The 56,099-nt window shown below is 65.4% G+C and carries 53 protein-coding genes and 2 pseudogenes (2 of these 55 running past the window's edge); 31 read left to right on the forward strand and 24 right to left on the reverse strand.

The features are described from left to right. The 5 genes from SIN08_RS04810 to SIN08_RS04830 form a co-directional block, all read right to left on the reverse strand. Positions 1 to 473, reverse strand: partial view of an alpha/beta hydrolase gene (locus SIN08_RS04810; RefSeq protein WP_322450440.1) — the 5' portion only. The gene continues 370 nt to the left of window position 1, outside the view; 473 of the gene's 843 nt are visible here — the first part of the coding sequence; its start codon is at positions 471 to 473; its stop codon lies beyond the left edge, outside the window. After that, positions 466 to 864, reverse strand: coding sequence for a hypothetical protein (locus tag SIN08_RS04815; protein WP_322450441.1), 399 nt, complete (start codon positions 862 to 864; stop codon positions 466 to 468). Before SIN08_RS04815 ends, SIN08_RS04810 begins: the two co-directional genes overlap by 8 nt. A gap of 127 nt (positions 865 to 991) precedes the next feature. Beyond that, on the reverse strand, positions 992 to 1,390 hold the full coding sequence (locus tag SIN08_RS04820; protein WP_322450442.1) for a cupin domain-containing protein: 399 nt from the start codon (positions 1,388 to 1,390) through the stop codon (positions 992 to 994). A gap of 274 nt (positions 1,391 to 1,664) precedes the next feature. Further along, on the reverse strand, positions 1,665 to 2,573 hold the full coding sequence (locus SIN08_RS04825; RefSeq protein ID WP_322450443.1) for an NAD(P)-dependent oxidoreductase: 909 nt from the start codon (positions 2,571 to 2,573) through the stop codon (positions 1,665 to 1,667). 265 nt (positions 2,574 to 2,838) lie between these two features. Beyond that, positions 2,839 to 3,549, reverse strand: coding sequence for a GntR family transcriptional regulator (locus SIN08_RS04830; RefSeq protein ID WP_322450444.1), 711 nt, complete (start codon positions 3,547 to 3,549; stop codon positions 2,839 to 2,841). A 582-nt stretch (positions 3,550 to 4,131) separates the two neighbouring features. Here SIN08_RS04830 and SIN08_RS04835 point away from each other — a divergent pair. The 3 genes from SIN08_RS04835 to SIN08_RS04845 are packed head-to-tail and all read left to right on the forward strand — an operon-like array spanning position 4,132 to position 7,140. Next, positions 4,132 to 4,581, forward strand: a complete 450-nt coding sequence (locus SIN08_RS04835) for a tripartite tricarboxylate transporter TctB family protein (protein WP_322450445.1) — start codon at positions 4,132 to 4,134, stop codon at positions 4,579 to 4,581. A 10-nt stretch (positions 4,582 to 4,591) separates the two neighbouring features. Continuing rightward, the gene (locus SIN08_RS04840; protein ID WP_322450446.1) at positions 4,592 to 6,109 is read left to right on the forward strand and encodes a tripartite tricarboxylate transporter permease; all 1,518 of its coding nucleotides are present in this window, start codon (positions 4,592 to 4,594) and stop codon (positions 6,107 to 6,109) included. A gap of 38 nt (positions 6,110 to 6,147) precedes the next feature. Next, positions 6,148 to 7,140, forward strand: a complete 993-nt coding sequence (locus SIN08_RS04845; RefSeq protein WP_322450447.1) for a tripartite tricarboxylate transporter substrate binding protein — start codon at positions 6,148 to 6,150, stop codon at positions 7,138 to 7,140. Positions 7,141 to 7,211: 71 nt separating this feature from the next. Here the strand turns inward: SIN08_RS04845 and SIN08_RS04850 are convergent, their stop codons facing one another. From SIN08_RS04850 to SIN08_RS04860, 3 genes are all read right to left on the reverse strand, one after another. Next, positions 7,212 to 7,952 (reverse strand): sulfite exporter TauE/SafE family protein, encoded by a 741-nt coding sequence (locus tag SIN08_RS04850; protein WP_322450448.1) that lies wholly within the window; start codon positions 7,950 to 7,952, stop codon positions 7,212 to 7,214. Positions 7,953 to 8,140: 188 nt separating this feature from the next. Then, positions 8,141 to 8,833: a GntR family transcriptional regulator gene (locus SIN08_RS04855; protein ID WP_322450449.1), complete on the reverse strand. Its 693-nt coding sequence runs from the start codon at positions 8,831 to 8,833 to the stop codon at positions 8,141 to 8,143. Between the two features lie 90 nt (positions 8,834 to 8,923). Beyond that, on the reverse strand, positions 8,924 to 10,267 hold the full coding sequence (locus SIN08_RS04860; RefSeq protein WP_322450450.1) for an MmgE/PrpD family protein: 1,344 nt from the start codon (positions 10,265 to 10,267) through the stop codon (positions 8,924 to 8,926). Between the two features lie 174 nt (positions 10,268 to 10,441). On the opposite strand from SIN08_RS04860, the gene SIN08_RS04865 reads away from it, so the two are divergent. The 4 genes from SIN08_RS04865 to SIN08_RS04880 are packed head-to-tail and all read left to right on the forward strand — an operon-like array spanning position 10,442 to position 14,341. Next, positions 10,442 to 11,224 (forward strand): SDR family oxidoreductase, encoded by a 783-nt coding sequence (locus tag SIN08_RS04865; RefSeq protein ID WP_322450451.1) that lies wholly within the window; start codon positions 10,442 to 10,444, stop codon positions 11,222 to 11,224. 31 nt (positions 11,225 to 11,255) lie between these two features. Further along, positions 11,256 to 12,170 carry an NAD(P)-dependent oxidoreductase gene (locus SIN08_RS04870; RefSeq protein ID WP_322450452.1) on the forward strand — a complete coding sequence of 305 codons (915 nt, stop codon included), beginning with the start codon at positions 11,256 to 11,258 and terminating at the stop codon, positions 12,168 to 12,170. Beyond that, positions 12,171 to 13,550 carry an MmgE/PrpD family protein gene (locus tag SIN08_RS04875; protein WP_322450453.1) on the forward strand — a complete coding sequence of 460 codons (1,380 nt, stop codon included), beginning with the start codon at positions 12,171 to 12,173 and terminating at the stop codon, positions 13,548 to 13,550. Then, positions 13,547 to 14,341: an SDR family oxidoreductase gene (locus tag SIN08_RS04880; protein ID WP_322450454.1), complete on the forward strand. Its 795-nt coding sequence runs from the start codon at positions 13,547 to 13,549 to the stop codon at positions 14,339 to 14,341. Before SIN08_RS04875 ends, SIN08_RS04880 begins: the two co-directional genes overlap by 4 nt. Before the next feature lie 16 nt (positions 14,342 to 14,357). On the opposite strand, the gene SIN08_RS04885 is transcribed toward SIN08_RS04880, so the two are convergent. Both SIN08_RS04885 and SIN08_RS04890 read right to left on the reverse strand, forming a co-directional pair. Then, on the reverse strand, positions 14,358 to 16,286 hold the full coding sequence (locus tag SIN08_RS04885) for a TRAP transporter fused permease subunit (RefSeq protein ID WP_322450455.1): 1,929 nt from the start codon (positions 16,284 to 16,286) through the stop codon (positions 14,358 to 14,360). An 81-nt stretch (positions 16,287 to 16,367) separates the two neighbouring features. Further along, a complete protein-coding gene (locus tag SIN08_RS04890) occupies positions 16,368 to 17,390 on the reverse strand; it encodes a TAXI family TRAP transporter solute-binding subunit (protein ID WP_322450528.1) in 1,023 nt (340 codons plus the stop codon). A 182-nt stretch (positions 17,391 to 17,572) separates the two neighbouring features. Between SIN08_RS04890 and SIN08_RS04895 the strand changes: the two are divergent. Then, positions 17,573 to 18,304: pseudogene (locus tag SIN08_RS04895) on the forward strand (IS3 family transposase); the annotation flags it as partial. A gap of 34 nt (positions 18,305 to 18,338) precedes the next feature. Here the strand turns inward: SIN08_RS04895 and SIN08_RS04900 are convergent. From SIN08_RS04900 to SIN08_RS04940, 9 genes and pseudogenes are all read right to left on the reverse strand, one after another. Further along, positions 18,339 to 18,480 (reverse strand): annotated as a pseudogene (locus SIN08_RS04900) (succinate dehydrogenase assembly factor 2); the annotation flags it as partial. Between the two features lie 144 nt (positions 18,481 to 18,624). Continuing rightward, a complete protein-coding gene (locus SIN08_RS04905; protein WP_322450456.1) occupies positions 18,625 to 19,566 on the reverse strand; it encodes a TRAP transporter substrate-binding protein in 942 nt (313 codons plus the stop codon). A gap of 15 nt (positions 19,567 to 19,581) precedes the next feature. Beyond that, positions 19,582 to 20,373 (reverse strand): SDR family NAD(P)-dependent oxidoreductase, encoded by a 792-nt coding sequence (locus SIN08_RS04910; RefSeq protein WP_322450457.1) that lies wholly within the window; start codon positions 20,371 to 20,373, stop codon positions 19,582 to 19,584. Between the two features lie 28 nt (positions 20,374 to 20,401). Further along, positions 20,402 to 21,907 (reverse strand): tripartite tricarboxylate transporter permease, encoded by a 1,506-nt coding sequence (locus SIN08_RS04915; protein WP_322450458.1) that lies wholly within the window; start codon positions 21,905 to 21,907, stop codon positions 20,402 to 20,404. Positions 21,908 to 21,913: 6 nt separating this feature from the next. Further along, positions 21,914 to 22,474, reverse strand: a complete 561-nt coding sequence (locus tag SIN08_RS04920) for a tripartite tricarboxylate transporter TctB family protein (RefSeq protein WP_322450459.1) — start codon at positions 22,472 to 22,474, stop codon at positions 21,914 to 21,916. A gap of 25 nt (positions 22,475 to 22,499) precedes the next feature. Next, on the reverse strand, positions 22,500 to 23,594 hold the full coding sequence (locus SIN08_RS04925; RefSeq protein ID WP_322450460.1) for a tripartite tricarboxylate transporter substrate binding protein: 1,095 nt from the start codon (positions 23,592 to 23,594) through the stop codon (positions 22,500 to 22,502). Between the two features lie 285 nt (positions 23,595 to 23,879). Beyond that, positions 23,880 to 25,016 carry a zinc-dependent alcohol dehydrogenase gene (locus tag SIN08_RS04930; RefSeq protein ID WP_322450461.1) on the reverse strand — a complete coding sequence of 379 codons (1,137 nt, stop codon included), beginning with the start codon at positions 25,014 to 25,016 and terminating at the stop codon, positions 23,880 to 23,882. A 107-nt stretch (positions 25,017 to 25,123) separates the two neighbouring features. After that, positions 25,124 to 25,537 (reverse strand): hypothetical protein, encoded by a 414-nt coding sequence (locus tag SIN08_RS04935; RefSeq protein ID WP_322450462.1) that lies wholly within the window; start codon positions 25,535 to 25,537, stop codon positions 25,124 to 25,126. 51 nt (positions 25,538 to 25,588) lie between these two features. After that, on the reverse strand, positions 25,589 to 26,272 hold the full coding sequence (locus SIN08_RS04940; protein WP_322450463.1) for a GntR family transcriptional regulator: 684 nt from the start codon (positions 26,270 to 26,272) through the stop codon (positions 25,589 to 25,591). A 305-nt stretch (positions 26,273 to 26,577) separates the two neighbouring features. Here SIN08_RS04940 and SIN08_RS04945 point away from each other — a divergent pair, with 305 nt between their 5' ends. After that, entirely contained in the window at positions 26,578 to 27,504 is a 927-nt protein-coding gene (locus SIN08_RS04945; RefSeq protein ID WP_322450464.1) for a dihydrodipicolinate synthase family protein, read from the forward strand. 78 nt (positions 27,505 to 27,582) lie between these two features. On the opposite strand, the gene SIN08_RS04950 is transcribed toward SIN08_RS04945, so the two are convergent. Next, positions 27,583 to 28,554: a LysR family transcriptional regulator gene (locus tag SIN08_RS04950; RefSeq protein WP_322450465.1), complete on the reverse strand. Its 972-nt coding sequence runs from the start codon at positions 28,552 to 28,554 to the stop codon at positions 27,583 to 27,585. Positions 28,555 to 28,937: 383 nt separating this feature from the next. Between SIN08_RS04950 and SIN08_RS04955 the strand changes: the two genes are divergently transcribed. The 5 genes from SIN08_RS04955 to SIN08_RS04975 are packed head-to-tail and all read left to right on the forward strand — an operon-like array spanning position 28,938 to position 33,833. Next, the gene (locus SIN08_RS04955) at positions 28,938 to 29,822 is read left to right on the forward strand and encodes an NAD(P)-dependent oxidoreductase (RefSeq protein WP_322450466.1); all 885 of its coding nucleotides are present in this window, start codon (positions 28,938 to 28,940) and stop codon (positions 29,820 to 29,822) included. Between the two features lie 45 nt (positions 29,823 to 29,867). Continuing rightward, on the forward strand, positions 29,868 to 30,761 hold the full coding sequence (locus SIN08_RS04960; RefSeq protein WP_322450467.1) for an AEC family transporter: 894 nt from the start codon (positions 29,868 to 29,870) through the stop codon (positions 30,759 to 30,761). Positions 30,762 to 30,783: 22 nt separating this feature from the next. Beyond that, positions 30,784 to 31,293 carry a tripartite tricarboxylate transporter TctB family protein gene (locus tag SIN08_RS04965; protein WP_322450468.1) on the forward strand — a complete coding sequence of 170 codons (510 nt, stop codon included), beginning with the start codon at positions 30,784 to 30,786 and terminating at the stop codon, positions 31,291 to 31,293. A 3-nt stretch (positions 31,294 to 31,296) separates the two neighbouring features. Next, entirely contained in the window at positions 31,297 to 32,847 is a 1,551-nt protein-coding gene (locus tag SIN08_RS04970) for a tripartite tricarboxylate transporter permease (RefSeq protein WP_322450469.1), read from the forward strand. 35 nt (positions 32,848 to 32,882) lie between these two features. Continuing rightward, positions 32,883 to 33,833, forward strand: coding sequence for a tripartite tricarboxylate transporter substrate binding protein (locus SIN08_RS04975; RefSeq protein WP_322450470.1), 951 nt, complete (start codon positions 32,883 to 32,885; stop codon positions 33,831 to 33,833). 336 nt (positions 33,834 to 34,169) lie between these two features. On the opposite strand, the gene SIN08_RS04980 is transcribed toward SIN08_RS04975, so the two are convergent. The 3 genes from SIN08_RS04980 to SIN08_RS04990 all read right to left on the reverse strand — a co-directional run bounded on the left by SIN08_RS04980 (position 34,170) and on the right by SIN08_RS04990 (position 36,877). After that, positions 34,170 to 35,087 (reverse strand): NAD(P)-dependent oxidoreductase, encoded by a 918-nt coding sequence (locus SIN08_RS04980; protein WP_322450471.1) that lies wholly within the window; start codon positions 35,085 to 35,087, stop codon positions 34,170 to 34,172. Further along, the gene (locus tag SIN08_RS04985; protein WP_322450472.1) at positions 35,084 to 36,172 is read right to left on the reverse strand and encodes a Gfo/Idh/MocA family oxidoreductase; all 1,089 of its coding nucleotides are present in this window, start codon (positions 36,170 to 36,172) and stop codon (positions 35,084 to 35,086) included. The genes SIN08_RS04980 and SIN08_RS04985 overlap by 4 nt, the downstream gene beginning before the upstream one ends. Before the next feature lie 141 nt (positions 36,173 to 36,313). Next, positions 36,314 to 36,877 (reverse strand): flavin reductase family protein, encoded by a 564-nt coding sequence (locus SIN08_RS04990; protein ID WP_322450473.1) that lies wholly within the window; start codon positions 36,875 to 36,877, stop codon positions 36,314 to 36,316. Positions 36,878 to 37,089: 212 nt separating this feature from the next. Here SIN08_RS04990 and SIN08_RS04995 point away from each other — a divergent pair, with 212 nt between their 5' ends. The 15 genes from SIN08_RS04995 to SIN08_RS05065 all read left to right on the forward strand — a co-directional run bounded on the left by SIN08_RS04995 (position 37,090) and on the right by SIN08_RS05065 (position 53,495). Continuing rightward, positions 37,090 to 37,389: an antibiotic biosynthesis monooxygenase family protein gene (locus SIN08_RS04995; protein ID WP_416208015.1), complete on the forward strand. Its 300-nt coding sequence runs from the start codon at positions 37,090 to 37,092 to the stop codon at positions 37,387 to 37,389. Further along, entirely contained in the window at positions 37,386 to 38,450 is a 1,065-nt protein-coding gene (locus SIN08_RS05000) for an Ldh family oxidoreductase (protein ID WP_322450475.1), read from the forward strand. The genes SIN08_RS04995 and SIN08_RS05000 overlap by 4 nt, the downstream gene beginning before the upstream one ends. A gap of 305 nt (positions 38,451 to 38,755) precedes the next feature. Then, positions 38,756 to 39,175 (forward strand): cupin domain-containing protein, encoded by a 420-nt coding sequence (locus SIN08_RS05005; protein WP_322450476.1) that lies wholly within the window; start codon positions 38,756 to 38,758, stop codon positions 39,173 to 39,175. A gap of 115 nt (positions 39,176 to 39,290) precedes the next feature. Beyond that, complete coding sequence (locus tag SIN08_RS05010) at positions 39,291 to 40,415, forward strand: Gfo/Idh/MocA family oxidoreductase (protein ID WP_322450477.1); 1,125 nt, start codon at positions 39,291 to 39,293, stop codon at positions 40,413 to 40,415. Between the two features lie 770 nt (positions 40,416 to 41,185). Beyond that, complete coding sequence (locus tag SIN08_RS05015) at positions 41,186 to 42,289, forward strand: LLM class flavin-dependent oxidoreductase (RefSeq protein WP_322450478.1); 1,104 nt, start codon at positions 41,186 to 41,188, stop codon at positions 42,287 to 42,289. Next, positions 42,286 to 43,092: an alpha/beta fold hydrolase gene (locus SIN08_RS05020; protein ID WP_322450479.1), complete on the forward strand. Its 807-nt coding sequence runs from the start codon at positions 42,286 to 42,288 to the stop codon at positions 43,090 to 43,092. Before SIN08_RS05015 ends, SIN08_RS05020 begins: the two co-directional genes overlap by 4 nt. A 31-nt stretch (positions 43,093 to 43,123) precedes the next feature. Then, positions 43,124 to 44,119 carry a Gfo/Idh/MocA family oxidoreductase gene (locus tag SIN08_RS05025; RefSeq protein ID WP_322450480.1) on the forward strand — a complete coding sequence of 332 codons (996 nt, stop codon included), beginning with the start codon at positions 43,124 to 43,126 and terminating at the stop codon, positions 44,117 to 44,119. 372 nt (positions 44,120 to 44,491) lie between these two features. Further along, complete coding sequence (locus SIN08_RS05030; RefSeq protein WP_322450481.1) at positions 44,492 to 45,073, forward strand: Fic family protein; 582 nt, start codon at positions 44,492 to 44,494, stop codon at positions 45,071 to 45,073. Between the two features lie 131 nt (positions 45,074 to 45,204). After that, positions 45,205 to 46,239: a LacI family DNA-binding transcriptional regulator gene (locus SIN08_RS05035; RefSeq protein WP_322450482.1), complete on the forward strand. Its 1,035-nt coding sequence runs from the start codon at positions 45,205 to 45,207 to the stop codon at positions 46,237 to 46,239. A 32-nt stretch (positions 46,240 to 46,271) separates the two neighbouring features. Further along, positions 46,272 to 47,513: an ABC transporter substrate-binding protein gene (locus tag SIN08_RS05040; protein WP_322450483.1), complete on the forward strand. Its 1,242-nt coding sequence runs from the start codon at positions 46,272 to 46,274 to the stop codon at positions 47,511 to 47,513. 71 nt (positions 47,514 to 47,584) lie between these two features. Beyond that, positions 47,585 to 48,532 (forward strand): sugar ABC transporter permease, encoded by a 948-nt coding sequence (locus tag SIN08_RS05045; protein WP_322450484.1) that lies wholly within the window; start codon positions 47,585 to 47,587, stop codon positions 48,530 to 48,532. Further along, positions 48,529 to 49,404 carry a carbohydrate ABC transporter permease gene (locus SIN08_RS05050; RefSeq protein WP_322450485.1) on the forward strand — a complete coding sequence of 292 codons (876 nt, stop codon included), beginning with the start codon at positions 48,529 to 48,531 and terminating at the stop codon, positions 49,402 to 49,404. Before SIN08_RS05045 ends, SIN08_RS05050 begins: the two co-directional genes overlap by 4 nt. A gap of 41 nt (positions 49,405 to 49,445) precedes the next feature. Continuing rightward, positions 49,446 to 51,374 carry a glycoside hydrolase family 127 protein gene (locus SIN08_RS05055; RefSeq protein ID WP_322450529.1) on the forward strand — a complete coding sequence of 643 codons (1,929 nt, stop codon included), beginning with the start codon at positions 49,446 to 49,448 and terminating at the stop codon, positions 51,372 to 51,374. Beyond that, the gene (locus SIN08_RS05060) at positions 51,356 to 52,477 is read left to right on the forward strand and encodes an ABC transporter ATP-binding protein (protein WP_416208016.1); all 1,122 of its coding nucleotides are present in this window, start codon (positions 51,356 to 51,358) and stop codon (positions 52,475 to 52,477) included. The genes SIN08_RS05055 and SIN08_RS05060 overlap by 19 nt, the downstream gene beginning before the upstream one ends. 31 nt (positions 52,478 to 52,508) lie before the next feature. Beyond that, the gene (locus tag SIN08_RS05065) at positions 52,509 to 53,495 is read left to right on the forward strand and encodes a 4-hydroxythreonine-4-phosphate dehydrogenase PdxA (RefSeq protein WP_322450486.1); all 987 of its coding nucleotides are present in this window, start codon (positions 52,509 to 52,511) and stop codon (positions 53,493 to 53,495) included. Between the two features lie 160 nt (positions 53,496 to 53,655). On the opposite strand, the gene SIN08_RS23595 is transcribed toward SIN08_RS05065, so the two are convergent. Continuing rightward, positions 53,656 to 53,994 carry an FCD domain-containing protein gene (locus SIN08_RS23595; protein WP_416208019.1) on the reverse strand — a complete coding sequence of 113 codons (339 nt, stop codon included), beginning with the start codon at positions 53,992 to 53,994 and terminating at the stop codon, positions 53,656 to 53,658. Positions 53,995 to 54,233: 239 nt separating this feature from the next. Between SIN08_RS23595 and SIN08_RS05070 the strand changes: the two genes are divergently transcribed. Together SIN08_RS05070 and SIN08_RS05075 are read left to right on the forward strand one after the other, a co-directional pair. Then, the gene (locus SIN08_RS05070; RefSeq protein ID WP_322450487.1) at positions 54,234 to 55,325 is read left to right on the forward strand and encodes an efflux RND transporter periplasmic adaptor subunit; all 1,092 of its coding nucleotides are present in this window, start codon (positions 54,234 to 54,236) and stop codon (positions 55,323 to 55,325) included. Continuing rightward, positions 55,322 to 56,099, forward strand: the beginning of a protein-coding gene (locus SIN08_RS05075; RefSeq protein ID WP_322450488.1) for an efflux RND transporter permease subunit. The gene runs 2,294 nt beyond the window's last position; the window shows 778 of its 3,072 coding nt (coding positions 1-778); the start codon lies at positions 55,322 to 55,324; its stop codon lies off the right edge, out of view. Before SIN08_RS05070 ends, SIN08_RS05075 begins: the two co-directional genes overlap by 4 nt.

The following is a 56,099-nucleotide window of genomic DNA, read 5'->3' on the forward strand; positions in this document are numbered from 1 at the left end:
CCTCCGTGGACGGCCGGATGATGGAGAAATTCGTTGTAGCGTCCGGGGGCGTAGGCCGCGCTTTCCAGCCCGACGACGCCGCGGATCTCGTTCTGGAAGTCGCTTGCGATCCTCAGAACGATCGCCCCGCCCATGGAACAGCCCATGAAAACCGGACGCTCGACACCGAGCGCCCGCCAGACGGCCTCGATCGCAGCCAGATAGTCCTCGGTCGTCAATTCGTAAGCTTGCAGCCACCATCCTGCCGGCGGATCGGAGCGGCCGTGCCACGGCATGTCGAAGCAGATGACGCGGAAACGGTTCGTCACCTCACCATCGTTCATCAAGTGGCGGTATTGCCGGCTGTCGGCGCCGGCGGTGTGCAGGCAGATCAGCGGAATTCCCTGGCCCGCCTCCTCCACGAAGATGCGATGCTCCTTTGCCTTGATCGACACCTTCATGTAGCGGCCGGTGATGGGCTCGACCTCAGGCATATTGCTTCCCCACGCTGCGCATCAAGCCCATCATCCTGTGCAGCGCCCGTGCGTTCTGCATGGCGACCAGCGTGTCGCCTTCCAGCACAAACTCCGGCACCCGCATGATCATGGCGAAGATGTCGTGGTAGAGCGGGGGCGGCGTTTCTGAGAGAAAGCGTTCCCAAAGATCCGCCGGTCCCCTGATCTGGAAATGCGTACGCACGTCGAAGCGGGGGGAGGGGATGATTTCCTCGATCCTGCCCTTGCGCACCCGCAACACGTAGCGCCGCTCGCCAAAGGTAAGGCCCATATCCACGTCGAACCACTTACCCGTAACGGCAAGCTCCGGATCCCGGGCCACAGCCTCCTTGAAGTCCTCCATCCAGCCTTCGTCGGGAAAGCTTTTCATTGCTCCTCCTTACGCGCTATTCGCCTCATATGCGCGCCTCGCGGTGTTTCCCTGGCTGCGCGACCACCCGCTACTTGCTAAAGAACCTGGAACGGGCGGACACCCGGCATGTCGCAGCCGGGGCTCCTCAGTCGCCGGCATATTGCTCGTCGGTGACGTGCTCCAGCCATTCGACCACGTTCCCGTCATGGCCCTCCTGCATGGAGATGTGCGTCATCATGTTGTCCGGGGCTGCGCCGTGCCAGTGCTTTTCGCCCGGCGGGATCCAGACCACGTCGCCTGCCTTGACCTCGCGGATCGGGCCTTCCCAAGCCTGGATTCGCCCGGTGCCGGCCGTCACGAAGAGCGTCTGGCCCATCGGATGCGAGTGCCACGCCGTGCGTGCCCCGGGCTCGAAAGTGACTACATTCGATTTCAACAATGCCGGCTTGGGCGCGTCTATGACCGGATCTTGCCAGACGGTGCCGGTGAAGGCGCTCGCAGGGCCGCGCCGTGATGGTCTGGAGCCACAGGGTATGATTTCCATACTTCTCTCCCTCGTTATCTGTCCGATCAGGCCATTTGCCTGCTCGGCAAAACGCGCCACCTTATCCCATTGCCAGCCCCACGGGACGGCCGCCGCAAGTGCATCGGGCAGTGCCATCTGCGTTGAGCCCAGAGGGGGAGGAACGCGCTCTTATCAGGCACAATCAGCATCAATGGCAGCTTGTCGCGGCGCATTCCTCCGGCGCCAAATGCTTCCGGCGAACTTCATCATGCGCCCCGAATGAAGTCAATATGATTGTATTACGGTAATGTACTCAGCCGCTTTCAGCCGAGCGGTCCCGGATCTCGACCCCGTATTTTTTCTCCTCCAGGGTAACGATCCTGGTGAAATCGGAGTCCGGGCCGAGCGTGTCGACTGCCTTCTGCCACGCGTCGAGCACGGTCCTGCAGGCCTCCAGCGAGAGACCCATGCGCTCCGCCTCCTGCATGAAGAGCTGCACATCCTTGTGCATGAGCCCTGTCGCGAAGCCGTAGTCGAAGGTGCGCGGCAGGATGGAATTCGGAAATTTCTGCATGGTGGCCGTGTTGCGCCCGCTGCCGGCATTGATGACATCGACCATGATCTTCGGATCAAGGCCGGCCTTCGCCCCCATGACGATGGCTTCGGAACTGAGCACCATGGCGGCAGCCGAGAGCATGTTGTTGACGAGCTTCATCGTCTGGGCGAGGCCGGGCTTGTCGCTGACGTAGAACGGCTTGCCGATGGCCTCGAGCACGGATGTCAGGTCGGTGAAATCTTCGCGCTGACCGGAGAACATCACCGCTACGCTCCCCGCCTTCGCACCCGCGACACCGCCGCTGATGGGCGAGTCTATCCAGCGGACGCCGCGCTCTTTTAGCCGTTCGGCCAGGCTTGCGGCCATATACGGACCGGTGGTCGACAGGTCCACTACGCGCTTGACCTTGCTTCCCCATGCGATGCCGTTCTCGCCGAGCGCCACCGCTTCGACGATCGGCGGGGTTGGGAGGGAAAGGAAAATGGTCTCGACGGTGGAAGCAAGCTCGGACGGCGAAGCAGCGGACCCGGCGCCCTGCTTCACGAAACTCTCCACTGCGCTTTCCCGCGCGTCGTGAACGACGAGGGGAAAGCCGGCCCTCAGAATGTTTTGGGCCATCGGGGCGCCCATATTGCCCAGGCCGATAAATCCGAATGTCTCGCTCACAGTTTCCTCCAGATTGCGCAATAACCGCCACTCGCCTCACTTCGGCACCGACCGGTGAACGCGCGATAGCGGGGGCAGGCGGGAGATCGCCGGCCGGTTTGGGCCGCAGGAAGGCGGATTTTGTACCTATCTGCGGCCCACACCGGGGCCGCGACCACGGCCTAAGAATAGCAGTGATATTACAATAATACAATCCTGTCGCACTCATAGATTCGCGCAGGACGACGCCGTAGGCAAGGACAACCCGTGAGGGGGCCGGGGCCGGTCAGGCTGCCGATCCCTGCTGCTTGCTCTCGCGGGTATCCATCGAAAAGGTGTGCATGGCCGCAGCTGCGGCCCGGCGCACATGGTTGACGGCAAGTGAGCGTGCTTTTTCCGGGTCGCGCTGGTCGAGCGCCGCAACCAGAGCTTCCAACTCCTTCAGGCTCTGGTTCCATCGGTTCGGCGCCTGGAGGGACTGCGCACGCAGCAGCATGGTGCGCGCATTCAGGAGGTACAGGGTCTTACCGAGCGCATCGTTTCCGGTGCCCGCAATGAGACATTCATAGAATCTGTTCTTCATGGCGATTCGCTTGGCAGTGGCATCCGCCTGCTTTACCTCTTCGAAAGCTCCATGCAGCGCCTGCCGATCCTCATCCGACGCGTGTTCCGCGAAGAGCTGAGCGGCGAGGCCCTCCAGCACTTCGCGCACCTGATATACGCCGATTGCTTGAGCTGCGGTGATGCGGGAGACAACCGGTCCCTTATGCGCGATCACCTCGATCAGGCCTTCCGATTCGAGCTGGCGCAGGGCTTCGCGCACCAGGGTCCTGCTGACGCCGGTCAGCTGACAGAGATCCCGTTCGGGCATTCTTTCCCCGGGCCTGAACCGCCCAGCCGCGATTGCTTGGCGTATGCTTTCCGTCACGCCATGACGCAGCGTCGCGGCGGGCCGGGGGACGAGAAATTCCTGATCGGAAGCTTTCACTCCAGTCATACTCTCGGTTAGGCCTTTCTTTGTCCTTGACGTCGGGCAGATGCTGAACGGTTATCGTTGTGCTACGAAGTTCCGGTACGGATTTGCCGATTATTCCCCACAGGCATAGGTCTGTCCAGCATAATAGAGTTTGTCTTACATTCATATCGGACGGATCTTTTTGACGTAAAGCGGGTGAGACTCGCTGGCAAATCTCCAATGGCATCGTGCCGGATACCTCTCCAGTTGGTGCAGGTTATATGGCTGGCCCGTCTTCCGACCGGTCTCCGCCGCAGTTATCCTTCCAGGTCGATGATGACTTTCCGTACGTTCGCGAACTGCGGCGTCCCCCACTGCTCCCACTCCCCAGAACTGGCGGTGGAACAGGCTCTGCCTCTACCGATGCAGGCCGTGGCGCCCAGGGCTTCCGGCAGCTTATCCAATCGCGCCTCCGCGGCGAAGCCGATATCGGCGTATTATTGTATGATTTACACATTGACAGACAACGATGCATGGTTAGGGTTATTCAAATTGCCGGGACAACCGGCAGGCCATCCGGGAGGGGATGGATCATGCGGGAACGGGCCGGGAGGAGCCGTGGGCATGCATAAAGTCGACCTGTTATGCGGGGTCGGAATTGTTCTCTTTGGATCTCTTCTCATCTTCCTGGTCATTCCGATGGCCACCGAGGAAGGGATGCATTTCGGCCTGCCGCCGACCTTCTTTCCGATGCTTCTGTCGACAGGCATGGTGGTCTGTGCGGCCGGACTGGCGCTCCATGCGGCCTACCGCATGCGTAGCGGGGTCGAGCCGCGGCCGGTCCCGATCACCCGCTGGAATCTTCTGATGTTCGCATCCTCCATGGCATTGGTTGTGACCGGCGTGATCATCATCGATCTGCTCAACATCATCGTCGGAGGCCCGCTGCTGATCGCCGGGTTCATGGTCTTTCTTGGCGAGCGCAATCTCCTGCGCATCCTCGCGACCTCGACCCTGCCGGTGGCGGCCGTCTACTTCCTCGCAATCCACGTGTTGCGCACACCGCTTCCCTGAGTGAGCCGCCATGATCGACAACATCACCGTTGCCATCTCCGAGACGCTCACACCACTCGTTTTTGCCTATGTGCTGTTGGGCGTGCTGCTGGGTTATCTCGTGGGCGCACTGCCGGGGATGAACCGGACGACGGCGATCGCCGTGGCGATTCCCTTCACCTTCGCCATGTCGCCGGCCATGGCGCTCTCATTCCTGATCGGCATCAACAAGGGGGGTGCAGCCGGCTCGGCCGTGTCGGCCATCCTGCTCAACGTGCCGGGCGAGCCCTCTTCCGTGGTCACCACCTATGACGGCTATCCGATGAGCCGCAAGGGAGAGGCCAAGAAGGCGTTGAACATAGCCGTTTATGCCTCGGTCGCAGGCGACATCTTTGCCACGCTCATACTGATCGCGCTCGCCCAGCCGATGGCCCGCTTCGCCATCGGGCTCGGGCCGATCGAGCTGGCATCGATCCTGATATTCTCCATCACCTTCATCGCGGCCGTTTCCGGCGAGTCTTTCTTCAAGGCGCTGATCGCCGGTTTTCTGGGCCTGCTCCTTTCCGCGCCGGGTATCGACTCGGAAACCGGCCTGCCCCGGCTCACATTCGGCATGGTCGAGCTCTATGACGGGGTTCCGCTTCTGGCGGTGGCGATCGGCACGCTGGCGCTTTCGGAAATCCTCATCCAGATCGATAATGGTTGGCGCGGGTCCCATGCCGTGCCGCGGGCGCGGCTGGACACCGAGCGGGCCGCCGGCTCGAAAATGTCGCGGCCTGAGCTGAAGCGTGTTTCCAACGCCATGATGCGCGGTTCTCTGGTGGGTACCGGCATCGGCCTTCTGCCGGGCCTTGGTGCCACGCTCGCGTCCTTCCTGTCCTATACCTGGGTGCGCAACGGCTCGCCCAATCCGGAGCGCTTCGGCCGTGGTGCGCCGGAGGGCCTCGCCGCCTCCGAGGCGGCGGACAACGCAACGGTTCCTGCAGCCCTCATTCCCGTCTTTGCGATCGGCGTTCCGGGGAGCCTGTCGACGGCGCTTCTCATGGGCGCCTTCATGATGCACGGGCTGACGCCCGGCCCGTTCCTCTTCCGCGAGAACGGCGACATCGTCTTCTCGATCTATATCGGCATGATCATGGCCGCCGTCGCGCTGCTCTTCGTCGGGCTCTCCGGCCAGTATCTGTTCCGGATGATCATCCGGATACGCGAGACCGTCATCTACCCCGTTATTATCTTCCTGTGCATCGTCGGCGCCTATATGGAAGGCGGCGGCATGTTCGGCGTCTATCTGATGCTGGTATTCGGCTTCTTCGGATATTTCATGAAGAAGCTGGACTTCTCCTTCGTCACCTTCGTCGTCGGCTACGTGCTCGGCCCGATGGCCGAGTTGACGATCCGGCAGTCGCTTATTCTTTCCGGCGGCAACGCGGCGATCCTGCTCGACCACCCGATCGCGATCGCCTTCCTGCTGCTGTCCGTTTTTTCCATCTGGCGCTTCACGGTGAAAGGTTTGCGCTCGATGGGAAGGAGCCAGCCGGATACCGGCTGAAGAAAACAGTCAGAAATCTTTAAAGGGAGGACTGCTCGATGCCGGGAATGACAAGACGAACGAGCCTCTTTGCCGCGGCAGCAATGGCGGGTGCGGGCGCGCTCGCGCTCGTTTCATCGTGGACGGCGCCGGCCGCGGCACAGGAATGGCCCCAAGACGATATTACCATCGTTGTCGCCTATCCTGCCGGAGGCGGCACGGACTCCGCCATCCGCGCCATGACCGAGATTCTTAGCCGCGAGCTCGGTCAAAACATCCTCGTGCAGAATGTAGGCGGCGCCGGTGGCGGAGTGGCGGCGACGCAGGTAATGAGCCGGGATCCGGACGGCTACACGCTGCTCGCCACGAACTCGACCTCCATCACTCTGGCGCCGCTCGTGGAACGCACGGCCTATGACATCGACGACTTCGGGCATGTCGCCATTCTGGGCGAGTTTCAGAACGCCGTCTTTGCCAACAAGGACGTGCCTTTCGGCACACTTGATGAGTTGGTCGAGCGCGTCAAGGAAGAGAACCGGCCGATGACTTATGCCAGCCAGCTGGCCATCGACCGCCTGCTGATGCAGTACATCGCCAAGGAACGGGGAATAGAACTGCTGCCGCTGCCCGTCAGCGGCGGGAGCGGCGCCGTCCAGGCCGTGTTGTCGGGGGATGTCGACGTCTCCTTCTCCGGAGGTTCCTGGGCTCCACTCGTCAATGCCGGCGACGCGAAAGCCCTGTTCGCGGCTTCTCACGGCCGGCTGAAGGTCGCTCCGGATCTGATCTCCATGGGCGAAATGGGCTTTCCCTTCGGCGTGACCAGCCATATCTCGCTGCATGCGCCGGCGGGCACGCCCGAAGAAGTGCTGGAGAAGATTTCCGCCGCTTTCGAGCCGGCCGTCAATGGCGAGCAGGCCCAGAATGTCGGGGAGACGCGCTTCATGGACATGACCTTCCGCGGTCTCGCCGAGGCGCGCGAGGTGATCCGGAAGGAGCGTGAGACCTATCAGGCCATCCTCGCGACCCTGGAGCAGCAGGAAAAGAGCGAGTAGTCGCCGCCACCCCTGGCCGGGCGCGCTGCCGCGCCCGGCCAGCCTGCATTCCGTCGACCGCCGATTTTACCTCAGAACAAGAAGGAGAGCGTGAGGATGAGGCCGAGTGTGGCCACGAGGATGCGCATCGGTGTTTCAGGCAGGTACTTGCTCAGCCACCCGCCGCAATAGCCGCCCACCAGCCCCCCGGCAAGCACGCTCAGGGCCGCCTGCAGATCGACAAGCCCTGACAGGAAATAGGGAATGATGGTCGTCGTGTTAATGAAGAAGGCGCTCAGATTCTTCTCCGCATTGGCGTTGCGGATCGACGTCATGCCCCCCATGGTCAGGATCGTTATGAGGAAGAAGCCGAGCCCGGCGGCGAAATAGCCTCCATAGAAGCCGGTGAGAAACATCAGAAGCATCGTCAGCAGGCCGTGACTGCGGCCCACCACCAGGCGGTTCACCAGCAGCGCCAGGCGATTTCCGAGCGCGATTGCCACCACCGCCAAAACCAGCAGAAACGGCACCACCGCGAGAAATGCATCCTCCGGAGATAGAATTAGCGCAAACGAGCCCATCAGCGCGCCGGCGAGGGCCGGGGCGAGGCGGCGCAGGAAGGCTACCGCACGTCCGGCGAAAATGTGCCGGTAAAGCCAGGCGGCTGGAAGCTGTGCCGGCCAGAGGGCGACCGTACTCGTAGCATTGGCAACCACCGGCGGCAGGCCCGAGGCTATGAGCAGAGGGAAGATGAAAAGCTTGGCACCGCCTGCCAGCGCGTTGACGGCGCCGCCGATAAGTCCGGCGAGGATAAACAGCGCCAGGTCCGGCATGTCAGGCCGCACCCGCTACGGTGCGACAAGGCCGCCGGCGTCCGCCTGCTTCCTTGCAAGCCCGTGCGCACGCACGCACCCCCTCGTGCCGCGGCGGTCCCGCGGTCCGGTTAGACGCCATAGGCCGATTTCGTCCTCCAGTCCCCCGCATCGGATGCGTCCCGCTGCATATCGGCGGAACGCACACGCTAGCTGTGCTTTTGCTCTTCCTGCTTTTGCAATACGCGCATCGCGACGATGCTGGCGGACTCGATATGCCTGATGCAGGCGCGCTCGGCGCGCTCGGGGTCACGTGCAGCGATCGCGTCGCGGATCTCCCCGATCTCGGCGAGACTCTCATGGACGCGGCCCGGCTGGTTCATGGTTGTGAGCCGCAAGAGCATGATCCGGTTGTGCAGGATTGTGAGCAGCTTCTCGATGAAGATATTGCGGCTGCCGCGCATCAGGACCGCATAGAAGCGTGACTTGGCGCCGATCATGTTCGGACCGATATCGTCCTTGCCGATATCGGCTTTGATGGCGTCGACCGCCTCGCTGAGTTCCTCGACCTCCGCGTCCGTCGCGTTGCGTGCGAACTCCTTTCCGGCATAGCCTTCAAGCAGCGCCCTCACTGCATAGAGCTGTCGGGCCTCTTCCATGTCGATGACCGCAACGACGGGGCCGCGTTGCGAAACCGTGTCGACGATCCCTTCGGCTTCGAGCTGGCGCAACGCCTCGCGTATGGAGGTGCGGCTGACGCCGATCAGCTCGCACAGTTCCCGCTCGACGAGTCTCTGGCCGGGTTGGAAGCGGCCGCGGAGAATTGCGGTGCGCAACCGGTCCTCCACCATGCGCCGCAGCGTCGTCGGCTGGCTTGTAATCTGCAGGTTCTGGTCATCCATGGCAAAATCAGCTTCTTGGCGTCCGGCCTCTTCATAATGCACATCTCGGCGCTACGCCACCTGTGCGAGCCGGTCTCCTCGGGCTCGGCGTCAGGCTTCCTCCGGCACCGACGCATCGACTAGAGTGCCGATGTTCGGCAGTTCCCCGATTGTCCAGCACTGCCCAAGCAGGCGCTCGACACCCCCTGCGGAAAGGAGACGGCGCGCCTGGTCGCGAAATTTCTCCTCGAGCTGGGCGTTGGAAAGGGGGCGCGCCAGATTGCCGAGCGAATGGGTAAGCGTCTTGGTGAGTACACGGCCATCCTGGAGCTCCACTGTCATGGCGACTCCGTCCTCCGAGATGGCTGTATCCCCCTCGGCTACCGCGCTCTCGCGAACGCGGCGGATCTCCGGGTCGTTGACGGCCTCATCGGTATATTCCTGCAGGCCCGCCTTGCCGCGCACGAGACCGACCGCCGTGCCGTGGACGACCGAAAACTTGCCTTGCAGCCCCTTTGTGATGTCGCGCTTGCCGCAAAGATCCATGACGAGCGGCGCTACGCGCAGCCTCACCGCCTTGACCGAACCCGGCGCAAGGCCGTGCTCCCGGTTAAGTTGGATGGCCGCGTCGATGGCCGGGTGATTGACGATGCCGCAGGGAAACGGCTTGTAGGTGTTCTCCCTGAGATCGAAGTCGCGGCCGAGGCCGTCCGTCAGCTTAGAGAGATCATGGTCGGCCGATTGCACCGTGGCGAAACCGCGCGGACCTTCGAGCGGATAGATGCCGGAGGTGAAGCCATTCTGCGCGAGAAGGGCGGCCCCATAGCCATTCTGCGCCGCCCGGCCGGGGTGGAAGGGCTTGCCCATGGAGCCAAACATTTCGCGTAGACCCGCCGCCTGCGTGGCGGCGAGCCCGATCGCATGGACCATCTGCTCGGAATCCAGCCCGATGAGCTTGCCGATGGCAGCGGCGGCGCCGAAGACGCCGCACGTGCCGGTGCTGTGCCATCCCGCATCGTAGTGGGCCGGATAGGTCGCATTGCCGACGCGCGAGGTCACCTCGAAGCCGAGGATGAAGGCGTGCAGGAAATCCCGTCCCGAGACGGGATTGGCGCTCGCATAGGCAAAGAGCGCGGAGGCGACCGGAGAACTGGCGTGGATGTAGTTCTTCGGCGTCGTGTCGTCATAGTCGTGGAAATGCGAGGTGATGCCGTTGATGAGTGCGGCGTGAAGAGGGTCCGCCTTCTCCCGTCGGCCGATAATGGCGGCCGTCGGCTTGCCGAAGAACGGAGAGAAAGTGGCGATGGCAATATCGGCCCCGTCCTCCGGCGCACCGCCCATCGCGCAGCCGACGATATTCACGATCGCCCGCCGCGCCTCCGCGACAACATCCTCCGGCAGGTCCTTGAACCGGCTGCCGACGACATAGTCCGCCATCTCTTGCGTTACATGCACTCTTCGGCTCCTCCTGGCTGGCATTTGCCGGTCGACGCTGTCCGGCGTGGAGCCGGCCCGGCATGTTACGTCTAGCCCGAGATATTATTGACAGTCAACATGATTGTATGAGAGTATGCTGATACGGTTCGGAACGGCGCCGCCGGCGCGCCAGGGGACGGGAAAATCGGCATCATGGACAAGCACAGCAGCCGGGTGGCACTGATCACCGGCGCCAGCCGCGGCCTCGGCAGGGCCATCGCGCTGGGTTTTGCTGCGGCAGGTTACCGCGTGGCACTCGCCGCCAGGGACCGAGTGGCACTGGAGGAAGTGGCAAGCGAAACGGAAAGGGCAGGCACGCCCGAGAGCCTTGCAATAGCCGTCGACCTCGCCCAGCCCGCCGCGCCGCAGGAGATGGTCAAAAGAACGGTCGGCCTGTTCGGCTGCCTCGACGTGCTCGTCAACAATGCCGGGGACACCAAGCGCGGCGATTTTCTCGAGCTCTCCGACGAGGACCACCTTTCAGGCTTCGCGCTGAAGTACCACGGGATGGTGCGCAGCTGCCGCAGCGCCTGGCCGCATCTGGAAAAAAGCGGCGGTGCCATCATCAACATCTCCGGCGTCGGCGCGCAAACGCCGGAGCCTGCCTTCACCATCGGCGGCCCGGTCAATTCGGCCATCATCAATTTTTCCAAGGCCCTTGCCAAGCGGGCGCGCGACGGGCGTCCGCGCGTCAATGTCGTCTGCCCCGGACATATCGTGACGGACCGTTTGCGCAAGCGCATTGCGGCTGTGGCCGAGCGCGAGGGAATCGGCCTGGAGGAGGCGCAGGAAAGGCTGCGCCAGTCGCTGGAGATTGCAAGTTTCGGCGAGCCGGACGACATCGCCCGCATGGTCTGCTTTCTGGCGTCCAGCGAGGCGGCATATGTCCACGGCGCGACCATAATCGTGGACGGCGGCTCCACGCCTGGCATCTGACGGCATCGGTTACAGAACGGAGAGGTTATTCATGGGACAGGCAATCTACGGGTTCGTGGGGCTTGGCAATATGGGCCGGCCGATGGCGCTCAATATTCTGCGGGCCGGCTACGATCTCGTGGTCTATGATCCGAACGAAGACGCCGTGGCCGATCTCGTCCGGGCGGGCGCCCGGCATGTGCCCTCTCTTGCCGAACTGGGCGCGGAGGCTGATGCGGCGTTCCTGTCGCTGCCCACTCCGGAGGTCGTCCGTCAGGTCTGTCTGGGCGAGGGCGGCCTTTCCTCGGCGAAGCGGACGCGCAGCATTGTCGATCTCTCCACCACGGGTTCCGAAACGGAGGCGCAAGTGGCGGCGGCACTCGCGGCAAGAGGCAAGGTCCTGGTCGATTGTCCCGTGAGCGGCGGTGTCTCCGGGGCGGAGGCCGGCCGGCTTGCCCTGATGGCGGCTGGAGAGGCGGAGGCGGTGGAAGAGCTGCGGCCGGTGCTGGAGTTGCTGGGCAAGCTCTTCGTCGTCGGCACGGAGCCGGGCATGGGCCAATCCATGAAGGTCATCAACAATCTCGTGTCGACGACGGCGCTCGCCATCTCCAGCGAGGCACTGGTGCTCGGCGTCAAGTGCGGGCTCGACCCGGACCGCATGATCGAGGTGCTGAATGCCGGGAGCGGCCGCAACAGCGCGACGGAAAGGAAGATTCCCGACAATGTCCTGCCGCGCACATTCGACTTCGGCTTCGCCATCGGCCTGTCGGCCAAGGATGCGCGCCTGTGCATAGAGGAGGCCGAACGCCGGGGTGTCGACATGAAGGTGGGCAAAGCCGTCCAGCAAGTGCTCAATGCCACGCGCGACACGCTGGGTGCGGATGCGGATCTCACCACGGTGATCAAGCTGGTGGAGGCGCAGGCGGGCGTGGAGGTGCGCGGCGCGGCCGCCGGAGAGGACAGGTAGATGGCGGCTGAGATCGCAACAAAGGCGATCGCGCATCACACGGCTGGGCTCGAGCAGGCCGTCGCCCGCTTCGCGACCAGCCTTGCTTATGAAGATATTCCGGAGGCGGTGCGCCATCAGGCAAGGCGTGCTCTGGTCAATATCCTGGCCACCGGCTTCGCCGGCTGCCGCGAGCCGGCCATCGACAAGGCGCTCAAGGTGCTCTCTGCGCACAGCCCGTCTGGAAATGCCGTCCTGGTCGGCCGGGCGGAAAGGTGCGATCCGCTGCTCGCCGCCTTCCTGAACGCCATGGCGGCCAATATCCACGACTATGACGACACCCATCCGCGCACGGTGATGCACCCTTCCGCGCCTGTCGTGCCGGCCCTGATGGCGGTGGCGCAGGAACAAAGGACGAGCGGGCGCGCGTTCCTGACGGCCTTCATTGCTGGCGCGGAGGCCGAATGCCGGATCGGCAACGCCGTTTCACCCGCACATTATGCGCGCGGTTGGCACATCACCTCCACCTGCGGCGTGATCGGCAGCGCGCTTGCGGCGAGCACCCTCCTGCGTCTGGACGAGGGGGCGGCGGTCTCCGCGATCGCCAATGCGGCGGTGCAGGCCTGCGGCATGGTCCAGGCGCTGGGCACGATGTCGAAGAGCATCAGCGTCGGCAATGCCGCGCGGAACGGGCTGATTTCCGCACGCCTTGCAAGGGAAGGCTTCACCGGGCCGGCGGACGTGCTCGGCGGCGAGTTCGGCTTCATCGGCCTCTACAGCGACACGCCGAAGCCCGAGGACGTGACGGAGGGGCTCTGGGAGCGCTGGGAGTTCGCCTCCAACACCTACAAACCCTATCCGGTCGGCGTGGTGCTCAACCCGGTGGTCGACGCGGCGCTCGAACTGCGCGAGCAGGGCTTGGCCGATCCCGCCGACATCGACACGGTCACCATCCGCGCCCATCCGCTCCTGCGTGAGCGCACGGACCGTCCGGACGTGGAAAGCGGCCGGTTATCCCAGGTGAGCGCTCAGCACGCCCTCTCGGTCGCCATCCTGAAGGGAAGGGCGGGCGTGGCCGAGTTCTCCGATGCCGCCGTCGCCGAGACAAGGGGGCGCCGGCCGCAGATCCGCTTCGTGGACGAGACTGAGCGCGACATCTATTCCATCGAGATGCGGGTGGACATGAAGGACGGGAGAGTATTCACCGCCGTGGTCGAAGGCGCGCGCGGTTCCGCCGCCAATCCGATGAGCGACGATAATCTCTCGGAGAAGTTCCGCAGGCATGCCGAACCCATAGGCCTGCGCAACGTGGACAGCCTGCTCGAACGCTTGTGGCGCATCGATGAGAGCGAGGATTGTGGACGTGTCTTCGGCGCCTGCGGCGGAGAGGCGCGCACATGACATCACCCGTATTGCAGGGCAGACGAGCGCTCGTCACCGGTTCGGTGTCCGGCCTCGGCCTTGCAATCGCATCCAAGCTTGCCGAGGAGGGCGCCGATGTGATCCTCCACGGGCTGGTTTCCCCGCGGGAGGGGCAGGAGAAGGCCAGCCAGCTCTCGGAGCGAACGGGCCGGCGGGTCATCTTCGACGGAACGGATCTCGCGGACCCGAGCGCAATCGAGCGCATGGTGGAGCGCATCCGCGCCGATTTCGGCGATCCCAACATCCTGGTCAACAATGCCGTGATACGCCATTTTCACGCCATAGAGGACTTCCCGAGGATTGATTGGGAGCGGGCATTGGCGGTGAACGTCAACGCCGCGTTCCACCTGATCAGGCTCACGCTCAGCGCCATGAAGGCGAAAGGCTGGGGGCGGATCGTCAACCTCTCCTCCATCTATGGCAATCGCGGCGCGGCCGAGCGCATCGACTATGTCACCAGCAAGACCGCGCTCCTCGGCATCACCCGGGCCGTGGCCATCGAGACGGCCGAAACCGGCGTAACCTGCAACGCCGTCTCTCCCGGCTCAGTGCTTTCAGAGCCGATCGCCAGGAAGATCGCCGGCATCGCGCAGCGCGAGGGCATCGATGAGGCGGAGGCGCGCCGCGCCTATATCCGCGAGCGCCACCCGACGGCACGCTTCGTCGAGACGGAGAATGTGGGCGCCCTGATCGCGTTCCTTTGCGGACCCCATTCCGCCGATATCACCGGTGCCACGCTGCCCATGGACGGCGGCTGGCACGTGGCCTGAGCAGACCCAGGGAACGTCAGGCGGCGGAGCTGCGTGCAAGCCGCCGATGGAGCATCTCCATCAGCATCAGCAGCGCGAAGATTGCCGTGCCGGCGATGCTCAGTATGGGCATGGGCATCATCACGATAACGGCCACGGCAACGAACAGCGCCGCCTTCCAGTGCGGTAGCCGGTTGAAGAGCGAATAGCGTTCGAAGCCCATCGACAGCGCAATGATGCCGATCACGGTCGTAAACAGAAGGAACGCGCCCATGGGTGTGAAGCCGCCGAGCATCAGGATCCGCGGCTCGTAGATGAAGATGAACGGCACGAGGAATCCGACGATGGAAAAGCGCAGCGAGTGCAGCGCCGTCTTAATCGGATCGGAATCGGCGATCGAAGCGGCGGCGAAGACGCCCACCATCACGGGAGGGCTGATTGCGCTCATGACGGCGAAATAGAAGATGAAGAGGTGCGCGACGACCAGCGGGATGCCGAGATCGACCATCAGCGGCGCCGTGGTGACGGCGACCAGCACATAGGCCCCGATGGTCACCATGCCCATCCCGAGGAACATGCATGTCAGCGCCGTGACGAGGATCATGATATGGATGTTCCCGCCCGAGACGATCTCGATGAGATAGGAAAGCCGGTCGCCGAGGCCCGTCATCGTCAGTACGCCGATGATGACCCCCGCTATCGCCAGAGAGCCGACCAGCGGAATGCAGGTCCTTGCGCCCTGCCGAATGCCGTTCATGAAATTGCCGATCAGAGCCTGCCGTGTCTGCCGCTGAAGCATGCAGACCGCAAAGAACGCGATGATCGAGGAAGAGATCGCGTAATCGGGCGAATAGCGCCGCCACAGGAGGTACACCAGCACGACGAGCGGCAGGATGAAGGGCACGACCTCGATCGAGGAGCGGCGCAGATCCGGAATCTCACGCGGATCCATGCCTTTCATGCCGAGCTTCACCGAAGCCAGATGCACCTGCATGAAGATGCACAGATAGAAAAGAAGGCAGGGGATGAGTGCCAGACCCATGATCTGGATCAGCGGCACGCCGGTGATCTCGCTCATGAGGAATGCCGTGGCTCCCAGGATCGGGGGCGTGATCTGGCTACCGAGCGAGGCGGTCGATTCCACGCCTGCGGCGACCTCCGGGCGATAGCCCACCCGCTTCATCATGGGGATAGTGATGACGCCGGTCGTCACGATATTGGTGACCGCGCTGCCCGACATCATGCCCATCAGCGCGCTTGCCAGGATCGCCACCTTGGCCGGCCCGCCGCTGAAGCGGCCGGCGAGCGCCATGGTGAAGCTCATGAATTTCTGTCCGCCGCCGCTGGCCTCCAGGAACGCGGCGAAGAAGGCGAAGAGCCCGATATAGGTCGCGCCGATGGCAAGCGGCGTGCCGAACAGGCCGTCCGTCGTAAAGATCTGGCTCCAGAGGAGACGGTCGACGGAAAGCCCTGCGTGACCGAACAGCGCCGGCAGCATGTAGCCGAACAGGGCATAGGCGATGGCGCCGATGGCGATGTAGTTCAGCGGCTTGACCGGCGTGCGCCGGGTAAGCTCCATGGCGCCGAGCAGGAGCAGGATGCACAGGAGCTTCTGCGGCAGCGTCAGCGTGAAGACCAGCACGAAATCGAGCCACACGAAGGCGATCCAGATGGCGGCTGCCGCTCCGAGCACGAGAATGCCGTCGAGAAGATAGGCGCCGGGCGTATTGCGGGCGCAAATCTTCGGCGGCAGAACCAGTGCGCACAGAATCAGCATGAGCGCGAGATAGGTGGGTCGGAAAACCAGCGCAGGGGGGTGACTCAGCATCCCGGTTACGAATGGATAAAGGAACAGCGAAAGAGACAGGGCGCTGACGACGATCTTGCGCAACGCTCCATAGCCTTCGTAGTCCCTTGCACCGCTTTGCTCGGCGATCTCGATCTTGCCGCTCCCCGTGCCGGACATCACCTTCTCCGTCGGCCCCAACATATCCGTGGGACGCCATCGCCGGACGGCGTCCCGAGAAAGACCATTCCTGGCTCTGTTCTACTGCTCGGGAATCAGATCCGCATATTGCTCCCAACCGGGGACGTCCATCTCCCGGTAGTAGAGCAGCGCGCCGGGATGCGGTTCGATCGGCACACCGGACAGGGCCCCCTCGAGATTCACCTCGGCGAAGACTTGCGAGCTGCGCCGCACCTCTTCGATGTTTTCCCAGACGGCCTTCGTCATGGCGTAGACGAGCTCGTTTTCAAGGTCGCCGTCGAGGAACATGAATTCCGGCGAAACAAACACGAGAGCCTCCCCCGGCACCTCGAGATTGGGGTAATCATCGACGAACGGCCATTTCTTCGGACCGGCCCAGGGGATGCGCTGCTGGATTTTGTCCAGCGCTTCCTTCTCGGGCTGCAGCAACACAATGTCGCGCGCGGTGGAAAGTTCTAGAATCGCGCCGCTGTAGTCGCGAACATAGGAGATCGCGTCCACGCTGCCGTTCTGAAGCTGGTTGATGGCCTCCGAAGTATCCATGGTGCGCACATTGAGATCGCTGACCTGGAGCCCATGTGCCTGCAGGATGATTTCGGTGAAGAGGTAGTTCGAGGTTCCGGGCGGCGCGAGCGCCACGGTTTTGCCGGCGAGCTCGCTAATCTTGGTGATGCCCGCGTCCTTCTGCGCGAGGATGTTGAGCGGCACCTCGTTGTGCGCGAACCAGAACTTGACGTCGACACCGTCGGAGGGGAACGGCGCCACCCCCTGTGTGGCATTCGTGATGACCAGCGGCGTCCCCACCCCGCCATGCATGGTGCCGTTATGGGTGTGGATCACGCTCTCGGCGTCAAAGCCCGGAACGACCGCCCCCGAAGCGCGGACGCCCTCCACGTTCTCCGTGACAATCTTGCCGAGTGCGCTTGCCAGGATCTTGGAATTACCTGTGGCCGAGCCGCCGCCCAAAACGAGGTCATAATTCCAGCTCGGATCCCCCAGCGCCTCCTGGGCAGGCACAGCAACGGTTGAGCCGGCAATCAGCGCCACCGGCACCAGCATCCGTAGCAATTTTGTTAAAACCATCTCCACTCCTCCACTCGTCTGGCTGCGGCATTCCTGCGGAAAACCAACGGAGCGGCACGATATAGGCCGTCTTAGAATCAGTCAATCATCTCGTCATACAATAGTATGGTTCCAGGCGACGGCTGAAGTACGGCCGACAGAGCGCAGTCCTTTCAATCCGTGCGATTTCCGTGCACAGATCGATCAAAGCGCGGTATGGCCGCTATGGCTATCGCCGGATCACGGCGATGCTGCGATCTGAGGGCTGGACGGTAAATGCCAAGCGCGTCGAGCGCATCTGGCGACGGGAGGGGCTGAAGGTTCCCCAGAAGCAACCGAAGAGAGGTCGGCTCTGGCTGAATGACGGATCGTGTATCCGGCTTCGACCGGAACACCCCAACCATGTTTGGTCCTATGATTTTGTCGAGGGCCGGACGCACAATGGCAGGAAGTTCCGCATGCTCAACATCATCGACGAGTTCACCCGGGAGTGCCTGGCGATCCGGATCGCTCGCAATCTCAACGCGACCGACGTCATCGACGCCCTGTCGGACCTGTTCATCCTGCGTGGTGTGCCCGGCCATGTTCGTTCCGACAATGGCCCGGAGTTCATCGCCAAAGCCGTGCGGGAGTGGATCGCGGCTGTCGGCGCAAGGACCGCGTTCATCGAGCCGGGAAGTCCCTGGGAGAACGGCTACTGCGAGAGCTTCAACTCGAAACTCCGAGATGAACTGCTCAACGGTGAGATCTTCTACAGCCTCGCCGAGGCCAAGGTCATCATCGAGGCATGGCGGCGCCACTACAATACCGAGCGGCCGCACTCATCGCTCGGTTATAACCCGCCGGCACCCGAGGTCGTTGTCTGGCCGGCGCCAACCAGTGGATCGGCACCACCATCTGCACAGGTAATGGCCGGAAAGCCGATCATGCATTAAGACTGAAACTGGACCACCTCGTAGGGGCAGGCCACTCCGACAGCGCCTCGATATGCGCGTCGGCGAAACCGCCGAGTCACGAGGTCCATTTCGCGCATGCCGCGCCGCCAGGCGCGGACGAGGGCGCGGCGCCTGCGCGGGTCGAGATCGACGCTGGAGCGGGTGGTTCCGGTCACGTTCCTGCCTTTCGCGGTGAAAGGGGCATATAACGCCTCGCCGCCGCGATGTCAGCCTTTGCCGTGCATTACACCCGCCTTTCACAGGTCGAAAGCCGACAAGGGATGGCGGACGCGCGCGTCCGTAATGCCGTTGCGGCGGCCTCAACCGCCTGCCGGCTCTCCCAGATAGGCCGCCACCAGCGCGGGATCGAGCCCGGCCAGCTCACTTTCCACGATGCCGCGGCAGGCGGTGCGGAAGCCGTCCCGGTCCAGTTCCTCCGGCGGAAGGATCGAAACGCCCTTTGCGCGCAGGAAGTCCAGCGCCTCGACGTCCTGCGCTTCCGCCAGCCGCCGCTGCTCGGCCGTTGCGGCGGCCGCCGCCCGGCGCACCGCCGCCGCCGGGCCTTCGGGAAGCTCGGAGAGCCAGCGCGCATTGGCAAGCAGCAGCACGACGCCGAAGAAATGGCCGGTCAGGCTGACATGGCGATGGTGGCGCCAGAGCTCGAAGACGACCGCGTTCGTCAGCGGATTTTCCTGCGCGTCCACCTGACCGGAGGCGACCGCCTCGCGCAGCTCCTTCACGTCGGTGACCACGGGCTTGAAACCCATGGCCGCCATGGTCTCCCGGTAGATGCGGTTGTCGAGTGTGCGCACCACCAGGCCGGCGCAGTCGCGCGGCGCGCGGATCGGACGGCGGCCATTGGTAAGGTGGCGGAAGCCGTTGTCCCAGAATCCCAGCACGCGGTAGCCCGTGTCCGCCTCGACCGCTGCGCGCAGCATCCGGCCGGCCTCGCCGTCGAGCGCGGCATAGGCCGCGTGCCGGTCGGATCGGGAAAGCGGCAGGTCGATCACGGCGAGCTGCGGCACGCGCGCCGTCAGATAGCCCGAGGCCATGTAGCCGATGTCGAAGGCGCCGCTCTCCAGGCCGTCGAAAAGCGCGCGCGCGCTCGTGCCCCCGGCGGTGACGTCGTGTGTTTCCTCGACGCCGAAGGCCCCCGGCGCCGCCTGCTCCAGCTCCGCGGCGAAGTCCTTAAGCCCCGCCGTCAGCACCGAGTTCGGCCCCTGATAGCCGCCGATGCGTAGGCGGACCGGTTCACCGCTCATGATCGCTCTCCCCGCTCATACCAGCATCAGCCGACCGCCATTCACGTCGAGCGTCGCGCCGGTCATGTAGCGCGCGTCCTCGCTCGCCAGGAAGGCGATCACGCCGGCGATGTCGCCCGGCTCGGCGAGGCGGCCGACGGGCGTCATCTTCGTGAAGGCCGCCTCCTTCTCCGCCGTCATAAGCGCGTCGACGCGCGGCGTGCGCGTGGTCCCGGGCGCCACGGTGTTGGCCGTGATGCCGAAGGCGGCCACGTCCTTGGCCAGATATTGCGTCATCATCGCCACGCCCGCCTTGGCGGCCGCGTAATGGGCGGGCGAGGAACCGGCGCTGGTGGAGCGTCCGGCGAGCGAGCCGAGATTGACGATGCGGCCCCAGCCGGCCTCCTTCATGTGCGGCAGGACGGCGGTGCAGCACAGGAAGACGCTGCGCAGGTTGAGCGCGATCACGCGGTCCCAGTCCGCATCGGCGATCTCGTTGAAGCGGGCATAGGCGGTATAGCCGCCGGCGCAGGTGACGAGAACGTCGACCCCGCCCATGGCCTTCGCCGCCTGCGCCACCATGGTGTCGACGGAATCGCGGTCGGTGACGTCGGCGGCGATCGCCGTGGCTTGCGCGCCCGTCTCGCGCACGGCCTGCGCCGCCGTTTCCGCCGCCTCGGGGTCGATGTCGGTGAGGGCGAGCGAGCCGCCCTCGCGGGCGATGCGCAGGGCCGCGGCGCGGGCGATGCCGCCGCCGGCGCCGGTGACGAGCACCCGCCGGCCGGCAAAGCGTTCCGGCACCGGGGCGGTGTGGCTGGGACTTTCCATCCTGTCTCTTTCCTCCGCTCCGTTCTGCCTATTCCGCGGGCTTCGTGTGCTCCGGCGGCGCCCCTCGCGCCGTGCGCCACAGCCGGAGCACCCCTTCGGCGAAGATCAGCAGAAGGAAGATGAGCAGCGCCGTTCCCACATATTGCGACAGCACGAAGCCGAGCGAGTGGCCGTCGAAGATGAGCAGCGCCCGGCGCAGGTTCTCGTCGGCCACCGGCGCCAGGATGACGCCGAGGACGATCGGCGCGATGGGAAAGCGGAAGTGCCGCAGCGCCAGCCCGATGACACCGGCGGCGAACATCACCCACACGTCGAACATGTTGAGCCGCACCGAATAGGCGCCGATGACGCAGATCGGCAGGATCAGCGGCATGAGGATGCCGCGCGGCAGGCTGAACAGCTTGACGCAGGGCTTAATGAGGCCGATCGCCGAGATGTAGAGAAGAAGATTGGCCAGGATCAGCGCGGCATAGATGAAGTAGATCAGGCCGGGATGGTCGACCTCGATGGTCGGGCCGACGACCACATTGTGCAGCATCAAGGCCGCCATCAGCGCCGCGGCCGGCGCGTTGCCGGGAATGCCGAGCGTGAGGGTGGGCAGCATGGAGCCGCCGACATTGGCGTTGTTGGCGACCTCGGCGCTCACCAGCGCCTCGTAGCTGCCCTTGCCCCATTTCGCCCGCTCCTCCGGCGAGGCCATGCGGCGGCCGATATCGTAGGAAAGAAAGGAGGCCACATTGGCGCCGGCGCCGGGTATGGCGCCGGTCACAGCGCCGATGAGGCCCGAGCGCACGGATGTCACGGCATAGCGCGAGAGCTGGCGCAGCGACGGGATCACGCGGCCCACCGCTGCCGGAATGGCGGGCTGCTGCCGGCGCGGCAGCACGCGCAGGATCTCCGTCACGCCGAAGAGGCCGACGAGGATGGCGATGTAGTTCACCCCGTCGAGGAGCGCCGGCAGATCGAACGTGTAGCGCGGCACGGCATGGATGGGATCGAACCCGGCAAGGGCGACAAGGATGCCCAGCCAGCCGGCGATCCATCCCTTGAGCGGCATGGCGCCGCAGGACATGGAACCGCAGATTGAAATGCCGATCATGGCCAGAAGGAACATCTCCCAGGAGCGGAACTCCAGGGCGATGACCAGGATGACGGGGATGAAGGCGATCAGGAGGATGATTCCGATCCAGTTGCCGATGAAGGAGCCGGCGATGGCCATGCCGAGCGCCTGGCCGCCTTCGCCGCGGCGGGCCAGCGCGTTGCCCTCGATCATGGTGGGCACGGCGTCGGGCGTGCCGGGGATGTTGATCAGCACCGCAGAAATCGCGCCGCCGAACACGCTGCCCGTATAGACGCCGAGCATGAAGACCAGCGCGCTGGCCTGCTCCATGCCCGCCGAAAGGCCGATGAGCAGCGCCATCGCCATGGTCGTCGACAGGCCCGGCATCGCGCCCCAGACGATGCCCAGCGAAACGCCCGTCAGCGACAGGAGGACGAACCAGGGCGACATGAGCTGGATGAAGGCGTCGATCATGTCCCCTCAGCCCGGCAGCGGGATTTCGAAGATGTTGCGGAAGGTCAGGCTGAGAAAGGCGGTCCAGCCCAGCGCGACGACGGCGATGATCCACAGGCGGCCGTTCCAGAAGAGCTTCATGAGCACGCTCAGGCACACCACCGTGGCGATCTCGAAGGAACCGACCGTGACGTAGTGGCCGGCGACATAGCCTTGAATGCCGAAGGAGAGCGCATTCATCGCCAGGAGGTAGAGGAAGATGATGCCGACCAGGAGGCTTGTGCGTCCTACCTCGGATATCGAGTCCTCGTCCTCCTGCGCCCCGGCGGCGGCCGGAGCCTGCCCGCGCCGGCGCCAGGCGGTGACGGCAAGGCCCGCGGCCATGATCATCAGGGTGATGCCCGCCGCCGCGGGCACCAGCCCCGGCGCCGTCTTCCAGTCGCCGGGCGCGCGAAAGCCGAAGGCCTCGACGGTGTACCAGCCGGCGAGCGCGATGAGCACCGCCGCGGCGATCAGGTCGAGGAGAGGCGCGGCATAGCCGGCCTGCTCCTCCTCGCCGCTGAAATGCAACTCGTCGCGTTCGCTCAAGGCTCGGCGCTCCCGGTCTCTCGCTTTAGATATCCAGCGGCTTGTAGCCCTCCGGCGGCCACCAGCTCGCGAAATCCCGCGGCTTGGGCAGGCCAAGCTCCTCCGCCGTCAGCACGTCCGAGCCGATCTGGTCGGAGTAGCGGTTGAAGAGATCGACCGTGACCACCTCCATGCTGGCCGCCTCGCGGTCGGCCTCCTCGCCGACCCGCAGGTCGTGCTGATACTGATTGGCATCCAGGAAGGCGCGGAACGCGTCGGATCCGGCGGCCTCGAGGAAGCCGTCCTGGATCTCCTTCAGGATCTCCGGGGGCGTGTCGCGGCGGACGATCATATTGTAGGTGGGGCCCATGGGCAGGAAAGGAGCCAGGTCCAGCAGCATCTTGCCCACCGTCGGCAGCACCGTTCCGTCGTCGAGCGTGATGTCCTCGGTGCCGGTGTGCTGGAGCATTCTGAACTGGCCGTCGCGCACGAGGTCGATATGCTCGTGAACGCCGCCGCCGGCGATGTCCACCTCCTTCTGCAGTCCGGCGAGCGTCGCCGGCTGGCCGCCCTGATAGGGCACATAGCGCAGCTCGATATCGGCGAAGGAGGAGATGAGCAGTGCCATCTCGTGCCAGATGCCGCCGGTGCCGGAGGTGGAGATGCTGAGTTCGCCCGGCCGCTCGCGGGCGGCCTTTATCACGTCGTCGAGTGTTTGGAAGGGCGAGTCGACCGGCACCGACCAGGAGGCGATGGCGTTTCCGGCCTTCATGAAGGCCCATTGCTCCCAGGGGGCGGGCTCGGCCGGCACGTGCCCCAGCACGCGTACGAATTTGTTGTAGTTCGCCGCGCCCAGCACCGTGTAGCCGTCGGCCGGCTGGGCGGCGACATACTGCGTGGCGATGCCGCCGACCGCGCCGGGGCGGTTGGCGATGCTGACCGTCCAGCCACGCGCCTTCTCCAACTCCTCCGAAAGTTTGCGCATCAGAACGTCCGTGCCGCCACCGGCGGCGTACATGATCACCACCGTGATTGGGCGCGCGGGATAGTCCTGGGCGCGCAGCGGCGCCGGGATGGTGATCGTCGCAGCGGCGAGTCCCGCGCCGGTGAGCAGCGTGCGACGGCTTATACCGTTGTTCATGACCTTGTACCTCCCGTTTCGGCCGCTTTCGCGAGATCCGACATCCTGCCAGGACAGCGGCCTCACGAAAGCTGGTCGCGAATGGCGACCACAGTCAAGCTTTTGTGCATTATAATATAAAAACTCTGCCATCACGTTTTCCGATGACGTGCGCAAATAATGTTCGCGCGAAATCGCGTCGTCAAAAGTTCGGCACCTAGAAAATCGTTATCCGGTGCTTTGAATTCTTGCGCCGACGTCGAAACGGTCAGGGGAAGGCGGCCGAATTACTTCAGCCGCGCTCGGTCATCTCGCATTCCTTACCACGACCTTGATGGCGTCGTCGACGCGCTCGCGCGCGTAGCGCAGCGCCGTCGGCAGGTCGTCCATGTTGAAGGTGTGGGTGTGAATGCGCGTCGCGTCGAAGCGCTTTTCGGCCATGAAGGCGTGGGCGCGGTGGGTCGCGCTGCGCCCTTCGCCGCGGATGCCGTAGACATAAATGTTGTTGCGCACGATATGGGCCACGTCGACGAGGTCCGGCTCGTGCGGGAAGGCGGCCAGGCACAGCTTGCCGCCGCGGTTGAGCATGCGCATCGTCTGGTTGACCGCGCCCGGCGCGCCGGAGCATTCTAGAACATAGTCCGCGCCCTTGCCGCCGGTGAGGTCCAGAACGGTCTCGACCGGGTCCTTTTCGCGCACATTGACGAGATGGTCGGCGCCGAGGTCGCGGCCAACCGCAAGGCGGTTGTCGCGGGTGCCCGTCAGGATGACGGGCAGGGCCCCCAGCGCCTTCGCCACGGCTACGCCCAGAAGCCCGATCGGCCCGGGGCCGCTCACCACCAGGCTCTCGCCGGCGATGAGCCCGCCGAGTTCCGTCAGACCGTACATGGAGGTGCCGGCGGTGACCACGAGCGTGGCCTCTTCGTCGCTCATCTCCTCGCCGATCCTGATCAGCGTGTTGACGTGGTTGACCGCGTAGGAGGCAAAGCCGCCGTCGGTGGTGAAGCCGTTGGCGCGGTGGCCCTTGTCCACGGCGCCGTAGTTCAGCCCGTAATTCAGGCAGGAGGTGTACATGCCCATGCGGCAGCGCTTGCACTGCCCGCAGCCGGCATGGATCTCCACCGTCACCCGGTCGCCCACGGCGAACTCGTCGACGCCCGGCCCGAGCGCGGCGACCGTGCCCATATATTCGTGGCCGGGCGTGAAGTTCTTGTTGAAGGGCAGGCCCCCCTCGATCAGCGCCGGCGGGCCCTCGGCGATCACGTCGAGATCGGTGGCGCAGATGGCGATGGCGTCGATGCGCACGAGAACCTCGGCGCGGCCGGGCACGGGAGTGGGCTTGTCCACCCGCTTCAACTCGCCCGGGCCCTCCAGAATCCAGGCCTTCATCGTCTCCGGCACTGGCACCGCGGGGGCGGTGCTCACTCCTTGGGGGGCATACATGCGCTCTTCCTTCCCGCCTGGAGCGGACCCGGTTCCGATCCGGCCACGGACCGCTCCATCCATTCGCTTGCGCCGCATCCGTGCAGCGGCAAGTGGCTCCACACGGCCTAGGCGGCCTTCAGGCGCGCGCTCTCGGGCACCTGCAGCGGGGCATTCGCGCTCTGCTTGAATTCGACCGTTGTGAAGAGCAGGTCCGTGTCGCCGATGTTCTCGACGCTGTGCAGCATGTATTCGTCTTTCCCGTAGTTCAGGTGCTTGGTGTCGCCGGGAAAATGCGAGACGTCGCTGATGCTGCCGTCCTCGAAATAGCCGCGCGCCTTGCCGTGGCTGTGGCAGGTCCAGAAATAGTCGAGCACGTGGCGGTGGAAGGGGCAGCGCTTGCCCGGCGGAAGATGCAGGTGCCACACGCGCACGCGGTCGGTTTCGGAGACCAGCACGCTGCCGACACAGGGGTTGAAGCGGTTGGTCTCCATGTCTTCAACGAGGCCCTCGGGCCAGTCCTTGTAACGCTCCTCGTTCACCTCTTCCTCCTTGCTGTCACCGGTGCGGCACGCGCCGCATCGCCGGCGCCGTCACCGGCCCTCCGGATCGGAATCGACGACGGAAAGGGATTCGAGACGGTCCAGCACGCGCCTGCGCGAGCTTTCGATGTGCTCGCGGGCGCGGGAGACCGCCCGGCGCCGGTCGCGGGCGCGGATGGCGTCGATGATCTCGCCGTGCTCGCGCACATAGGCCTCGAGCGACATCTCGCCCGTGCTTGTGACGCTGACATAGGTCAGGCGGTCGAACTGCTCGATCACGTCGCGGGCGATGCGGGCCAGCCGCCCGTTGCCGCAATTGGCGGCGATATACGCGTGAAAGGCGCGGTTGTACTCGATCCAGGCGGTCAGCCCCGCTTCCAGCGGGCCGGCGCGAAACGCCTCCAGCCCCTCCAGCACCTCGTCCGGCGCCGTCTCGATCATCAGCGTGATGCACTCCCGCTCCAGGATCTGGCGCAGGCCGTACATGTCGCGCACGTCCTTTATGTCGATGCGGCGCACGCGATAGCCCTTGCGCGGCAGCACCTCGACCAGCCCCTGCGCCTCGAGCCGCAGGAGCGCGTCGCGGATCGGCGACTTGCTCACCTGGAAGCGGGCGACGAGATCGCGCTCCTGAAGCTGCTGTCCGGGCCGCAGGACGCACGAAAGAACCTCCGAGCGAAGCCTCTGATATATGTTGGTGCGAACCAACTCCTGCGATTTTCCGGCGACGCTCATCTTCCCGCTGCTTCCGTTCTCCGCAAAATCCGCACCTTTTTGGCCTGAAATGCGGGCTTGGACGATGGTTCCATAAAAGCTTCCTTTGGCGCGACGTGTCAATCCTTAATATTTCAGTTGACAGATTTCCAAGGCCGTCGGAATCTCAAAAACGGCGCCCGGCGGGCCCCGTATCCTATCCTCTAAGCGGCGAGCGGCCCGCTTCGAGAAATATCAGGTCGACAGCCCGCGGCACGTGGCGGCCGCCACAACCGGCCACGGCGGGTGGCGGCCGAGCCGCGATCACAGGAGAAAGGCAAAGCCCGATGGCCAAGACACAATTCGGCGGACTGCTCGTGCCCGTCGTCACCCCCTTCGACAAGGATTACGCGCCCGACCGCGAGGCCTTCGTGTCGATCTGCCGCTGGCTGCTTGACAATGGCGCCCACGGGCTGGCCGTCTTCGGCACCACCAGCGAGGCGAATTCGCTGACCGTCACCGAGCGCATGTCGCTTCTCGAGGCGCTGGTGGAGGCGGGCGTGCCGGCCGAAAGGCTGATGCCCGGCGTGGGCATGAGCGCCCTCGGCGACACGATCGCCCTGACGCGCCACGCGGTGGGGCTGGGCTGCGGGGGCGTGCTGTCGCTGCCGCCCTTCTACTACAAGCCCGTCTCGGTCGAGGGGCTCTATGCCTGGTATGCGGCGGTGATCGAGGCGGTGGGCTCGGCCGATCTCGGCCTGTGGCTCTACCACATCCCGCAGATGAGCGGTGTGGCGATCCCGCACGATCTGATCGAGCGGCTGTCCGGCGACTTTCCCGAGACGGTGCTCGGGATCAAGGACAGCTCCGGCGACTGGTCGAACACCGAGGCGATCCTGCGCCGCTCCCCCGGCTTCCGCGTCTTTCCCAGCTCCGAGGGCGTGCTCGTCAAGGCGCACGAACTGGGCGGGGTGGGCTGCATTACCGCCTCCGGCAACATCAATCCGGCCGGCATCCGCCGCCTCTTCGACGCGCTGGGCACGCCCGAGGCCGAGGCGCTGCAGGCCGAGGCCGCCGAAATCCGCAGGATCTTCTCCGAATATCCGCTGATCCCGGCCGCCAAGGGGGTGCTGTCGGCGGAGCTCGCAGACGAGCGGCTTGCCACGCTGCGCCCGCCGCTGCTGCCGCTTCCCGCCGAGGATCTGCGCACATTGCGCGCGCGGCTCGCCGAGGCGGGCTGGCGTGTGCCGGGCGGAGCAGGCGCCTCGGCCTGAGCCGTGGCGCGCCGCGACAGGGCGCGGGGGCGCGGCGTGGCTGTTATCCCGGCATTCCGGCACGGCGGCTGTCTCCCCTCAGGCCCGCGCCAGCGCGCGCGGGGAGGCCTCCGGCGCGGCGCGCAGGCTGCCGCCGCCCTTCTCCCAGGCCGTGGCGAGGCGGCGCGCCTCCGCCTCCAGAAGCGCGACGAAGCGGCTGGCGTGAGGACCGAGGGGGCGGCGGATCGGCTCTATCATGATCAGGTCGACATGCAGGTCGGGGCCGGCGATGGGGTTGACGGTCAGGTTCCTGTGGCCGCCTTCTGCGGCCATCATGATGGCCGGCAGGATGGTCACCCAGTCCGTCTGCGAGACGAAGTCGAGCGTGCCCAGCATGGCGTCGAGCTCGACGATCTGGGCGATCTCAATGTCGTTGGAGGCGCAATAGGCCTCGATCATCTGGCGGCGGATGTTGGACGGGTCGGGAAGGACGAGGCGCAGCGGTCCGAGATCGCCGAGGCGCACGGGGGCGAGGTGATCGAGGCCGCTGTCGGCGCGCGAGACCAGCGTCTCGACGCTGCGCACGAAGAAGCGGCCGCGCACGCCGGGCGCCGGCGTCACCGACGGCACGATGGCGCAGTCGAGCTCCCCCGCCTGCACCATCTGCGTCAGCGCGGCACTGTAGCCTTCGGTGATGCGCACCACCACGTTCGGCGCGGCGCGGATGAAGGCGTCGAGCGCCGGCGAAAGCACGTGGCTGGTGATGGTCGGCATCAGGCCGATGCGCATCTCGCCGGCCTCGCCCTCGGCGAAGCGGGCGACCTCGCTGCCCGCGGCGGCGTGGGCGCGCAGCACGTTCAGGCAATGGCGGTAGAAGCTGGCGGCGGCCGGCGTCGGCGTCACGCCGCCGCGCTCGCGCAGGAAGAGCTGCACCCCCAGCATGTGCTCAAGGTTGCGCATGTGCTGGGAGACGCCCGACTGGGTGGCGTTCTCGCGCTGTGCGGCGGCGGTGAAGGAGCATTCCTCATACGCCGCCACGAAGATCGATATGTCGCGAAGACTGCACTGCATCGCTTTCTCCCGTTGGCTCCCGCGGCTCCGCCGGCCGGCAGCGCGCGAAGCGCCGCGTCGCCGGTCGCCTGCATCTTGCGCCGCCGTCTACAAATCTCTCCGCGTTCCTTCGGCGCCCATATGATATATCACTATTCGTGCCCTTTCGGGAAGTGGCGCCGCCTCGCCGGCTCCGCAAGGCCCGTCCGGGCGGCTGGTTTTCCGCGCCATGGCTGTGAAATTGCGCCCGGAACGCCGCGCCGGCGGAATGGATGCTTGACATCCATCCTCCGCCCTGTGGTATATCACAGGCTGAGGAAAAGACGCATATCGGAATCTTTGGTGGCTGGTGCGGTCCGGCGATCGGGCGGCGTTCAGCCCGTCCCGCCTGGGGAGGAGAGTCATTGCATAACGAGGTCGGCTTCATCGGTCTGGGCGTCCTCGGCTCCGCCATTTGCGGCAATATTGCCGCGGCGGGCCGGCGCGTGCTGGCCTTCGATCTTTCCGAGGCGGCGCGATCTGACGCCGTCGCCGAGGGGGCGAGTATCGCCTCCGGCAATGGCCAGGTGGCGTGCGAATGTCCGGTGGTCTTCACCTGCCTTCCCAACGCCGCCGCTATGGATGCCGTCGCCGCCGAACTGGCCGCGGTCGCCCATGACGGTCAGATCGTCGTCGAGCTCAGCACTCTGTCGGTCGCCGACAAGGAGCGTGCGCGCGAAATTCTCGAGGCGGCCGGCCGTCGCGTACTCGACTGTCCCGTCAGCGGCAACCGCATCATGGCGCTCGGCCGGGGGCTCACCGCCTTCTGCAGCGGCGGGCGCGAGGATTACGAAGCGGTGCGCGGCCTGCTTGCAACCTTCTGCAAGAAGGATCATTTCGTCGGCCCGTTCGGCAACGGATCAAAGATTAAGTTTTGCGGCAACATTCTCAATCTCGTGCACAACACCGTCGCCGCGGAGGCGATGGTGCTGGCCATGAAGTCTGGGCTCGACCCGAAGATGTTCCACGAGGTCATCTCGGGTAGCGGCTCGAGTTCGGCCATGTTCGAGGTTCGCGGAAAGTTGATGGCGGAGAACGATTATGCCAAGGAAGGCATGAATTTCTCCGTGCCGCTCAAGGACTCGCGCATCATCGCCGAGCATGCGGCGAGCGTTGGCGCGCCGATCCCGCTCTACCAGGCGGCGGTGCAGTTCTACCATGCCGCCGCGGCGCAAGGGCTAGCCGATCTCGACGCCGCCGCTGTCTGCCGCGTGATGGAGCGGCTGGCGAACTGCGAGCGCCCGGCATGAGACGGCATGCGCTTCCATGCGGCGAGATCAGGGAGGCGTGCCGCCTTGTTCCTGCAGATTCTGTCGGTCATCGCGCCGGTGCTGACGATCGTCGGGCTGGGCTATGCCTGGGCGCGTGTGTGCATGCCCTTCGACAACGACACGATCGGCTCGCTCGTGCTGAGGATCGGCACGCCGTGCCTGATCTTCGCCACCCTGACCGGCGCCGAGATCAGCACGGAAGAGGTGGGCGCCATCGCGCTTTCGGCGGTCTGCGTGCTCGCCGTCTCGGCGGCGGTGGGGGTGACGGTGCTGCGGGCGAGCGGCCTGCCGTTGCACACCTATCTGCTCTCGGCGATGCACGGCAATTCCGGAAATATGGGCGTGCCGCTGACGGCGATGGTCTTCGGCGGCGAGGGGCTGGCGCTGGGGATAGCCTATTTCCTGGTGGTCGCGGTCTCTCAGCACACGCTGGGATTGGTGGTCAGCGCCGGCCGCTTCGACCTGCGTTCCCTTCTCAAGCAGCCCATAGTCCATGCCAGCGCGGTGACCATCCTGGTGCTGGTGACCGGCATCGAGGTGCCGGAATGGATCGCCAGCACGACCGAGCTTCTGGGCGGCATGGTCATCCCGGCCATGCTCCTTCTTCTCGGGGTGTCCCTGTCGCAGCTCAAGGTGGCGGACCTGCGCATCGCCACGGCCATGGCGGCGCTGCGCTTCCTCGCCGGGGCGACCGGTGCGGTGGCGATCGTCGCAGCGTTCGGGCTCACCGGGGTGGAGGCCGGGGTGGTCTGGATCATGGCGACCATGCCCTCGGCGGTGGTTAACGTGCTGTTCGCGGAGCGTTTCGGGCGCTCGCCCGAGCGCGTGGCGGGCACAATCGTCGTCTCGACGGCGGCGACGCTCGCCGGCCTGCCGCTCATCGTCTGGGTGGCGATGTGGTTCTCGGGAAGCGGCTGACTCCGCTTTGGGAGGCATGAGAATGTTCAGTGAGGCGAATGGCGGCGGGGGGCGGCCCCTCCGGGCAAGCTACAACACCGTCGTGGCGCTCGGATGCATTGCGCTCGGCGTGGCGGTCTGGCTCATGATTCCCTACCAGGTGCAGGAGCCGCCCGCCATTTTCGGGCAGAACAGTTCGGGCATCAGCCCCACGCTTTTCCCGCGCATCGCCGCGATCGGTTTTATCCTCATCGGGGCGCTCTACTTCGTCGCCAGCCTCAGGATGAACGAGCCGAACCCCTTCCGCGAGCTGCCGGCCTTGGCCTATGGCAACCTGGCCGTGGTTCTCGTGGCGATGGTCCTTTACGTGGCACTGCTCAGGCCCCTCGGCTACGCCCTTTCCAGCGCGCTCGTCGCCAGCGCGATCTCTCTCTATTACGGCTCGCGCAACGTCTTCGGCATCGCCTTCGTGGGGGTCGTGGCGCCACTGGCGATCTATTACCTGTTCACGCGCATGCTCACCGTCTCCCTGCCGCCGTTTCCCTGGAACTGAGCCATGTTCGAGACCCTGGCAGAAGCGGCCCTCATGATCATGCGCTTCGACGTGCTGGCGATGATCGCGGCGGGCATGTGCCTGGGCATCTTCGTGGGGGCGCTGCCGGGCTTCACGACCGTCATGGCCATGGCCGTCGTGCTGCCGATCTCCTTCTTCCTGGAGCCGATCCTGGGCATTCCCTTTTTGATCGGCGTCTACAAGGGCGGCATCTTCGGCGGCAGCATACCGGCCATCCTCGTCAACATTCCCGGCACGGGGGCGGCCGTCGCCACCACGCTGGACGGGCCGGCCATGACGCGCAACGGCCAGTCGCGCAAGGCGCTCGAGATCGCGCTGGTGGCCTCGGCCATCGGCGATTTCCTGTCCTCCTTCGGCACGATTCTCGTCATCGGCCTCATCGCGGCGATCGCCCTGATGATCGGCCCGCCGGAGATTGCGGCGATCCTCATTCTCAGCCTGCTCATCATCGTCGTGTCGAGCTCGGGCAGCTTTCTCAAGGGCATGGTGATGCTGTTCATCGGCATGTCCATCGCCATGGTCGGGCAGGATCCGATCGGCGCCATGGTGCGCTTCGATTTCGGCTTCCATGCGCTGCAGGCGGGCGTCAACCTGCTGCCGCTCATCATCGGCCTTTTCGCCATTCCCGAAATCCTTTTCGCCATCGAGCGCCGCCAGGGCTCCATCGTCACGGCGGAGCGCACGCGCCCGGAGGGCGAGCGGCTGCGCTGGGGGGAGTTCCGGCGCTCTCTGCGCACCATCCTGCGCTCCACCGCGCTCGGTGGGGTGATCGGCATGATCCCCGGCGTCGGCCAGGTGGTCTCCGCCTTCATGGGCTATTCGGCGGCCAAGAACGCCTCCAAGACGCCCGAGCGCTTCGGCAAGGGCGAGCTCGAGGGCGTGGCCGCGCCGGAGGCCGCCAACAATGCCGTGAACGGGCCCACCATGGTGCCGCTTCTCACCCTCGGCATTCCCGGCGACAACATCACCGCCATCCTGCTCGGCGCCTTCGTCGCGCAGGGGCTGAGGCCCGGACCGCAGCTCTTTCAGGATCAGGGCGTGCTCGTCTACGCCATCCTCCTGTCGATGCTGGTCGCCTGCGTCCTTCTGGTGATCATCGGCTATCTCCTCACTCCCGTCTTCTCGCGGGTGGTGACCATCAACAAGGCATATCTGGTGCCCCTGATGCTCCTGTTCGCGGTGGCCGGCACCTATGTCTACCGTTCCAACCCGATGGATCTCTACTTCATGATCGCCTTCGGGGTGTTCGGCTATGCGGCGCGCAAGATGGGCTTCGACGTGACGCCGCTGGTGATGGGCTTCATCCTCTTGCCGCCGCTCGAATACGCGGTCGGCCAGTCGGTCCTGCTCTCCCGCGGGGATCTCTTCGGCTATCTGATCGGCTCGCGGCCGATCACGGTCGCCGTGGTGATCCTCACACCGGTCCTGATCTTCTGGATCGCCAGTCGTCAGGGCCGGCGGACGCGGGCGGCCAAGCGCGCCGTCCGGGACCAGCGCGCCAAGGAGGAGGAGGCGGCGGGACGCACGGATTGAACGATCCCGAGAAACATCAACCGAAGGAGGAGATAATGAAACCGATCAAGAAAACGGTGCTCGCGCTGGCCGCGGCGCTCGGGCTCGCGGCGACGCCACTGGCGGCCCAGGACTATCCCGACCGGCCGATCACCATGATCATCCCGCTGGGCGCCGGCGGCTCGCACGACCTCAATGCCCGCGTCATCACCTCGGTCCTGCCCGAATATCTCGGCCAGCCCGTGGTGGTGCAGCTCATGCCCGGCGCCGGCGGCCAGACCGGCACCGCCGCGGCGGCCGAGGCGGAGGCCGACGGCTATACGCTGCTGTTCACGCACAACTTCATCGATCAGCTTCAGCAGCACGTGGCGAACCTGCCCTACGATCCTAACGAGTCCTTCGTCTCGGTCGCCCGCGTGAACTCGGCGCAGCCGGTGCTGGTGGTGCGCGAGGACTCGCTGTATCAGAGCTGGGAGGAACTGGTCGAATATGGCCGCGAGAACCCCGGCGAGCTGCGCTTCGGACACAGCGGTAACTGGGGCGCCTTCATGGTGCCGGGGCTGGCGCTGCTCAACGAGGTGGACGTCGAGGCCACGCTCATCCCCTATCAGGGCGGCGGCCCCGTGATGCAGGCGCTTCTGGCCGGCGACGTCGATTTCACCTTCGCCTTCCCGTCCGTGCTGGCCGGGCAGGACCTGCGCCCGCTGCTCGTGGTCGGCGAGGATCAGATCGTCGAAGGGGTGCCCACGACCACCGAGCTCGGCTTCGATATCGTCTCCGACATCGGCATCATGCACCGGCCGGTGCTGGCGCCGGCGGGCGTTCCCGAGGAGCGCCTGCAGGTGCTGCGCGACGCCTTCGCCAAGCTCAACGAGAACGAGACGTTCCAGAGCCTGATGGGCCGGCTCGGCGAGAACACGGCCCATGTGGACGGGGCCGAATATGACAAGCTGAGGCAGCGCCAGTCGGACGAATACGCCGACCTGGTGTCGTCCTTCTCGCAGTAGCGGAAGCGACTATCGAACGGTATTGCGGGCGGCCCCGAGGCCGCCCGTTTTTCATTGCCTGTCAGATTCAGCACTGCCGCGCATGGTATCCTCTCTCTTGCGATTTCTAACACTTAGCCTTCGTCTAAGATATTGAAATCGCTTTCTCTCCCACAAGGAGAGAGATAAGGTCGGCATCGACTTCGCTGCCACTCGCAAAGGTGGATGAATTGCAGAGGCCTCGGTGCGTGCGCCTATCTCCCCCCTTGCGGGGGAGAAAGCAAATTCCTGGGTTTGGCGTAGCCAAGCCCTTGGAATTTGCAACAGAGGGGATGTTGCCCTGGCAGCTATTTGAATCTACTGGCGTTTTGATTTCGCAGCTTGCATCGGTGGGCGGTCCCACGCCCCGATCACCCGGTCATATTCGGGATAAAGGCGGGTAAAATCCTCTTCGGCCATGCCGAGGCGGCGGGCCGTATCCAGCAGCTCCGCGCTGAGCCCCGCATAGGCGGCGGGCTGTCCGAGGCGGTCGAAGACCTCGGCCGCCATGGCCAAATCCTTGGCAAGATTGGCGACCTGCGAGCGCCCGTCGAATGTGCCGGAGACGATGTGGTCGGGAAAGCGCCGCTCGCTGACGAAGCTGCGCGCGTTGCCGGCGTTCAGCACCTCCACTGCGCGCTCCAGGGGAACGCCCGCCTTCTCGGCGGCGCGGCAGCCCTCGGCCGTGGCCAGGAAGATCGTGTGGCAGATCATGTTGTGCGCGAGCTTCATGGCGTGCCCGGCTCCGCAAGGCCCGAGATGGAAGAGCCGCGCGGCGATCTGCTCCAGCACGGGCCGGGCGCGGGAAAGGGCCGCCTCCTCACCGCCCAGCATCAATGTCAGCTTGCCGGAGGCCGCGCCCGCCGCGCCGCCCGTCATGCCGGCGTCGAGATAGGCCGCGCCGGCGGCCTCCGCCCGCGCGGCGAGCGCCCGCGTCGCCTCCGGGTCGGAGGTGGTTAGGTCGATGAAGACACGGCCGGCGGGGCCGTCGAGCAGGCCATCGTCGAAGAGCGCGCTGACCTCGCCGCTACCCGGCACCGCGAGCAGGATCACCGCGCATTCGGCCACCGCCTCCCGCCGCCGCGCCACGGTGCCGCCGAGCGTGCAGGCGGAAAGGGCAGGGGGATGCGCGTCCCAGGCGGCGGCCAGAAACCCGGCCCTGTCGAGATTTTCGGCGATGCCGCGGCCCATATTGCCGAGGCCGACGATACCGGCTTTTAGCGCGGCGGCGCTCATTTTGCGGCCCGCCCGCCGGCCTCCATCAGATCGGCAAGCTGGGCGATGGAGCGGTTGGAAAGCGGCAGGTCCACCGGCTCGCCGGTCTCGGCGGAAAGGTCGGCGGCGCGGTAGCTCTCCATCACCATGCGCGCGTGCTCCGGCGCCACCATCACCGGCCGGTCCTGAAGCACGCATTCCAGGAAGTGCAGCGTCTCGGGACCCATCTGCCCGGCGAAGACATGGTCCACCTGCTCGCCGGGCATGGTCGACATGGGAAAGCGCGTTCCGCCCTCCATGGTGTTGAACCAGTTGTCGCGATGCGTGTCATCGAGGAAGAGCGCCCCCTCGGTGCCGGTGATCTCCATCCAGGTGGCGCAGAAGTTCGGATAGCTCGGCGGCAGGTTCCAGCCGCCGCCGACCACCACCAGCGTGCCGTCGTCCATGGTCACGGTGCTCCACATGGTGTCGTAGGAGCCGTTGACCTCCTTCATGTAGCCATAGGCTCCCTGGGAATAGACACGCACGGGCTTAGCCGGCTCCAGGAGCCAGAAGACGAAGTCGAGGTCGTGGGTGGATTCCATGGCCGCCGGCGAAAGGCGCACACGCGAGGCGATCTTCTTGCCCAGGCTGCGCGAGAGATGGCGGCTGACCATGACATTGACCACACGGCCGAGCGTGCCGTCGGCGATCTTCTTCTTGGCGTAGGCGATCTTGGTGTTGAAGCGCTGCGAATAGCCGATGGTGAACTTTACGCCGTTGTCGCGGGCGAGCTTGATGAGCGCGTCGGCCTCCCAGAACTCCATGGCGATGGGCTTTTCGAGGAGCACGTGCTTGCCCGCCTTCAGGCAGTCCCGGGCGATGGGAAAATGCGTGCTTTCGGGCGTGGTGGAGATGTAGACGACGGAGATGTCGGGATTGGCGACGATCTCCTTGTAATCGAGCGTGGCGGTGGCGGGGTCGGTGAGGGCGCGCACCTCCTCCAGCCGCTCGGGGCGGATCTCGCAGATGTGCAGCCTGTCGACCAGCGCGGAGTTGGCGAGCGTCTCGGAGCGGATGCCCCCGCACCAGCCCGTTCCGATGACAGCGGCTTCGACCTGTTTCACGTTTTTCTGCTCCCCGATTTTGCGCCGCGCCGCCCGGTCCGGACGGCAAGTCTCCCGCCCTGTCTACCGCCCGGCACGCCGGGCGGGAAATAATTTGTCACCAGCCGGCCGATCAACTTTCGTGATGCACGGCGCGGGAGTTCATCCCAGCCCCTCCCACATGGCGGCGAGATCGCTGGTGGCGTCGATATTGGGCAGGGGCGCGGCGATGGCGTAGCGCCCGCCGCTGAAAAGGAGCGGTGCGGCGGCCTCGTCATAGCTGGCGCGCAGCACCCGGCCGATCAGGATTTGGTGATCGCCGGCCGGCACCGTCTGCTCCAACCGGCATTCGAAGCGCGCCAGCGCGTCGCGAATGAGCGGGCAGCCGCGATGGCCGTCCGTGCTGTCCACGTCGTCGAACTTTTCCGCCCGCGGCGTGGCGAAGTGATGCGACAGCCAGGCCTGCTCCTCGCTGAGCACATTCACCGCGAACATGCCCGCCGTGAGGAAAGCGGGGAGCGAGGGCGCTTCGTTCTTGACGCTCCAAAGGACGAGCGGCGGGTCGAGCGAGACGGCGGAGAAGGAGTTCGCAGTCATGCCCTCGCGCTTGCCGTCCGGCGTGCGCGTGGTCACCACGGTGATGCCCGTGGCGAAGCGGCCGAGCGCGTTGCGAAAGAGCTTGAGGTCGGGCCCGGCCTCGTCGAATGATACGACCTGTCGCGTCATGCAGCGAACCTTCCTTCTGCGGTCACGGCCGGAAGCCTCTCAGGCAGCGCGGCGAATGGCAAATTAGAAAGTCTGTTGCCGGCCATCAGCGTTGCGGCGGGCGGGCAGGCCTATCCGCCGGGCTTATGGCGGCCAGAAGCATTTATGATTTAAACTCGCCAGGGGCGGTCTATACTCTCGCCGAGATTGGGAGGAACGGCATGATAGTTGAAATGGCGCGGATAGTTGTCAAGCCGGGCATGGAGACGGCCTTCGAAACGGGCGTGGCGGAGGCGGCGCCACTCTTCCGGCGGGCCAAGGGCTGCCGCGCGATGGCGCTGCGCCGGTCGCAGGAAAATCCCGCCCTCTACGTGCTGGTGGTCGAAGGGGAAACCCTGGAGGACCACACCGTCCAATTCCGCGAGTCCGAGGATTTCCAGACGTGGCGGCGCCTCGTGGGCGAGACTTTCGCTGAGCCGCCGGAGGTGGAGCACCTGAACCTCGTGGCACACCATTTCGGGGAGGAGACATGAGCATTTCCGAACCCGCCACGGTGGCGCCCGCGCGCCTGTGCGAGTTCGTCGCCGCCATCCTGCGGGCGGAGGGCCTGCCCGAGGCCGATGCGGCCAGCGTGGGCGAATTAATGGTGGAGGCCGATCTCCTGGGTGGCGAGGGGCATGGAGTCTTCCGCCTGCCGCGCTATGTGGAGCGGCTGCGCGCCGGCGGCTACAACCCGCGCCCGAACATCCGCGTCGAGCGCGAGCGCGGCGCCACCGCCCTCGTCGACGGCGACAACGGCTTCGGCCATCTGGTGATGAAGCGCTGCGCGCAGGAGGCCGTCGCTCGGGCGCGCAGCCACGGCATCGGCTGGGTCGGAGCGCATCACTCCAACCACGCGGGCGCGGCGGGCGTCTACGCGAAGATCCCGCTCGACCACGACATGATCGGCCTTTACGTGGCGGTCGGCAGCGCCAACCACATGGCGCCCTGGGGCGGCATCGAGATGCTGCTCAGCACCAATCCCATCGCCGTCGCCATTCCTTCGGCCGAGGGCACGATGCCGATCCTGCTCGACATGGCCACCACGGTCGCCGCCTATGGCAAGGTCAAGCTGGCGGCCCACAAGGGCGAGGCGATGCCCGAAGACTGGATGATCGACGGCGAGGGCAACCCGATCACCGATCCGGCAAAGGCGGCGGGCGGCTCGCTGCTTCCCATCGGCGGGCCCAAGGGCTACGGCCTGTCGCTGATCTTCGGGCTTCTCGCCGGCACGCTGAACGGAGCGGCCATGGGGCGCGACGTGGTCGACTACAATGCCGACGACAGCTCGGTCACCAATACCGGGCAGTTCATCGTCGCCATAGATGTGGCGAGCTTCCACGAGGTGGAGACCTTCAAGCGCGAGGTGGCGCGGATCGGCGAGGAGATGACGAGTTCGGCCCTGCGGCCGGGCTTCGACGCGATCCGCCTTCCCGGCGAGCGGGCGCTTTCCACCCGCCAGCGCCGCCTGGCCGAGGGGGTCCCGCTCTCCGCCCTGCTCGTCGAAAAGCTCAATGCGCTCGCCGCGGCAAGCGGCGTCGCGCCATTGGAATAAGGTTTGTCGAGAATTGACTTGGCCACCACCCCCTCTCTTGCAAATTCCAAGGGCTTGGCTTTGCCAAACCCAGGATTTTGCTTTCTCCCCCGCAAGGGGGGAGGCTGGCGCACCCATCCAGGCCTCTGCAACACATCCACCTTTGCCAGTGGCAGCGAAGTCGATGCCGGCCTTATCTCTCCCCTTGTTGTGGGAGAGAAAGCGATTTCAGCATCTTAGCCGAAGGCTAAGTGCTAGAAATCGCAAGTGAGGGGATGCACGACGTGGCTGCAATGCTCAGTCTCAATAAGTCATAGGAGGCCGCCTTGGCCGACAAACGCGCGACCGTGCGCAAGCTGGACGATATAGATGAATTCGACCGCGGCGGCGGCGTGGTCACCCGGCTCTTGTGCAACGAAGGCATCTGCGGCGCCGGGGTGACGACCGGCACCACGACGCTGCCCGTCGGCAGGAGCGTGGCGCCGCACCACCACAATTGCGACGAGCAGATCGTCATTCTCAAGGGCCGCGCCGAGGCCGAGTTCGGCGGACAGCGCCGGCCCATCGGGCCGATGGAGGTCGCCTATATCCCAGCGGGGGAGGTGCACTGCTTCTACAATGTCGGCGAGGAACCGGTCCTGATGCTGTTCATCTACGATGCCGGCGAGGTGACGCGTACCTTCGCCGCAACCGGCGAGACGGTCGTCCATCTGGGCGCCGGCGACCGCGCCCAGCCCAAGGGCTGAAGGCCCTCATCCGGAAAGCTGATCCCCGCCAGCACGAATCATAATTTCTGCTTCGCGCCCACGCTCCATAACCTGCCCTCCGGTTGGCGCTCCGGGCGCGGCAGGGAGGCAGCACATGGCGGTGAAGAAGGAAATCGGACTGGCGATCATCGGCTGCGGCACGATCGGCCGGATCAGGGCGATTCTGGCGCGCGACTATCCGGGCGTCGGCTGGCTGGGGCTGTGCGACGTCAACCGCGAGCTCGGCGAGCAGCTCAAGGCCGATTGCGCGGCCGATCTCTTCACCACCGATATGGACGAGTTGCTGGACCGGCCGGAAGTGAACGCGGTGATCGTCGCCACCGACGAGAACAATCACGGCGCTCCGGTGCTGGGCGCGGCCGAGCGGGGCCATGCCCTTTTCATCGAAAAGCCGATCGCCACCGACGCGCGCGTGTCCTTGCGCATCCTGGAGGCGATCGAGAAAGCGGGCGTCGACGCGGTGATGGGCTACACGCAACGCTTCCGCCGCCGCTTCCTGGCCGTCAAGGAGCGGCTCGCCACCGGGCAGATCGGCGACGTGCATTCGGTGGTCACGCGCGCTTTCATGAACCGCATGGTGCCCATCGCCACGGTGCGGCGCACGCAGGACCGCCGCCACCTCACGCCCATGGTGGTCTCCGGCACCCACAGCCTCGACATGTCCATGTGGCTGATGGCGGGCAAGGAGCCCGTTTCCATCTATGCGCGCTCGAACGAGCGCGTGCTGTCGGCGCACGGCACCAAGGATTCCACCTTCGGCGTCTTCGAGATGGACGACGGCACGCTCTTTTCCATGAACATCTCCTGGGCACTGCCGGAGATCTGGCCGGGCTCAGTCTACGGCCTGGAGATCGGCATCGTCGGGACCAAGGGCGTCATCGACATCGAGGACACGCATCGCGACCTGGTGCTGGCCTCCGACGTGGCGCAGGGGGCGGGCTACAGCCCCGACGGCTTTTCGCCCGGCGCGCCCCGGCATGTCGACTTTCTCACCAGCTATCCGCCGGGCGACCTTCACATGGATCAGCTCTGGGGGCCGATGCGGGAGGAGACGGTCTCCTGGTACCAGCGGCTGTGCATGGGCCAGGAGACCCCGCACGCCACGGCGCGCGACGGCCACCGCAATCTCGTGCTCACCATGGCGATGGACCTTTCCGCACGGCGGGGCGGCCCCGTTTCGCTGCCCGTCGATCCAAAGGAGCTGATGGCGGAGGACTGAGCCCGCGGCGCCAGAATTTTATTCGCCGATTTACCCGCCCCTTCCGCGCGATTTATCGTCCCTCCATCGCTCTCACGGGAACCGGATCCAGACCGGGGATCAGGGAGAGCGGCGGCAGCCTCCCCCTCCGGGAAACGGTACCCGGAGGCATGTGAGGGCCCGCGACAGGCCGGAGTCCTGCACTTGACGCTGCAGGACGCGGAGAAGCCGCGGGGGGTCGGTTCAGGCGTCTGAGTGACCGGCCTGAGCGCCCGCAAGGGCAAAAGGAGCCTCCTTGACCGGTCGATTGCGGGACAGCGGCCGGCGGGGCGCGTCGAGCGCGCCACCATTGAAAACCGAGAGGCACGGTCTACGCGCCCCGCTTCCCGGTTCTTTCCCATCACCCGGCGGAACGCCGCGCGGGAACGAATATGCGCGACCATGGAGTGATGCAGCGATGCCAACCAAAGCGTTTTGCAGTCAGGTTCCGCCGCTGCCCCCTCACTTGCAAATTCCAAGGGCTTGGCTGCGCCAAACTCAGGAATTTGCTTTCTTTCCCGCAAGCAAGGGGAGAGAAAGCGATTTCAACATCTTAGCCGAAAGCTAAGTGTTAGAAATCGCAAGAGAGGGGTATGCAGAATGCGCCATGGTGCTGAAAGCCGGTGTCACGAGCCTCTGCAGGGCGGCCCGGCTGCCGGCCATCCTCGAATCCGATAACCCCTATCAGATATTATCGTTTCTGCGGCCGCGCCACGGCGCGCTAGCATGCGGCAAACGCATTGGAGGCGCTCATGCAGCTTGGCTTCTTCACCATGCCGATTCATCCCCTTGACAAGGACTGGCGCCAGTCCCTGCGCGAGGACCGGGAGGCGTTCATGCTCGCCGACGCGCTGGGCTTTGCGGAAGGGTATGTCGGCGAGCACGTCACGGACGCGGCGGAGAACATCACCTCCTCGGCCATGTTCATCGCCTCGCTCGCCCGCGACGTGAAGCGCATGCGGCTCGGCACCGGCACGGTGAACCTGCCCAACATTCACCCCGCCCATGTCGCGGCGCAGATCGCCATGCTGGACCATCTGCTCGACGGGCGGCTCAATTTCGGCATCAGCCCGGGCGGGCTCCTGTCCGACTCGGAAGCCTTCGGCAATCTCGACGCCGACCGAAACGCCATGTTTCTCGAGGCGATCGACATGATCCTGGCGCTGTGGTCGCAGGAACCGCCCTACGATCTGGCGGGCCGGTTCTGGAGCCTGACGACCGAGCGCACCATGATGCCCGACATCGGCCAGGGGATCGTCGCAAAGCCCCTGCAAAAGCCTTATCCGCCGATCGTCGTCACCGCCGTCGCCCCCTTCTCCAAGGGCGTGACGGCGGCCGCCGCGCGGGGATGGGAGCCGATCTCGGCCAATTTCCTGATGCCCAAATGGGTGGCTTCGCATCGCGGCCGCTATATCGAGGGCTGCGAGCAGGGCGGGCGCGCGGCCGACCTTGCCAACTGGCGCGTGGCCAAGAGCGTCTTCGTGGCCGACGACCCGGCCGTGGCCCGCGACTACGCAACCCGGCCCGACAGCCCGTATGTCTACTATTATCGCCAGCTCCTCACCAAGATGAAGGCGGGCGGGCGCGCCAACCTGTTCAAGGAGGATCAGGACATGCCGGACGATGCGGTCACGCTGGACCATGTCGTCGACCGGCTGGTAATCTTCGGCACGCCCGACAAGGTGGCCGAGGAGCTGCTGGCCTTCCGCGAGCTCACCGGGCGCTTCGGCACGCTGCTTTATGCCGGGCACGACTGGGCGGACCCGGCACTGGCGCGCCGCTCCATGGAACTGATGGCGGAAAAGGTGCTGCCCATGGTCAACGACGCGGAAAAGGGCCGGGAGGCGGCGCAATGAGCCGCGACACCGTGATCTCGGGCGAGGCGCGGCTTTCAGTGCAGGTCGAGGGCGAGGCCGGAAAGCCCTGGCTGCTCGTGGCGAATTCGCTCGCCTCCGACCTTTCCATGTGGGACGCGCAGATGCCGCTCCTGCTGGAGACGCATCGCGTCATCCGCTGGGACACGCGCGGCCACGGCGCAAGCAGCGCGCCCGAAGGGCCCTACAGCTTCGACATGTTGGTCGCCGACATGGTGGCCGTGCTCGACCATGTCGGGGCGGAGCGGGCGGATATCATGGGCCTTTCGCTCGGCGGGATGACGGCGCTCGGGCTGGGGCTGCAGCACCCGCAGCGCGTGGGGCGGATGATCGTCTGCGACGCGCGCGCCGACAATCCGCCGCCTTTCGTGGCGGGCTGGAATGAGCGCATCGCCGCCATCCGGGAAGGCGGCATGGCGGCGATCGCCGAGGGCACGCTGGCGCGCTGGTTCACGCCCGGCTGCGACGCGCAGGTCCGCGAAAAGGCCCGGCGCATGATCCTCGCCACGCCACAGACCGGCTATACCGGCTGTGCCCGCGCGCTTCAGGAGCTCGATTACCTGAAGGATCTTCCGGGCATGCGCCCGCCGGTGCTCTATGTCGCCGGCGCCGAGGACCAGGGCGCGCCGCGGGAGGTGATGTCGGCCATGGCCGAGGCCACCCCGCGTTCGCAACTCGCCGTGCTGCCGGGGCTCGCCCATCTGCCCAACATGGAGAACCCGAACGCCTTTGCAGGCGCGGTCCGGCCGTGGCTCGCCGTGGCCGCAAGCGAGCACGGCGCATGAGGGCGCGGGCACGCCAGGAGGGGAGGGCGTCTTGTTGAACGTCGCGGTCGCCGGCTTCGGCTGGTGGGGCCGGCACATCGTCACCCGCCTTGCCGGCCGTGGCGGCATACGTGTCATTGCGGTGGCCGAACCCGTCGAGGCGCTGCACGAAGACATTCGCGCCCACCGGGTGGAGCCGGTCGCCGACTATGCGGCGGTGCTGGCCGACCCGCGCGTCGAGGCGGTGGTGTTGACCACGCCCCACATGCTGCACGAGGAGCAGGTGCGGCAGGCCGCGGCGGCGGGCAAACACGTCTTTTGCGAAAAGCCGCTGGGCATCACGGCGGCAAGCGCCCGCCGTTCCGTCGCCGCCTGCCGGCAGGCCGGCGTGGTGCTCGGCATCGGTCACGAGCGGCGCTTCGAGCCCGCCATGCGCCGACTCAAGGCCATGCTGGAGGCGGGCGAACTCGGCACGATCATGCATGCCGAGGCGGCCTTCAGCCATGACAAACTTGCCGGCATTCCCGCCGGCGGCTGGCGCACCTCGAAGGAGCTGTCGCCCGGTGCCGGTATGACGGGCATGGGCATCCACCTGACCGACCTTCTCCTCTGGATGTTCGGCCCGGTCGAGACCGTTCAGGCCCAGATCCGCGACCGCACGCTCGGCTGGCCGACGGGCGACATGGTGGTCGCCCAGCTCGGCTTCCGGGCGGGCATGACGGCGCATCTCCAGGCGATCCTCAACACGCCGCATTTCATGCGCTTTCACGTCTTCGGCTCCGATGGCTGGGTCGAGATCCGCAACGGCACCCATCCCGACACGCCCGGCGGTGTGACCGACTGGCTCCACTGTCCGAAGGGCGGCGAGCCGCGCCACGAGCGGCTGGAATGGACGGATGCGGTGGTCGCCAATCTGGAGGCCTTCGCCGAGGCGATCGCCGGCTGCGCCGCCTATCCCTGGAGCGAGGAGGAACTGGTCGGCAACATCGCCGTCTACGAGGCCATCGTGCGCGCCGCCGACAGCGGCGATACCGCGCGGCCCGGATGAGCCTGTGGCGGGATTTCGCGAATCGCGGCAAGGGCTTGGCCGCAGATCCTCAGAAAACGATTCTTCTGCGGCTCCGACTTCGACTGGCCCGAGCCTTGTACGGGTCGCGCATCGCCGATTTGCCGAGTCTTTCCCGTGGTATCGCGGTACGTCCTGAGACTTCGATTCGTTTCAGCGGCCGCCGCCCCCACGAGGGGTCAGAACAAGAGCTGTTCAGAATCGTACGCTAAGTTCAAACGAAACATGAACATCATGCCGCCCGTCGGGTTGGTGCTGGCAAGCGAAGCGTTCTAAAGCCTTCGGGCATTCCCGCCCGCACCCGGCCGTCCCAACGATATCGAAGCCTACCTCAAGCGCGTCGAAGACATCTACGTGACGGATGCCTATCACTCGCTCTCGATCGAGGGCTACCGTGTCAGCCCGGCACTGATCGAGCGCGTGCGTACCGGTAACTGGAACCCGGACCAGGACGAGCAGGACCGCGAGCATCGAGACGCGCTGGCCGCGCGCGGCTACCACCTTGCTTTTCAGGCCGTGAAGACAAGTGTGCGCGCTGTCCTCGGCAACGAAAATCCCGGCACAGTCGCCGATCGCGATCACGGGGACTGGTATCGCGAGCTGTTCGCCCCGAGCGTGACCGCGGGCCTTGCCAGACCCGCAGATCTTGCCGGCTATCGCAGCGACCGCGTGTTCATCCGCAATTCAATGCATGTGCCGCTGCCCCCTCACGCGGTGCGCGATGCGATGCCGGTCTTCTTTGAACTGCTTGCTGCCGAAGAGGATCCGGCCGTGCGGGTCGTGCTCGGGCATTTCATCTTCGTCTACATCCATCCTTACATGGACGGCAACGGCCGCATGGGGCGCTTCCAAGAGGGACCCCTGAGACACAGGGGCATCAGACTGCCTCCGATTGTCATCGGAGGCATTTGTTTTTGGATGTTGGCGGCGCAATGACGTGGTCAGGCCTACCGGGATGTCATCATTCTCACGCTCAACCAAAGCTGCTTGCGGTAGATTAAACGTTTACCCTTGTCGAATCGCCAACTTCGATGTAGTGGTTAAACGATTACTCATGAGAGGGATCGATGAGGGACCAGGGTGGAGGCTTGCGCGTGACGATCCGCGACGTGGCCAATGCGGTGGGGGTATCGACTGCCACTGTTTCCAAGGTCCTGAACGCCACAGGTCGGGTGTCGGAGGAGACTCGGAAGGCCGTCCTCGACGCGGCCAAGAGGCTCGATTTTCGCCCGAACGCGATGGCGCGAGCGCTGCAGTCCAGCCGCAGTTCCTCAGTCGGGCTACTGACCGACGACACCTACGGCCGCTTCAGCTTGCCGCTCATGGCGGGGGTTACGGAGGGGCTGATCGCCCACGGCATGTCCGTCTTTCTCTGCACCATCGACGGACCGCCCGAACTCGGTGCCACGCATCTCGACGCATTGCTGCAGAAGCGGGTCGACGGGCTCATCATCTCGGGCCGGCGGGTCGACCGTCTGCCCGACATCGATCTAAGCGGCGTGCCCGTTCCGATTGTCTACGCGCTCAGCCAGGGTCCCGAGCACGGGGTCACGCTGGCGCCAGACGAAAAGCAAGGGGCGCGGCTGGCGGTCACCCATCTCATCGAGATCGGCCGCAGGCGGATCGCTCACGTGACCGGGCCCGAGCGCTTCCGCGTGGTGCGGGAGCGGGCCGCGTCCTGGCGCGAGACGCTCGCCGCGCACGGTCTGGCATCCGATATGGCGGTCCTCAACGGCGACTGGTCCCAGCGCTGGGGGCACACAGCCGTGGCCGAGCTGTTTGACGGCAGGCCCGAGGCCGAGTGGCCCGACGCGGTCTTCTGCGGCAACGACCAAATCGGGCACGGGCTGGTCGACGCCCTGCGCGAACGCGGCATCGCGGTCCCTGGACAGGTCGCCGTGATTGGTTTCGACAACTGGCACGTGCTGGCCGAGGATTCCCGGCCACCGCTCAGTTCGATCGACATGAACCTGCCCGCACTCGGCCGGGAGGTGGGGCTCACCCTGATGCGCATGATCGCGGGAGAGCACCAGGCGGAAGGGACGACCCGATTGCCCTGCACCCTGGTGCGCAGGGCATCGACGATCGGGCCGGTCGGCTGACCGGGGCGATACAATTGAGGAGGAGAAAAACCATGAAAGAACTGACTAGCGGACTGACGATTGCCGCGTTGTTGGGGGCCGCATCGCCCTTGGCGGCGCAGGAGACGCTGACCATCTGGGGGCGGGACGACACTGCAGTGTTCCTTCCCGAGATGATTGAGGTGTTCAACGAGAGCCACGATACCCAGATCGAGTTGCAGATCGTGCCGAGCTCAGAACTCGTGCAGAAGTATGCCACAGCCGCTGCCGGCGGCTCGGCGCCCGACATCCTGTCAATCGACCTGGTCTACACCCAGGCCTTCGCCGCGGCCGGGCAGCTCGAGGACTTGACGGAGTTCGCGCAGTCCCTGCCTTATTTCGACGAACTGTCGCCCGCCCACATTCAGGTCGGCACGTATCAGGGCAAGATCTACGGGCTGCCCATGGGCGCCGACGCGTCGCTGGTGATCTACAACAAGGACCTCTACGAGCAGGCCGGGCTTGACCCCGAGAGCCCGCCGACCACCTTCGCCGAGATCGCCGAGCATGCCGCCGCGATCGACGCGCTGGGCGAGGACATCCACGGCTTCTACTACGCAGGTACCTGCCCGGGCTGCAATGCCTTCACCTTCCTGCCGATGGTCTGGGCCTCGGGCGGGCAACTGTTCTCCGACGATGCCAGGACGGCCACGCTCGACACGCCCGAAATGCGGGCGGCGGTCGATCTCTACCGCGGAATGATCGAGGACGGGCTCGTTCCGGCCGGCGCACAGACCGATAACGGGGTGAACTTCCTGGCGGCCTTCGCCGGGGGCAACATCGGCCTGCAACTCTCCGGTGCCTTCGCGATCGGCGCGCTCAAGGCGGACTATCCGGATTTGAACTACGGCGTCGGCTTCATTCCCGGCGAGGAGGGCGGGTTCTCCTCGTTCGCGGGCGGCGACAACTTCGTCGTGACCGCCGGAATCGAGGACATGGAGCCGGTCCGAGAATGGGTGGACTTCATGTACTCGCTCGAAGGGCAGAGGATCCTCGCCCGAGCGACCGGCATTCCGGTCAACGGCGCCGTGGCCGAAGAGGCCCTGGAAGGCCTCGACGAGCGCTACGCCACCGCGACCGAGGCGATGGCGAACGGCAAGACGCCGGGAACGCCGATCTACAACGACCTGATCAACTCGTCCACGAGCCCCTGGAGCACCTTCATTGGCGAGATCTTCTACACCGACGACGTCGATGGCACGTTCCAGTATCTGCAGGAGGAGATGCAGTCGATGATCGACATGTCGGACTACTGACAGACCTCGAGCAGCCCCTACGTTTAAACGCTGCGGGCCGCGCCCACTGCCCCAAAGTCCGGAACACCATCATGAGCATCACGACCCAGGAAACGGAGGCCGCCGGCATTGGCGTGCGCGACCGCGGGCGGAGCGGCCGCCGCAAGAGACTGCGCCGCTCGGTGGCGGGGCTTCTCTTCGTCAGCCCCGCGATCCTTCTCGTTGTCGTCTTCTTCCTCATTCCGCTCGGCAGCGCCGCCTGGATGTCGCTGCATCGCTGGCCGCTCATGGGCGAGCCGCGCTTCATCGGCCTCGACAACTATGTGCGCATGTGGTCGGACAGCCGCTTCTGGGACGCGTTGGGCTTCACGATCTACTACACGGTGGTGGTGACCATCGCGATCTTTGCGGTGGCCTTTCCGCTGGCTCTGTTCGTGCAGCAGCCGAATCGGGCGAACAGCTTCTACCGGACCGCGGTCTTCCTGCCCGTCGTCGTGGGCTTCGGATCCGCCGCGCTGCTGTGGGTCTGGCTGATGCACGTGGACAACGGGCTCTTCAGCCCGGCCGCGCAGGGACTGGGCATCACCGAGGGTCGGTTCAACCTGCTAGCGAGCTATAACGGGGTGTTCTGGTCGATCATCATCATGGTGGTCTGGAAGACCGCCGGCCTGACGATGGTGATCCTGATGACCGGCCTGCAGGGCGTGCCCTCCGACATCCTGGAGGCGGCCCGCATCGACGGCGCGTCAGCGTCGCAGCGGTTCCGGCGGATCACGTTGCCGCTCATGCGCAGGACCATCGCGTTGGCACTGACGCTATCGGTGGCCGGGTCGATGCTCGCCTTCGACCAGTTCTATCTGATCTCGAGCGGGGGGCCGCGCAACCAGACGCTGACGGCGGTCTACTGGATCTTCACGCAGTCCTTCGTGTCGTTCCGCCTCGGCTACGGCTCGGCGCTGTCGATCGTTCTGCTCGTCATCCTCGTCATCATCAGCACGGTGCAACTCCGCCTGCTGCGGGACCCGAGGGATGCAAGATGACCGACACCGCCGAACCGGCCACGCCACGCCGCCGGCAGCGCAGGCTGGCCGAGCGGATCACCCGGCACCTGGTCGGCGTGACCATCTCGGCGATCTTCCTTGCGCCGCTGTTCTGGGCGGTGGCGGCCAGCCTCAAGCCCACAGCCGAGGCGCGGCGCCCGCCGCTGCCGCCTTGGCCGACCACGGGCTTCAGCACCGACAGCTATCAGGTGCTGGGCAGCGTCGGGTCGGGCATCTGGACCCATGCCGCCAACAGCGTGATCGTGTCGGTGGCCACCGTGGCGCTGTCGGTCGTGGTCAGCTTCTTCGCAGGCTACGGCTTCTCGCGCTTCTCATTCCCGCTGAAGAACCTGCTATTCGTGCTGATCATCTCGACGATCATGATCCCGTTCCAGTCGATCCTGACACCTCTGTTCCTGATCCTGGCCAAGGTCGGGCTTCAGAACACGCTGTTCGGGCTGATCTTGATCTACACCACCCTGCAGCTTCCCTTTTCCGTCTTCATGATGCGTAACGCCTTCGACGGGATTCCGAAGGAGTTGGAAGAGGCCGCGCGGGTCGACGGAGCCGGGGTCTTCACCGTACTGATGCGGGTGATGGCGCCCCTGGTGCTACCCGGCGTCGTGACGGTCGCAATCTTCGCCTTCCTCGCGGCCTGGAACGAGTTCCTGGCCGCGCTGGTCCTGATGACCGATCAGGACAATTACACTCTGCCCATCCTCATCGCCGCCGTCCGTTCGGGCAACTACGGCTCGGTCGACTGGGGGGCGGTGCAGGCCGGCGTCACCGTGATGATGGTGCCCTGCCTGATCCTCTTCGTAACGCTGCAACGCTACTACCTGCGCGGGCTGACCGCGGGAGCCGTCAAGTGACAGCGCGATACAGACCTGAAAGGAAAAACCAGGTGAATGCCGTGACCGACGTATCGCAACTACAGTTCCGACCGCCAGCGATCCCGGATGTCGAACTGCGCGGCTTCTGGGGCGAGCGGGCGGATGCCGTGGCTTCGACCACGGTGCACATCCTGCTCGACCGCTGCGCCGAGGCGGGGATGTTCGAGCAGATCGACCCCACGCGCCCCGTCCCCAGGCAGCGCCTGCCGTTCCACCGCAAGGAGGGCAAGGAGCCGACCGTCACCACGCAGATGTTCTGGGACTCCGATGTTGCAAAGGCGCTCGAGGCCGCGGCCTATGCCATCCACCGCAAGCCGGACCCGGCGCTCGAGGCGCGGGTGGACGAGATCGTGGACATGTTTGCCGCGCTCCAGCGCGAGGACGGCTACTGCAACTCCTGGTATCTGAGGATGCAGCCGGGCCGGGAGTGGACCAATCTACGCGACTGTCACGAGCTCTATTGCGCGGGCCACCTGATAGAGGCCGCCGTGGCCTACCACCAGGCGACAGGCAAGCGGAAGTTCCTCGACGTGATGATCCGCTATGCCGACCTGATCGAACGGCGCTTCGGCCCCGGCGCCGACCAGATGCAGGGTTATTGCGGGCACGAGGAAATCGAGCTGGCCTTGATCAAGCTCGGCCGCGAGACGGGAGAGCAGCGCTATCTCGACCTGGCGAAGTTCTTCATCGACGTGCGCGGCCGGAAACCGCACTATTTCGACCTCGAGGCCGAGCGCCGCGGCGCCTCACCCGACGGTTTCGTCCACGGTACCCACGAGTACAGCCAGTCGCACCTGCCCGTGCGTGAGCAGACCCGCGTGGTGGGTCACGCCGTCCGGGCGATGTACCTCTATTGCGGCATGGCGGACGTGGCGACCGAGTTCCACGACAACAGCCTGACCGAACCGCTCGAAATGCTCTGGTCGGATCTGACCGAGCGGCAGATGTACGTCACCGGCGGGATCGGGCCCGAGGAGCACAACGAGGGCTTCTCGGACCCCTATCATCTACCCAACGAGACGGCATATGCCGAGACCTGCGCAGCTATCGCGCTCGCCTTCTGGGCATCGCGGATGCTGGGACGCGGGCCGAACCGGGTCTATGCCGACGTGATGGAGACGGCCTTCCTCAATGGAGCGCTGTCGGGCCTGTCGGTCGAGGGCGACCGCTTCTTCTATGAGAATCCGCTCGAGAGCGGGGGCTGTCATCACCGCTGGGAGTGGCATCGCTGCCCGTGCTGTCCGCCCAACATCGCCCGCGCGGTCACCTCGATCGGGACCTACATGTACGGCGTCGCCGACGATGCGTTGGCGGTCCACCTCTACGGCGCCAACCGAGCGACGTTCACTCTTGGCGGTGGCAGAGTCAGCATCGAGCAGGAGACCGAATACCCATGGGACGGCCGCGTCGTCCTGAAGATCGGTACCGAGACGCCGCGCCGCTTCGCGCTCTCCCTGCGGCTGCCGGGCTGGTGCGCGAACCCCTCCGTCAGTGTGGGCGGTGAGGCGGTCGACCTCAGCTCGGCCTCAAGGAGCGGCTACGTCACGATCGACCGCGAGTGGTCGCATGGCGACAGCGTGACGCTCGATCTACCGATGGCGGTCACGGCCCTGCGCGCCGACCCGCGCATCCGCGCCGACCGCGGCCGCACGGCGCTGACACGCGGGCCGCTGGTCTATTGCATGGAAGAAACGGACAACGACACGCCGCTGGACACGATCCTGCTCGACGGCGGCTTTGAGAGGGCAGAGATCTCGAAGATGGAGGAACTCGGCGGAGCGGTTGCGATCAGGGTGCCCGTCGGGAAGGAAACGCACAAGGGCTGGGGCAGGGCGCTTTACAAGGCGGCACCGCCCCGCGTCGAGACGGTGCTTGGCATCTTCGTGCCCTATTTCCTTTGGGACAACCGGGACCCGGGAGAGATGCTGGTATGGATACGCACACGATGATCGGGAGCCTGTCGGCCGAAACGGGGGCGGGCATGATCGAACTGAGGAGGCTGCGTAAGTCGTTCGGCGCGCATGACGTGATCCACGGGATCGACCTGTCCGTGGAGAGCGGCGAGTTCTGTGTCTTCGTGGGCCCCTCGGGCTGCGGCAAGTCGACCCTGCTGCGGCTGATCGCGGGGCTCGAGGACGTGACCTCGGGCGATGTCTTCATCGGTGGAGAGGACGTGACTGACCGCGACCCGTCGCGCCGCGGGATCGCGATGGTGTTCCAGTCCTACGCGCTCTACCCGCACATGACCGTGCGCGAGAACCTGGCATTCGGGCTGTCCATCGCGCGGACGCCCAAGAGGCAAATCGCCGAGCAGGTCGAGGCGGCCGCCAGGGTGCTGGGGATCGAGCCCCTCCTGGACCGCCGCCCGTCGCAGCTTTCGGGCGGGCAACGGCAGCGGGTCGCCATCGGGCGCGCCATCGTGCGCAAGCCGCTTGCGTTTCTGTTCGACGAGCCCCTGTCGAACCTCGACGCCGAGCTGCGCGTGGGGATGCGGGTCGAGATCGCGCGCCTGCACCGCGAGCTCGGCAGCACGGTGATTTATGTCACCCATGACCAGACCGAGGCGATGACGCTGGCCGACCGGATCGTCGTCCTGCGCGACGGGCGGATCGAGCAGGTCGGCCCGCCGCAGGAGCTCTACGAGAATCCCGACAACGCCTTCGTCGCCGGCTTCATCGGATCACCCCGGATGAACTTCGTGCCCGCGATTTGGGAGGGGACGCAGGCACGCATTGGCTCCCAGGCCTTTCGCGTGGCGTTGTCCGCGTCGCCCGCGGCGGGAACCCGGGTGAATATCGGTCTGAGGCCGGAGAACCTGACCGTCACGCCTGAAGGGGCGGATCAGGGCAAGGCAGAGGTGCTGTCGGGAACCGTCGAATTGTCGGAATATCTGGGCGGAACGCAGTACGTTCATATCACCCTCGTCAATGGCACGCCGATCTCGGTCGAGTATCGCGGGCGGGAGATCTTCTCTCCCGGCCAGCCGGTAGCGATCAGAGCGGCCGAGGACGCGGTGCGCGTTTTCGACGAGGACGGTCTCAGGGTCCGCTGACCGGGCCAAGTATGAGGGATAGGAGAGCATGATGTCGGCCAGAATAGGACTTCTCCCCGGCGACCCCAGCGGCATAGGCCCCGAGATCGTCGCCCGGCTGCTCTCCGAGGACATCGTCGAGGGGGCTAACGTTCTGCTGATCGGCGACCAGCACGTGTTCGAGCTAGGGCAGGCGCAGGCCGAGATTTCCCACCCGCTGACGCCTCTGGATGCTACGCAAGGCGACTGGACCGGCGCTGACAGATTCGCCCTGCACCGGATGGAGACGATCGTGCCGGGCGAGTTGATCGTCGCGCAGAACACGGAAGTCTCGGGACGCTCGACGCTTCGGGTTCTCGACGAGGCGCTGAGGCTGTCTCAGAAGGGCGTCATCGATGCGGTCGTCTTCGCGCCCTTCAACAAGGCCTCGATGCACATGGCCGGCATCGGCCATTCGGGCGAACTGCACTACATCGCCGACCTGCTGGGGGTGCGCGGCCATGTCTCGGAACTGAACACCGCCGACGGTCTGTGGACTGGCCGGGTGACCAGCCACATTGCACTGAGGGAGGTGGCGAACCATATCGACGCGGACGGCATTAGGAAATCGGTCCGTCTGATTGACAGGACGCTGCGGCGGGCCGGTTACGCCCACCCGCGCATCGCGGTGGCGGCGCTCAACCCGCACGCGGGCGATGGTGGCAATTTCGGCCGCGAGGAGATCGACGTGATCGCGCCGGTGGTGCGCGAACTCGCCGCGGAGAAACTCGCGGTGGAGGGCCCTCTACCGTCGGACACCGTGTTCCTGAAGGCGCAGCGCGGCGAGATCGACGCGGTGGTCACGATGTACCACGACCAGGGCCAGATCGCCCTGAAGCTGCTCGGGTTCGACCGCGGCGTCACCGTGCACGGCGGTCTGCCGCTGCCCTTGACCACGCCGGCCCATGGCTCAGCGTTCGACATCGCCGGCAAGGGGCGGGCCGACGTTGGTGCCATCCGGGCTGCCTTTGCCGTTGCCCGGGATCTGGTTTCGAACTGATGAAACTTGAATCGTGCGGGCAGGGCCGCGCGGTGTTGGGGTTCGTGGTGACGACCTTCCTGCCGCGCGCCCCTGAAGGGCACTTTTTTTGTCGATGGCTCCACTCTCGGGGCAGGACGTTCACGGTCTCGCTCGATTTGGGCGGTTCCAGCACTGGTGGTCAGGTGAAGGTCAAGCCGCTTACGCCGATCCTTTTCCTTCGATCTCGGCGGCACCCGGAGCTTCGGCGCGCGGTAGAAACGGCGCCTCTTACGCTGCATCCTCGCTCTGACGCGCAAGCCAGGCCCGGTAATCGCCCCGTATTGTCGATATGGCGTGCCAGCAAGGCGCAAAACGCCTCGGTTTCACCCTTCTCCAGCATTTCGCAGAGTGCCGTATGGGTGCCGAGCGAGTTGTTGACCACGTGCCGGTCGTCATGTGCGCGGGCCCGTAGCGCGCCAATCTTGGCGTCGATGAGCCCATAGCCGTCCTCGATATAGTTGTTCCCGCAGCATTCGATGAGAAGCGAGTGTCAAGTCGAAGCTTTGTAATTGAGCTGATAACAAGTTGAGACACTTTGCGACAAATGGGCTGTCCCACGGCATATCAGCGTGAAACATCCGGCCTACGGTTCTAGCCGACTACCCCTCCCCACATGCTGCGATGCAGCAAAGATGACCAAAGAGAAACCAGTTCTGTTCGGGTTCCGTGAACCACCGTGGACAGCCTCGTGCGTTCTGTATCCCAAGAGCCAAAGAAATGCGCAGACTGAAAATCATAATCGGGCTTGTGCTGATAGCTGCGGCCGGCATTGCGGGTTTCGTGCTGACCGGGGCCATGCTCGTTCCCCATCCGGAACCAGCCCAGGCCGCGCAAGGCGAGGCCGCGCTCGCGGTCGCGATCGTTTCTCCACGCGAGATGGCGTTCACGGACACGATCCATGCCGTTGGCACCACCCGCGCTATCCGCGCGGTCGAATTGCATCCCGAGGCCGCAGGACGTGTCGTCGAGCTTGCCATCTCACCCGGCGCCAGGGTCACCGAAGGGGACCTGCTTCTGCGGCTTGACGACGGGGCGGCGCGCGCAACTCTGAAGTCCGCCGAGGCGACGCTGACGGAAGCGCGTGCAGCAGCTGCGCGGCAGAACCTATTGCACGAAAGCGGCAACGTCTCAGAGGCCACACACCTAGCCGCACAGGCGGCGCTGCAGCGTGCCGAGGCCGAACGCGATCTGGCACGCGAGGCGCTCGAGAACCACAGTTTGCGCGCACCCTTTGAAGGTGTCGTCGGACTGAGCGATCTGACGAAAGGTGAACTCGTCGATACCACCACGATTGTTGCTACGCTGGATGATCTGTCCGTGATCGAAGCCGATTTCCAAGTGCCGGAACAAGCATATCCGGAGTTGCACCCCGGTCTCGGTGTCGAGATGCGTTCGGCTGCTTGGCCCGATCGCATCTTTCGCGGTGAGATCAGTGCTCTCGATACCCGCATTGATGCCGGCACCCGGTCGCTGGCACTGCGCGCGCGGGTCGACAACGCCGACAGGGCCTTGAGAGCGGGCATGTTCATGGAAGTCACCATCGTCCTTGACAGCCGTGAACGCCCCGCCGTGCCCGAGCGGGCGCTGACGGTCGAGGGTCCCCGAACGACCATCTTTACCGTCGAAAACGGTGTAGCCAGGCAGGTCGAGATTGAAACAGGCCAGAGCCGGGACGGTCTTGTCGAGGTTATTTCTGGCCTGGATGGCGCGGACGAGGTGGTCGTCGACAACCTGCACCGTCTGTCCGACGGTATGGCGGTCGCTCCACAGCCCGCAACGGGCGCCGATCTGGCGAAGGCCCAGCTGTGACACTTCCTGATTTGTCGCTGCGCCGGCCGGTATTCGCCACGGTCGTCAATCTGCTCATCGTCCTGATCGGCGCAGTGGCGCTCACACAGCTGCCGGTGCGCGAACTGCCGCAGGTGGATACCGCTGAGGTGACGATCAATATCGACTATGTCGGGGCCGCGCCCGACGTGGTGGACGCTCAGGTGACGTCGGTCGTCGAGGGCGCCGTCGCAGGCATAGCCGGGCTGCAAAGCATGTATTCGGAATCCGAACGTGGCAGCATGCGTACGGTTCTGGTGTTCGATCCATCCCGCGACATCGATGCTGTCGCTAACGATGTGCGTACTGCGGTGGATCGCGTAGCAGACGACCTGCCGGAAGAGGCTACGGCACCCGAGGTCGAGAAAAACGATGATGAGGGGGATCCGGTGGTACGGCTGAGCCTCACCAATCCTGCGATGACACCCCTCGAGCTCTCCGACTACGCCGACCGCTATATTGTGGACCGGCTGGCCCGGCTTCCCGGCGTGGCCAATGCTTCCATCTTCGGCGAACGGGCGCCTGCCATGCGGATCTGGCTTGAGCCCCGGCGCATGGCGGCGCTTGGCGTGACCACGAGCGACATCGTCGGCGCGCTTCAGGCAAACAACATCGAATTGCCAGCGGGCGAGATCGAGACGCCGTCGCGACAGCTGCAGCTTCTGGCCCGCACCCGTTTCACCACAGTGGGAGAGTTCGAACAGATCGTGATCCGCAGCGACGGCAGCCGGCCCCTACGTCTGTCAGATGTCGCAC

Origin of the sequence: Chelativorans sp. M5D2P16 (assembly GCF_034427935.1) — a bacterium.
Lineage (GTDB): Bacteria > Pseudomonadota > Alphaproteobacteria > Rhizobiales > Rhizobiaceae > Chelativorans.

What these genes read in the sequence shown, in the direction of transcription:
- SIN08_RS04910 (WP_322450457.1), bottom strand. Translation starts at nt 20,373, where the DNA reads ATGGAAAGTCCCAGCCACACCGCCCCGGTGCCGGAACGCTTTGCCGGC.
- SIN08_RS04815 (WP_322450441.1), bottom strand. Translation starts at nt 864, where the DNA reads ATGAAAAGCTTTCCCGACGAAGGCTGGATGGAGGACTTCAAGGAGGCT.
- SIN08_RS04940 (WP_322450463.1), bottom strand. Translation starts at nt 26,272, where the DNA reads ATGAGCGTCGCCGGAAAATCGCAGGAGTTGGTTCGCACCAACATATAT.
- SIN08_RS05065 (WP_322450486.1), top strand. Translation starts at nt 52,509, where the DNA reads ATGTCGGCCAGAATAGGACTTCTCCCCGGCGACCCCAGCGGCATAGGC.
- SIN08_RS04855 (WP_322450449.1), bottom strand. Translation starts at nt 8,833, where the DNA reads ATGGATGACCAGAACCTGCAGATTACAAGCCAGCCGACGACGCTGCGG.
- SIN08_RS04995 (WP_416208015.1), top strand. Translation starts at nt 37,090, where the DNA reads ATGGCGCGGATAGTTGTCAAGCCGGGCATGGAGACGGCCTTCGAAACG.
- SIN08_RS04865 (WP_322450451.1), top strand. Translation starts at nt 10,442, where the DNA reads ATGGACAAGCACAGCAGCCGGGTGGCACTGATCACCGGCGCCAGCCGC.
- SIN08_RS05000 (WP_322450475.1), top strand. Translation starts at nt 37,386, where the DNA reads ATGAGCATTTCCGAACCCGCCACGGTGGCGCCCGCGCGCCTGTGCGAG.
- SIN08_RS05035 (WP_322450482.1), top strand. Translation starts at nt 45,205, where the DNA reads ATGAGGGACCAGGGTGGAGGCTTGCGCGTGACGATCCGCGACGTGGCC.
- SIN08_RS04870 (WP_322450452.1), top strand. Translation starts at nt 11,256, where the DNA reads ATGGGACAGGCAATCTACGGGTTCGTGGGGCTTGGCAATATGGGCCGG.
- SIN08_RS04980 (WP_322450471.1), bottom strand. Translation starts at nt 35,087, where the DNA reads ATGAGCGCCGCCGCGCTAAAAGCCGGTATCGTCGGCCTCGGCAATATG.
- SIN08_RS05010 (WP_322450477.1), top strand. Translation starts at nt 39,291, where the DNA reads ATGGCGGTGAAGAAGGAAATCGGACTGGCGATCATCGGCTGCGGCACG.
- SIN08_RS04835 (WP_322450445.1), top strand. Translation starts at nt 4,132, where the DNA reads ATGCATAAAGTCGACCTGTTATGCGGGGTCGGAATTGTTCTCTTTGGA.
- SIN08_RS04905 (WP_322450456.1), bottom strand. Translation starts at nt 19,566, where the DNA reads ATGAGCGGTGAACCGGTCCGCCTACGCATCGGCGGCTATCAGGGGCCG.
- SIN08_RS04925 (WP_322450460.1), bottom strand. Translation starts at nt 23,594, where the DNA reads ATGAACAACGGTATAAGCCGTCGCACGCTGCTCACCGGCGCGGGACTC.
- SIN08_RS04880 (WP_322450454.1), top strand. Translation starts at nt 13,547, where the DNA reads ATGACATCACCCGTATTGCAGGGCAGACGAGCGCTCGTCACCGGTTCG.
- SIN08_RS04820 (WP_322450442.1), bottom strand. Translation starts at nt 1,390, where the DNA reads ATGGAAATCATACCCTGTGGCTCCAGACCATCACGGCGCGGCCCTGCG.
- SIN08_RS04975 (WP_322450470.1), top strand. Translation starts at nt 32,883, where the DNA reads ATGAAACCGATCAAGAAAACGGTGCTCGCGCTGGCCGCGGCGCTCGGG.
- SIN08_RS04875 (WP_322450453.1), top strand. Translation starts at nt 12,171, where the DNA reads ATGGCGGCTGAGATCGCAACAAAGGCGATCGCGCATCACACGGCTGGG.
- SIN08_RS04890 (WP_322450528.1), bottom strand. Translation starts at nt 17,390, where the DNA reads ATGGTTTTAACAAAATTGCTACGGATGCTGGTGCCGGTGGCGCTGATT.
- SIN08_RS04845 (WP_322450447.1), top strand. Translation starts at nt 6,148, where the DNA reads ATGCCGGGAATGACAAGACGAACGAGCCTCTTTGCCGCGGCAGCAATG.
- SIN08_RS04850 (WP_322450448.1), bottom strand. Translation starts at nt 7,952, where the DNA reads ATGCCGGACCTGGCGCTGTTTATCCTCGCCGGACTTATCGGCGGCGCC.
- SIN08_RS04930 (WP_322450461.1), bottom strand. Translation starts at nt 25,016, where the DNA reads ATGTATGCCCCCCAAGGAGTGAGCACCGCCCCCGCGGTGCCAGTGCCG.
- SIN08_RS04970 (WP_322450469.1), top strand. Translation starts at nt 31,297, where the DNA reads ATGTTCGAGACCCTGGCAGAAGCGGCCCTCATGATCATGCGCTTCGAC.
- SIN08_RS04915 (WP_322450458.1), bottom strand. Translation starts at nt 21,907, where the DNA reads ATGATCGACGCCTTCATCCAGCTCATGTCGCCCTGGTTCGTCCTCCTG.
- SIN08_RS05020 (WP_322450479.1), top strand. Translation starts at nt 42,286, where the DNA reads ATGAGCCGCGACACCGTGATCTCGGGCGAGGCGCGGCTTTCAGTGCAG.
- SIN08_RS04965 (WP_322450468.1), top strand. Translation starts at nt 30,784, where the DNA reads ATGTTCAGTGAGGCGAATGGCGGCGGGGGGCGGCCCCTCCGGGCAAGC.
- SIN08_RS05015 (WP_322450478.1), top strand. Translation starts at nt 41,186, where the DNA reads ATGCAGCTTGGCTTCTTCACCATGCCGATTCATCCCCTTGACAAGGAC.
- SIN08_RS05070 (WP_322450487.1), top strand. Translation starts at nt 54,234, where the DNA reads ATGCGCAGACTGAAAATCATAATCGGGCTTGTGCTGATAGCTGCGGCC.
- SIN08_RS05050 (WP_322450485.1), top strand. Translation starts at nt 48,529, where the DNA reads ATGACCGACACCGCCGAACCGGCCACGCCACGCCGCCGGCAGCGCAGG.
- SIN08_RS04830 (WP_322450444.1), bottom strand. Translation starts at nt 3,549, where the DNA reads ATGACTGGAGTGAAAGCTTCCGATCAGGAATTTCTCGTCCCCCGGCCC.
- SIN08_RS04990 (WP_322450473.1), bottom strand. Translation starts at nt 36,877, where the DNA reads ATGACGCGACAGGTCGTATCATTCGACGAGGCCGGGCCCGACCTCAAG.
- SIN08_RS04885 (WP_322450455.1), bottom strand. Translation starts at nt 16,286, where the DNA reads ATGTCCGGCACGGGGAGCGGCAAGATCGAGATCGCCGAGCAAAGCGGT.
- SIN08_RS05040 (WP_322450483.1), top strand. Translation starts at nt 46,272, where the DNA reads ATGAAAGAACTGACTAGCGGACTGACGATTGCCGCGTTGTTGGGGGCC.
- SIN08_RS04950 (WP_322450465.1), bottom strand. Translation starts at nt 28,554, where the DNA reads ATGCAGTGCAGTCTTCGCGACATATCGATCTTCGTGGCGGCGTATGAG.
- SIN08_RS04945 (WP_322450464.1), top strand. Translation starts at nt 26,578, where the DNA reads ATGGCCAAGACACAATTCGGCGGACTGCTCGTGCCCGTCGTCACCCCC.
- SIN08_RS05045 (WP_322450484.1), top strand. Translation starts at nt 47,585, where the DNA reads ATGAGCATCACGACCCAGGAAACGGAGGCCGCCGGCATTGGCGTGCGC.
- SIN08_RS04840 (WP_322450446.1), top strand. Translation starts at nt 4,592, where the DNA reads ATGATCGACAACATCACCGTTGCCATCTCCGAGACGCTCACACCACTC.
- SIN08_RS05060 (WP_416208016.1), top strand. Translation starts at nt 51,356, where the DNA reads ATGGATACGCACACGATGATCGGGAGCCTGTCGGCCGAAACGGGGGCG.